Below are 57,671 nucleotides of genomic sequence, written 5' to 3'. Positions count from 1 at the left end.
ATTGCGCTGCTGGCGGGCTATGCCATAGCCGGCGGGTTGCTGGGTGCGGCTGGAGGAACCATCGATACCTACCAGTTCGTCCGGCGGATCGCCAACATGGCCGCACTGGTTTTGATTATGCGCTGGTTCGGCAGCGATATGCGCGTGCCGCTGGTCGACACGATGCCCGAACCCGACGGCATACCGGGCAAGCGCAACGATCAGCTTATGGCGGCAGCGCTTGGCTTTGCCCGGGACACGTTCCACGCACACGGCGTGGCGATCGCGTTGATCGGTCAGGATGAAGCCGGTCATGACCTCTATCGCCAGGGCGACGGCGGGTTGCAGCAGCAACGGCTGGACCGGACCGGACTGGCCGACGGGCTTGCCGCCGACGTCGATGCGATGCTGTTCGACGTCGCGCGCCGGCGCCGGATCACCGTGTCACGCGATGGCGAACTGCGGGCCGAAAACGGCGCGTTCGATCTGGCTCTGGCCGATTTGTGCCAGGCATCATCCGGGATCCTTGCGCGCCTGTCGTGTGCCCGGGGCGACTATCTCGTGCTGATCTGGGGCCTGCCGGTTGTCAGCATCGATGACCTGCCCGCGGTTCGCGCAGTCGCGGATGAAGTGGCAATGGCGCTTGACCGCGAAGAGATGGCCACGCTGGCGCAATCGGTTGCCGTGGCCAATGTGCGCAATTCCGTGGCGCGCGATCTGCATGACAGCGCAGCCCAGTTCCTGGCCGGGACATTGTTCCGGCTCGAAGCGTTGCGGCGCTGGATCCGCGAAGGGCGCGATCCCGAGACCGAAATTCTGGCAATGCGCGCGTCGCTGCGCCAGGAACAGGCGCAGTTGCGATCGTTGATCGATCGCCTGCGGCTGGGCATCGAGGCGGATCGATCGATCGATATTGTGGCAGACCTTGCTTCGCTGATACGCGAATTGGGCGATCACTGGCACATTGCCACCACGATCGGGGCGCAGGACCGGCCTTTGCCGGTGTCGATCGAACTGGCCCACGAATTGCGTCTTCTGATCCGCGAGGCGGTGGCCAATGCGGTGCGCCATGGCCAGTGCAGCCGGGTCGATCTGGTGATCGAGCGCGCGAGCGACGGCACCCTGCAAGTGTCGATCGACGACAATGGCAAGGGATTTGACGCCTGCGGTCATGGCTCGTACCCCCGGTCGATCAGCGAACGGATCGCGGCGCTGGGGGGCCAGTTGCGGATCGACAGTTGTGCAGCGGGCGTCAGGCTTGACATTGCGCTGCCACTGCGGATCGCGGCATGAGATGCACGCGCAGCCACCGCGCGAAATGGGGGATGGGGCAATGATTTCCGTGCTGGTTGCCGATGATCACGGCATGATACGGACCGGGGTGGAAGCGGTGCTGCGCGGCAGCCGGTTCCGCATGGTCGCAGGCACCGCCAGTGGCACCGAAACGCTTGATGCCATCGACACGCATGACCCGGCGATTGTCGTTCTCGATATCAACATGCCCGGCATGAACGGCATCGAGACGCTTGAAATCCTGCGCGCGCGTGCCGACCGCCGGCCGGTCGTGCTGTTGACCGCCGATATCACCGACCGCCAACTGGTCAGCGTGATGCGCGCAGGCGTCGATGGCATCGTTGCCAAGGACGGAGCAGCCGATGATCTGATCGCGGCACTGGAGGCGGTGGCAGAGGGCAAAAAGGCGATTGGCCCCGATTTTCTGCAACGCGCGCTCGATCTGACGCTCAATCCCGAACCGGCCGGGCCGCTTGAACGGCTCAATCCGCGCGAACGGCAGATCGCCCGCCTGGTGGCCAAGGGTCTGCGCAATCGCGATATCGGCAAGGCGCTCAATATCGGCGAGGGCACGGTCAAGGTCTATCTGCACGCGATGTACCAGAAGCTGGCGATCGACAACCGCACCGAGCTGGCGCTGCTGGCGGTCAATGACCCCGACACGCCGGACTGTTGAACGCACACCGTGCGACCACACACCTCAGGCACGCTTGCACCCCGACGGTTTTCGCCATTACGTGTGGTTACGTAACCGGGTCATTGCGGATTGCACCTGTCGCCTGGTGTGCGCCATGCCTGTGCCATGCCCATGTCAAACGCAGAGCGGCAACGCCGCTATCGTCAGAAACTGAAATCGCGCGCATCGGGCGACGCACTGGGCGATCGCGCGCGCGATGCCGCCGAACGCGCGATGCTGGCGCTGTGGGCATTCCACGAACGCCCCGCACCCAGTGGATTGCGCTGGTCCGATATCGATGGTTGCACCACTCTGGAGGTATATCGCGGCGAACTGCAGCGTTCGCCTGACAACCTGTTGCAGGCGTGTCGCGCGTTCCTGCCCGATTTCGAAGGGCTGACCGCCAGCGAAGCCCGCGCCATCCGGACCGTGGTTGAAATTTCTGATGCCCTGCGGCTTGCGTCAAGGACGTGGGCCGACGACGTGGTGACAATGCCGCGCGTTGCCGCCTGACGACAAGCCGCCTGCCAGCACGCTATTGCATCACTTCGGTTCCAACTTCGCCTGAACTTGCCGCGAATTATGCCAGATCGTTGGCCATCGCGGGCACCAGCCCGCGCAATGGGGCAAGTTTGGCTGCGTGGATTGGCATGTCCTGACACTGTTTGTGCAGCGCTATCGCGGCCATCTGGGGATGGTTGCGATGGCCAGCGTGCTGATCAACCTGCTGGTCTTTGCGGGCTCTGCCTACATGGTGCTGGTTTATGATTCGGTGCTGCCCAGTCGCAGTGTGCCGACGCTGGTGGCACTGTTTGCCATGCTTGCCATGGTCTATCTGTTTCAGGCCCTGTTCGAGGCGATCCGCGCGGAATTTCTGCTGGGCCTGGCCAACGCGGTGCATGATGATCTGTTTGCCGGCCTGCACCGCGCCACCCTGAACCGGGCGCAGGCCCAGCCGACCGACCGCGATGACGGGCTGCAATTCATCCGCGATCTTGATGCGATCCACGCGTTCCTGGCCGGATCGGGGCCGGTTGCGCTGATCGATCTGCCCTGGGTTGTGCTGTTCATGGCGGTGCTGCTGGGCCTGCATGTCTGGCTGGGGCTGACGGCACTGGGCGGAACGCTGGTGATGGGCGCGCTGGCGCTGTGGTCCAACCTTCGGACCCAGGCCGGATCGCGCGAACTGGCCACTATCACCGGGCGCCGCGCCGCAGCGGCCATGGCCGAAGTGCGCTTTGCCGATGTGGCCCGGGCGATGGGCATGCGCGACCGGCTGATGGCGCGCACGCAGCAATGGGAGCGCGATTTTCTTGCCGCGCAATCGGGGCTGGCACGGACCATGGCGCGGCTGGGCGGGGCCAGCCGGACCTTTCGCATGGTGTTGCAATCGCTGGTCCTGACGATCGGTGCCTTGCTGGTCATCGGCGGGCACGCCAGCGGCGGTGTCATCCTGGCCTCCTCTGTCCTGTCGGGGCGGGCGCTGGCGCCGGTTGACCATGCCATCGCCAACTGGCGCGGCCTGATTGCAGCGCGCGCCGGTTGGGCGCGGGTGGTGGCTGGCATGGCCGCATGGCACGATCCCCCGCCACGTGCGGTACTGCTGGATCCTCCTCGCGCCGAGCTTGCAGTGCGCGATCTGTGGATCGCCCCACCGGGTGCGGCGCGGTTTGCCGTGCAGGGCGTCAGTATGACTGTGCAATCCGGGCAGGTCCTGGCCCTGGTCGGCCCCAGCGCCGCCGGCAAGACCAGTCTGGTGCGCGCCATGCTGGGACTGTCGGCACCAGCGCGCGGCGAAGTGCGGATCGATGGCGCCACACTGGATCAGTGGGATGCGCAGGCTTTGGGCCGCCATTTCGGCTATGTGCCGCAAACGATCGATCTGATCGACGGCACGATCGGCGAAAACATCGCCCGGTTCGATCCTGCGGCGGGATCGGCCGATGTCATTGCCGCAGCACGTGCGGCGGGAATGCACGAGACCATTCTGGCGCTGCCCGACGGATATGACACACGCGTCGGCGCAGGCGGCGGCGAACTGTCGGCGGGACAGCGCCAACGCGTGGGCCTTGCGCGCGCGCTTTATGGCAATCCGTTCCTGCTGGTGCTGGACGAGGCCAATTCCAATCTGGACGCCAGCGGCGATGCCGCGCTGGCCGATGCAGTGGACGCCGTGCGGCGGCGCGGCGGGATCGTGGTGATGATCACGCATCGTCCGGCAACGCTGGGCCCGGCCACGCATATGGCGGTAATGCAACAGGGCCGGCTGATCGATTTTGGATCGCGTGACGCGGTGCTGCAACGTATCGGCGGCGATGCCTTGCGTCCCGTCGGCTGCGATCGCGCCGGACAGGCCGCATGACCAGCGCCAGGCCGGCGGGCAACACGTTTCCACAGCCGTGGCAGGCCCACGACGGCGGCATTGCGCCACCCGCCAGGCTGCGACGGCTGCTGCTGTCGATCAGCGCGGTCTTTGTCCTGTTGACGGTCTTGGCGGCAACCTGCCCGATCGGCGGCGCGGTGATCGCCGCCGGCCAGATTGTGGTGCAGAAACGGGTCAAACGCGTGGCCCACCCCACCGGCGGCGTGATTTCCGCAGTGCTGGTTCACAATGGCGATCACGTGCGCACGGGACAGGTCCTGCTGCGCCTGGATGACCGCGTCAGCGGTGCCGATGCGCACCTGTCAGAGCTGACTGTCGAACAACTGCTGGCGCAAAAGGCGCGCGCCGAGGCCGAGCGGCTGGGTCGGTCGGCCATTGCGTTTCCCGCAGAGCTGGCCGGTGCAACCGGCCCGTCCGCGCCACGGGCGATGGCCGACGAACGTCGTCTGATGGCACTGCACCGGACCGAAACCGCGGGCCTGCAGGCGCAGCTTGCGGCGCGGATCGCACAGGACCAGGCGCAGATCCGGGGGTTTGCCGCGCAGATCGCCGCGCTACAGGAACAACGCCGGTTGATCGAGCGCGAACGCCAGGGCGTGCGCGATCTGTGGGACAGGCAGCTGGTCACGATCAGCCGGATGAACCAGCTTGATCGCAGCGCGGCCGACCTCGACGGATCGATCGGGGCGATGGAGGCGCAGATTGCCCAGACCCGCGCGCGGATCACCGAGGCGCAGGAACAGGCGATCCAGGTGGGGCAAAGCCGCCGCGTGGCGGCAGGCAACGAGCTGGCTGCGATCAACGCCACACTCAATCAGCAGCAGATCCGCAGCGTCACCGCCAGCGACAGCCGCGAACGCAGCGATTTGCGTGCACCATGCGATGGCACCGTCGACAAATTGACGGTCGCTTCTGCCGGCGAGGTGATCCGCCCGGCCGAACCGGTGATGGACATTGTGCCCGACCACGACGCCATGGTGGTGGAGGCGCGGATCAGCCCGGCCGATATCGACCATGTCCACCCGGGCGATATCGCCCGCGTGCGTCTGTCGGGCCTGAACCGCGCCGCAACCCCCGAACTGGCCGGACGGGTGATCTATGTCGCGGCCGACCGCACCGACAACGTCGAACATGGACAAGCCTGGTACCAGGTGCAGATCGCGCTCGATCGCAGGCCCGGCGGCACGCCCGATCTCAAAAGCGGACTGCCCGCCGAGGTGCATATCGCCAGCGGCAGCCGATCGCTGCTGTCCTATCTGATAAGACCGCTGCGTGACCAGCTCGCTCGCGCGTTTCGCGATCCTTAGACCATGCGCCCGATCGTGCTGATCTTGTTCGCCAGCCTGTTGTGCCTGCATGAACCGCTGCGTGCAGCGGATACCACCCGGGCCCGTTACGGCCCGATTGATGACCAGGCCGCAGCGGATCACGATGACGATGACGGCCCCGCGGCTCCGCGTCGGGCAATTGCCCTGCCGCCTGAAACCCCGTCTGCCATCCGCGCCGCAGCCCTCGCGGATTTGCCGGTGGGCACCTGGCACTCTGCGCTGGCACTGGCCTATTGGACCAGCCCCGCGGTGCTGGCGCAGCGCGCGTTGCTGAAAAGCAGCGATTACCGCATCGCCGAGGCGCGCGCCGCCTATGGCGTGCAACTCGATTACCAGTTGATGGCCGGGTGGCAGCGCGATCGATACAATCCGACCGCGCTGCAACAGCAACTGGGCCAGATCACGCCCACCACCAGTTGGGGGTGGAGCAATTCGGCAATGGCGGTGCTGACCATGCCGCTGTTCACCTTTGGCCGCAATTTTGCTGCCGAACGCGGCGCGGCGGCGCAACGCGCGTGGCAGAAACAGGTGCTGCGCCAGACCGAACAACAGGCGCTGTTCGATGCTTTGGCGGCCTATGCCGGGGTGATCCGCGATCGTGCCGCGGTAGCGATCGCGCAGGACAACCAGGCCGCACTCGCCCGCGAATGGCAGGCCGACAGCATACGCCTGCATGCGCACGAGATAACCGCCACCGACCTTGACCTGGTTGCCACGCGCAGCGCCGAGGCCGAGGCGCAAGTCTATGCCGCACAAAGCGCCGCCGCCAGCAGCGAAGCCGCTTTCGTCCAGAAGGTCGGCATGCGCCCGGCACCCGTGCTGGACCCGGCGCCGGCCCTGCCTGTGCCCGTGGCAACGCTGGACGATGCGTTTGCCTTTGCCGAAGCGCACAGCCCGGTGATCCTGGCCGCGCACGAACGCGAACGCGTGTCACGCGCCGGCATTGCGGCGGCGCGGGCCAATCTGTTGCCGCGGGTCGATCTGCGCGCCACCGCGCTTTACGCCAGCCAAAGCCCCTATGACACGTATGCCCGTTATAACGAGGAAATCGCCAGCGTGGTGATCACCGGGCCAATTTTTGAAAGCGGCATGCGCCGCACCCAGATCGCCGATGCCGTGGCCGCCAACGATTCCGACTGGCGCCTGATCGATGCGGCAACGCGCGACACGCGCGCAGTGATCGCGGCGGCGTGGAACGACTGGCGGGCGCAACAGGCCTCGGCCGCGCGCTATACCGCAGCCGTTCGCGCCGCGCAGGCCGCCTATGATGGTGCGCTGATCCAGCTACGCGCCGGCCAGATTACCACGTTCGACGTGCTGCAGGTGGCGCTTGAACTGCTCAATGTGCGCAACGCCGCCAACCAGGCCCAGGCGAATGCCACGATCGATGCCGCGCGGATCATGGCGCTGATCGGCGCGATGGAACCGGCGGCACTGCTGCCGGGCGAGCCTCGCTATGACGACACCCGCCACCTCGACAAAGTGCGCCACCAGGATGATCTGCCGCTGGTGACCCCGCTGCTGCGTGCGCTCGATGGCATTACGACGCCCGGCAATGCCCCGCGCCCCGGCCGCGATCCTGCCGCTGCGCCCGATCAAGACGCCGGACCGATGACCAGGCGATAGCCGACGCCCGGTTCGTTGCGGATGCGCGACGTCGCCTCGGCATCGCTTTCCAGTTTGCGCCGGATACCGCGCGCGGCGACGCGCAAATACTCGACATCGGTTTCGTGGCCCGGGCCCCAGACGGTACGCAGCAGCTGGGTGTGGGTCACGACTTTGCCGGCATTGATCGCCAGTTCCGCCAGCAATGCAAATTCCTTGGGCGCCAGATGCACCTCGGCCCCGGCCTTGCGCACCATGCGCGCGGCCAGGTCGATCTCGATATCATCGAACCGCAGCGGCATCGTCAGCACATCGGGGCCCGCGCGGTGGCGCAGAGCCGTGCGCACGCGCGCCAGCACCTCGTCGGTATCGAACGGTTTGGTCACATAGTCGTCTGCGCCGCGGTCGAGCGCCGCCACCTTTTGCGCGGTGGCATCGCGCGCCGAAACCACCAGCACGGTCGATCCCGCCTGCCGCAGCGGCGCGATCAGATCCAGCCCGTCGCGATCGGGCAACCCCAGATCGAGCAGCACCACGTGCGGCATGGCGGCCTGTGCGGCAGCCAGCGCAGCTGCGGCATCGCCCGCCTCGGTCACGCGGTAGCCCGCCGGTTCGAGCGCCTGGCGCAACAGCGCGCGGATCGGCGCCTCGTCATCGATCACCAGCACGCGCATCGGTTCGCGCATCATATCGTTCCTTCGACCCGGCGCAGATTTTCGGGCGGGATCAGCAGGGTAAACACGGCGCCACGGGCCTTGCCATCGTCACCCGGCGTGCGGTTGGCGGCTGCGACTTCCATGCCCATGGCCTGGGCAAAGCCCTTGACGATGGCAAGGCCCAGCCCGGTGCCGCCGCGCCGGTCCGATCCTTCAAGCCTGGTAAACATGCCGAACACGCGCTGTTCTTCGCCGCTGCGAATACCCGGGCCTTCGTCGATGACGGCCAGCGCCAGCCCCTCTCCCGCGGCGCGCGCGCGCACTGTTACGGTGCCGTCGTCGCGCCCGTGTTTGGCCGCATTGTCGACCAGATTGATCAGGCAATGGTGCAACAGCACCGGGTCGGCCATGACCAGCGGCAGATCGCGCGCCACATCGACCACGATCGCATGCCCGCCCAGCACGCGGCGCAGGTCATCAATCGCAGCCGTCACCGCCTCGTTCAGGTCAACCGGTTCGGCCACGCGCTCAAGCCCCCCGGTTTCGATCCGCACCATGTCGATCAGATTGGCGACAAACCGGTCAAGCCGTTCTGCCTCACCCCGCGCGGTGTCCAGCTGCGCGCGTTGGCCCTCGTTTGCGGGATGGATGGCGCGCAACATGCCAAGCACCGTGGTCAGCGGCGTGCGCAAGTCGTGCCCGATCGACGACAACAATGCCGCGCGCAGCCGATCGCGTTCCTGCACTTTCCCCAGCCGCAGCATATCCTCTTCGGCCGCGATGCGCGCCAGCGCCAGCCCCGCCTGATCGAGCAGACTGGCCAGCAACGGAGCCTGATCGGGGGCCAGCGGTGCGCGCGCATCATCGCGGCCAACGCCCAGAACGGCGTGCGCGACATTGCCGCCGCACACCGGATGGAAATGCCATTCGGATACCGCCATGCTGTCGCTGCCCGGCCCGCTGGGCCGCGAGGTGTCAAATGCCCAGCGCGCCGCGACCCCGTCGATCAGGTCAAGCGCATCGCGCGGCGGCAGTGCCGCCTTGACCACCAGCCTCCGTCCGCCCTCGCCCGGGGGATCGGGGGCCAGCACCACCGTGCGCACATCGAGCAATCGGCCGATTTCGCGCGCCAGCAGCCACCACAGGTCTTCGCGGCGGTTGATCGCCATCAGCATGCGCGCAAATCCGGCCAGCGCGCCATTGCGATCGGCATTGGCCTGGGCCAGCCGCGCCTGGTGCCGCACCTGCCCGCCCAACTGGCTGCACACCACCGCCGCCCCGATCAGGATGACCATCGATACGACATGCGACGGGTCGGTGATGACAAAACTGTAAAACGGCGGCACGAAAAAAAAGTCATAGGCCAGCGCCGCTGCCAGCCCGGTGCCAAGCCCGGTACCCAGACCATGCCGCGTGCCGGCATAGATCACCGGGATCAGGTACAACATGCTGATATCGGCATCGTTGCCATGTTGGGCCAGCACTCCGCCCAGAACGGTAACCGCGGAAATCAGCAGCAACGACACCAGCCAACCGGTCACGTCACCGCGATCTTGCGCCACGTCAAAGGTCGCGACCGGTGCGGCGGAAAGGGGGATGCCTGTGGCAGGGTTGGCAAGGTCGGGCACGCGGTGACGATTGCGCCCGATCCCGAGCCATGTCGAGTGCCCTGTTCCGCGCACAAACCGGCCTGGCAGAGCAAACGATCGCCCTGTCGCAGACATGACCGCGTCCATGCCCATAAAGAACCCGTAAAGATCCTTCACCATGGCGTGATGCGGGCGTAGCGGCGCGCCGATGACCGATCCGATTCCCGCAGCCCCGTCCACCGCCGATTCTTCCGCAGTTGCGGGCGACAGCGGCCATCATCACCGCGAAAGCCTGAGCACGCTGGCGATCGGCGCAATCGGCGTGGTGTTTGGCGATATCGGCACCAGCCCGCTGTATTCGCTGAAGGTCAGCTTTACCGGTCCGCATCCGCTGGCGGTCGATCCGGCGCATATCTATGGCGTGCTGTCGCTGATTTTCTGGACGATGATGCTGATCGTCACGATCAAGTACGTGTTTGTCATCCTGAATGCCGACAACAAGGGCGAAGGCGGCAGCCTGGCGCTGCTGGCCTTGATCGGCCGACGCCTGGGGGAAACCCGCTGGACCGCGCTGACCGTGATGCTGGGGATCATCGCCACCGCGCTGTTCTATGGCGATGCGATCATCACGCCGGCGATGTCGGTGCTGTCGGCGGTCGAAGGGCTGGAAGTGGTGCAGCCCGCGTTCAAGGAACTGGTGCTGCCGATTTCAATCGTCATCCTGATCGGGCTGTTTGCGATCCAGGCGCGCGGCACTGCCGCGGTGGGCAAGCTGTTCGGCCCGGTCATGCTGGTCTATTTTGCGGTTATCGCGGTGCTGGGGGTGATGGGCATCATGGCCGCGCCGGAAATCCTGTGGTCGGTCAATCCGGTCTATGCGGTGCAATTCTTCATGCTCGACCCGATGCTGGCCTTTCTCGCGCTTGGCTCGGTGATCCTGGCGGTAACCGGGGCCGAAGCACTGTATGCCGATATGGGCCATTTCGGACGCAAGGCGATCATGCTGTCATGGCTGACGGTGGCGTTTCCCTGCCTGATCGTCAATTACCTCGGCCAGTCGGCGTTGCTGCTGCGCAATCCAAAGCTGATCGAGAACCCGTTTTTCCTGATGGCGCCCGAATGGGCGCGCCTGCCGCTGGTGATCCTGTCGACCGCGGCCACGATCATCGCCAGCCAGGCGGTGATTTCGGGCGCCTATTCGATTTCGCAACAGGCGATCCAACTGGGTTTCCTGCCGCGCATCCGCATCCTGCACACCAGTGCGAAAGCGGCGGGGCAGATCTATGTGCCGCTGGTCAACTGGCTGTTGCTGGCGCTGGTGCTATTGCTGGTGGTCGGATTCAAATCGTCGGACAATCTGGCCTCGGCCTATGGCATCGCGGTGACGGGCACGATGTTCATCACCGCCTGTATGCTTGGTATCCTGACCTTTGCCGTGTGGAAATGGCACTGGTTGCCCGCCACGCTGATGACCGGCGTGTTCCTGGTGGTTGATGGCGCCTATTTCGCGTCGAACGTGACCAAGATCCCCGATGGCGGGTGGTTCCCGCTGCTGATCGCCACGGTAGTGTTCATTGTCCTGACCACCTGGGCCAGCGGGCGCCGCATCCTGCGCGAACGTCTGGCCGAGGATTCGATGCCGTTCGACCTGTTCCTCAATTCGGTCTGCGACAAAGTGCGCCGGGTGCCCGGAACATCGGTGTTTCTGGCATCGACCGCCGAAGGCATTCCGCCGGCCCTGCTGCACAATCTGAAGCACAACCACATCCTGCACGAACGCGTGGTGATCCTGACCGTGGTGACCGATGGCGTGCCGCATGTGCCCGATGAAGCGCGCCGCATGGTCGAAGCGATCGGCCACGGGTTTTACCGCATGATCATCACCATCGGTTTCATGGACGAAGCCAACGTGCCCGCCGAACTGGCCGCCGAAACACGCGCGGGCGGCCCGTTCAAGCCGATGGAAACCAGCTATTTCCTCGCGCGCCAGACGCTGATTGCATCGAAGCGTCCGGGCATGGCGCTGTGGCGCGAAAAGCTGTTTGCGTGGATGATCCGCAACGCCGAAAGCGCGATGCAGTTCTTCCGCCTGCCCACCAACCGCGTGATCGAACTGGGCAGCCAGCTGGAAATATAGCCGATCGCTTGAAACACCCTTGCCGCGCCGCCATGGTGGCACTGCAAGGGAGACAGGCATGAAACTGACCGGCGTGCGGGTGCTCGATCTGACGAGCTATATCCCCGGCCCCTATCTGACCATGGCAATGGCCGACCATGGTGCCGAAGTGATCAAGATCGAGGCGCCCGGTGGCGATCACACGCGGCACATCGGGCTGAAAGACGGGGCCGACACGGTCTATTTCCGCAATTTCAACCGCGGCAAGAAAAGCGTGGTGCTCGATCTGAAGGCACCGGTTGATCATGCCGCGTTTCTGCGCCTGGCCGACAGCGCCGACGTGGTGATCGAATCCAACCGACCCGGTGTCGCCCGACGGCTGGGCATCGATTACGACACACTGGCGGCGCGCAACCCGCGGCTGATCTATTGCGCAATCAGCGCCTTTGGCCAGGACGGCCCGCGCGGCGGGCGCGCCGCACACGATCTGGCGCTTGCGGCCCTGACCGGGGTGCTGGGCGCAAATTGCGCGCCCGATGGCACACCCGCCATGCCCGCGCTGCCGCTGTCGGATTATCTGTCGGCGCTGCACGGCCTGTCGGCGGTGCTGATGGCGCTTTATGCCCGCACGCAGACCGGGCGCGGCGACAGGATCGACATTGCGATGCACGAGGCACTGCTTTCAGCCACCGCCAATGTGATCGGGCCGACCATGGCCGAGGGGCGCCAGCCGGTCGTGGCGCACGAGCGGACCACCGGGGGCGCCGCGTTCTATCGCTGGTACGCCTGCGCCGATGGCCGGCTGGCGCTGGCGGGGCAAGAACCGAAATTCGCAGCCGCGCTGCTGGACGAACTCGAACGCCCCGATCTTGCCCCGTTGTGCAGCGAACCCGGGCCGCATCAGCAACCCGTGGTTGACCTGCTGGCTGCGTTCTTTGCAGGCCAGACGGTGGATGCGGCGGGCGCGCTGCTCGACCGGCTCAATCTGTGCTGGGGCCGGGTGAACACCTATCCGCAGGCGCTGGACGATGAACAGATCGCCGCGCGCGGCTTTGTCCTGACCGACGATCTGGGCCGGCGACATCTGGGTCCGCCGATCCGGTTTCGCGATCAGCCCGCGCAGCCTTCGCTGGCCGTGCCGGTTCTGGGCGCGGACCAGGCGCTCGCGGGGTCCTGACCGAGCATCACGACATGATCGGCCAGGCGCGCCACGTCATCGGGCGCATGGCTGACCAGGATCATCGGCAGATCGAACTGGCGGTGGATCCGCGCGATCAGATCGATCACGCCGTCGCGCAATCGCACATCGAGCGCGGCCAGCGGTTCATCGAGCAGCATGAAGCGCGGGCCCGACAGCAGCGCGCGGCCGATCGCCACGCGCTGCGCCTCGCCACCCGACAGCGTGGCGGGACGCCGCGCCAGCAAATGCCCGATATCGAGCAGGCGGACGGCATCGGCAAATTCGATCACCCGCCGCGCCGGCGGCGCGCGCCGCTCGCCATAGCGCAAGTTGGCCTCGACGCCGAGGTGCGGAAACAGCCGCAAGTCCTGGAACACCAGGCCACAGGCGCGATGCTGTGCGGGCACGGCAATCCCGCGCGCGCTGTCGAACAGCGTTGCGCCGCCCGCCACAACGTGCCCTTGTGTCGGGGCAAGCAGGCCGGCAATCGCCGCCAGCACGCTGGACTTGCCCGCGCCCGAAGGGCCGCACAGCGCGGTGATGCCCGTGCCGGTGGCAAAGCTGCAGGCGATCGTGCGCGGCCCGCGGCGCACCTGCAGCGCGATATCAAAGGACATGGCTGTCGTGCCCCGGTGTGGCATGATCGCGGCTCAATCCCCGCCGGACCAGCCATTCGGACGCGATCAGCGCGCCCAGCGACAGCACCACCGACACCAGCGCCAGCCGCCACACTGTGGCCTCGGCCCCCGGCACTTGCAGCGCGGAATAGATCGCCAGCGGCAGCGTTGCGGTTTCGCCAGGCACATTCGACACAAAGGTAATCGTAGCGCCGAATTCACCCAGCGATCGCGCAAACCCCAGCACCAGTGCGGCCAGCACGCCGGGCCGCGCCAGCGGCAGCACGATCGTGAAAAAGCGGTCAAGCCGCCCCGCCCCCAGCGTGCGCGCCGCCTGTTCGAGCCGGGGATCGATCGCCTCGAGCGAAAGCCGGATGGATCGCACCATCAAGGGCAGCGCCATGATGGCCGCGGCCAGCGCCGCGCCGGTCCAGCGGAACAGCAACGACACGCCGAACCAGCGCGCCAGAGGTGCGCCCAACGGTCCCGATGGGGCAAAGGCAATCAGCAGCACCCAGCCGACCACCACCGGGGGCAGCACCAGCGGCAGGTGTACCAGCGCATCGACCACGATCTTGCCGGCAAAGCGCACGCGCGCCAGCACATAGGCCAGCGCAAACGCCACCGGCAGCGCACCCAGAATGGCGCAGCCACTGACCTGCAGCGACAGACCGACAATGCCCCATTCATCCGGCGACAACAGCATCAGCGCGTGACGAACCCGTAATGGCGGAAAATTGCCTTGGCTTCACCCGACAGCAGGAACCGGCGGAATCCTTCCGCATCGGGGTTGGTCGATGCGCGCAGCCGCGCGATCGGATACGTGATCGGTGCATGGCTGTCGGCCGGAAACACCGCCACTGTGTGCACCGCCGGCTCGGCCATGGCATCGGTGGCATAGACAATGCCCAGCGGCGCCGCGCCGTGCGCCACCAGCGCCAGCGCTGCGCGCACGTTTTCGGCGCGCGCCACCTGGCCCGAAACCTGATCCCACACTTTCAGATGTTGCAGTGCCGCGCGCCCGTAGCGCCCGGCAGGCACCGCATCGGGGTCAGCCATCGCCAGCTTGCCGCCCCCCAATGCCGCGGCCAGCGCAAACCCGGGCGCAGCATGCAACGTCAGCGCGCGCCCGGCAGGCGCGACAATCACCAATGCCCCCGACAGGAATGACACGCGGCTTTCGGGCACGATCTTGCCGGCCTTGGCCAATGTATCCATCCAGTCCTCGTCGGCCGACACGAACAGATCGGCAGCACCCCCTGCACCGATTTGGCGTGCCAGCGCGGATGACGCGGCAAACGACAACACCGGGCGCGGATGGTGGTGGCGCGCCCAGGCATCGGCGGCAGCATTCATCGATTCCTGCAGACTTGCCGCCGCCAGCACCAGCGGCCCGCGCGTTTGCGCATGCACCGCTGCAGCGGGCAGGAAAAAGGCGACCAGCGCCGCCAGGCACAGGCGCACAAATCGGCGCACGACAAGATTCGGTCCCATATTCCGCCGTATAGAGCAGCGCGTGTTCCGTGCAAAGGCCCGAGGGCGTCATTGCGCTTGGCCACCAAACATGAAAAACCCGCCGAATGATTTCGATCGGACAAGGACGCGCGTGATGATGCTACGATGGGTGTTGCAGGGCGCCGCCACCGCCAGCCTGGCGCTGGCCGCCCCGATGGCCATGGCACAGGACCAGGACGACACCGTCGGCTGGATGGAAACGCCCTTTGTCGCCCCGGTGGGCAAGCAGGACAGGCTTTACGGCAAGCCCACCGCGCGGTTCAGCGTGATCATCTGGCTTGATCCCGAATGCCCCTATTGCAAGCTGCTGGGCAAGCACCCCGAAAACGTGGTCGACACCTCGGGGGGGCGCGTCAATCTGGTGGTGCGGTTGTACCCGTTGCCGTTCCACGGACCCAACGCCATCCTGGCCTCATCAACGGCGCTGTGCGTGGCCGACCAGGCCGGACCGGCGGGCTATTACCGCTTTCTCGGCGCGTGGATGGCGCGCACTGGCAGCAACGGCAAAGGCATCGGCGAAGGCGACGGCCACGATGATCCGGTTGCGGCGATGGCCGGCGCCGCCGGCGCGCACGATCGCGACAAGCTGGCAGGTTGCACCACCTCGGATCGGACCAGTGCGCGCCTCGCCGCCGAAATGAAAGCCGCCGATGAAGCCGGGATCGAGGGCACCCCCGCGATCGCGCTGCGCGACAACCGCTTTGGCCATTCGATCATGGTGTCGGGCGCGATCGGCGAAGATGATCTGCGCAATGGCCTGCGTCAGTTGGCCAAAGCCGACGATGATCCGGCAACGACGGGTGGGCGCGGTGGTGCGACGCGCTGATTGCGCGCTGCTGGCGCTGCTGCTGATTGCCGCAGCACCACCCGATGCCGCGCCGGGTTTCGACACCAGCGGCGCACCCGGCCCGGCGTTTGCACAGCCCCGGCGCGACGCCCCGCTGGACCCGATCGTGGCCCAGCTTGTCGTCAACCGGCTGGTCCAGCTGCACCTGCTGGACACCGCCGCCGACGCGCAGGACCCCGGCAAGGCCGCCCTGGCGATCCGTGGGTTTCAGGCCGGCGTGGGCCTGAAACCGACCGGCGTGCTGGACCGCAAGACTCTGGCGTTTTTCGCGCTGTAAAACCGTCCCCGCCGACCGGGTGACGGCATGTTACAGCAAAGGCTTGAGATAGAACCCGGTGTGGCTGTCGGGATTGGCGGCCACCACCTCGGGCGTGCCCTCGGCCACGACCATGCCGCCGCGCACACCACCTTCGGGGCCCATGTCGATGATCCAGTCGGCGGTCTTGATCACATCGAGGTTGTGTTCGATCACCACCACCGAATTGCCCTGTTCGACCAGCCGGTGCAGCACTTCGAGCAATTTGCGCACGTCTTCGAAATGCAGCCCCGTGGTCGGTTCGTCGAGGATATAGAGCGTCTGTCCGGTCGACCGGCGCGCCAGTTCCTTGGCCAGCTTCACGCGCTGCGCTTCGCCGCCTGACAGCGTGGTGGCCTGTTGCCCCACTTTGACATAGCCCAGACCGACTTCGGCCAGCATGTGCATGCGATCGCGGATCGGCGGCACCGCCTTGAAGAATTCGACCGCGTCCTCGATCGTCATGTCGAGCACATCGGCGATCGAATGGCCCTTGAACTTTACCTCGAGCGTTTCGCGATTGTACCGCCGCCCGTCGCATTGTTCGCAGGTGACATAGACATCGGGCAGGAAATGCATCTCGATCTTGATCAGCCCGTCGCCCTGGCACGCCTCGCACCGGCCGCCCTTGACGTTGAAGCTGAACCGGCCGGCCTTGTAGCCGCGCGCCGCGGATTCGGGTAATCCGGCGAACCAGTCGCGGATCAGCGTGAACGATCCGGTATAGGTGGCCGGGTTTGACCGGGGGGTTCGACCGATCGGCGACTGGTCGATCTCGATCACCTTGTCGCAGAATTCGAGGCCGGTGATCGCATCGTGTGCGCCCGCGATGACCCGCGCACCGTTCAGCACGCGCGCCGCGCCCGCCTGCAAGGTGTCGATGATCAGCGACGACTTGCCCGATCCCGACACCCCGGTCACGCAGGCAAAGGTGCCCAGCGGAATCCGCACGCTGACATCGCGCAGATTGTTGGCGCGCGCGCCCTTGATCGTGATCGCCTTGCCGTTGCCGGGGCGGCGCGTGACGGGCACCTCGATCCGGCGCGTGCCGCTGAGATACTGGCCGGTCAGGCTGGCTTCGCTGGCCAGAATATCGGCCAGCGTGCCCTGTGCCACGATCTCGCCACCATGGACGCCCGCACCCGGTCCCAGATCGACGATATGGTCGGCGGTGCGGATCGCGTCTTCATCGTGTTCGACCACGATCACCGTGTTGCCCAGATCGCGCAGCCGTTTCAGCGTTTCGAGCAGGCGATCGTTATCGCGCTGGTGCAGCCCGATCGACGGTTCGTCGAGCACATAGAGCACACCCGACAGGCCCGAACCGATCTGGCTGGCCAGGCGAATGCGCTGGCTTTCCCCGCCCGACAACGTGCCCGAGGTGCGATCGAGATTGAGGTAATCGAGCCCGACATTGTTGAGAAAGCCAAGCCGTTCGTTGATTTCCTTGAGGATCGCGCGCGCAATCTGGCGCTGTTGTGCGGTCAGATGCTGATCGATCTCGTCGTACCAGGCAACCGCAGCCGCAACCGACAGCCGCGTCACGCTGGAAATGTCGGCGCCGGCCACTTTCACCGCCAGCGCTTCGGGCTTGAGCCGTTTGCCTTCACAGGTTTCGCACGGCTGCGCGGTCTGGAATTTGCCCAGCTCTTCCTTAACCCAGGCGCTGTCGGTCTGCAGCAGGCGGCGGTTGAGATTGCCGATCACCCCTTCGAACGATTTCTGCACGGTGTACGACTTGCGCCCGTCGATAAAGGTCAGCGGAACGGCTTTGCCCCCGGTGCCATAAAGGATCACCAGCTTGATCTCGCCGGGCAGCGTGTCCCACGGCGTATCCAGCTTGAACCCGAAATGATCGGCCAGGCTGGCCAGAACCTGCATGTAATAGGGGCTGGGCGGATTGGATTTGGCCCAGGGCACGATCGCACCCTGTTTAAGCGACAGGTGCTCGTTGGGCACGACCAGCTGCGGGTCGAACAGCAGCTTTTCACCCAGGCCGTCGCAGGCCGGGCAGGCGCCTTGCGGCGCGTTGAACGAAAACAGCCGCGGCTCGATGCTTTCGATCGTGAAACCGCTGACCGGACAGGCGAATTTTTCGGAGAAGACGATGCGGTTGGGCGGCAGGCCGGTGCCTTTCAGCGTCTTGGCGCGACCCTTTGATTGCGCTTCGGCTTCGTCTTCGCGGCCGGGCACCACGCCATCGGCCAGATCGAGAAAAGCCAGACCATCGGCCAGCTTCAGCGCCTGTTCAAAACTGTCGGCCAGCCGGCTTTCGATGCCTTCGCGCACCGCGATGCGATCGACGACCACTTCCAGGTCATGCTTCAGCTTCTTGTCGAGCGTGGGCGCGTCCTCGATCGCGTAGAATTCGCCGTCGATGCGCACGCGGGTATAGCCCGCCTTTTGCCACTCGGCCAATTCCTTGCGGTATTCGCCCTTGCGCCCGCGCACCACCGGCGCCAGCAGAAAGGCGCGCGTGCCCTCGGGCAGGGTCATCGTGCGATCGACCATCTGGCTGACCGTTTGCGCGGCAATCGGCAGGCCGGTGGCGGGCGAATAGGGCACGCCGACGCGCGCCCACAACAGACGCATGTAGTCGTAGATTTCGGTGACCGTGGCGACCGTCGAGCGCGGGTTGCGACTCGTCGTCTTTTGCTCGATCGAGATCGCCGGCGACAGCCCGTCGATATGTTCGACATCGGGCTTTTGCATCATTTCCAGAAACTGGCGCGCATAGGCCGACAGGCTTTCGACATAGCGCCGCTGCCCTTCGGCATAGATCGTATCGAACGCCAGGCTGGATTTGCCCGACCCCGACAGGCCGGTGATCACGATCAGCGCATCGCGCGGCAGATCGATGTCAAAGCCTTTGAGGTTGTGCTCGCGCGCGCCGCGCACCGAAATCGTGTTGAGGGACATTGTTCGGTATGTTCCATATTTGTTCGATTGACGCAAGCTGCGCAGGTGGTGCCTGTCGCACGGATTGGCAACGGGGCAAGGGGGAATTAGGGGCAGGCCAGCGCACGGGCTCCGTGATCGCCGAGCCAGTGCGCCTCGATGCCCCATACCCGCGCAACAAGCGCGGGGTCGAGTGTCGTTTCGGGCGCGCCACTTGCGGCCACGCGCCCCTTATCCAGCACGACGACGTGATCGGCATGGTTCATCGCCTGCGCCAGATCGTGCATCACCAGCGCCACGCCTTTGCCCGCGTCGGCAAGCCTGCGGAAATGCCGCAGCAATGCGCGCGCGTGAGCCAGATCGAGATTGGCCAGCGGTTCGTCGGCCAGCACCCAGCCGGGTTCGCCCGCCAGCACGCGGGCAAGCAACGCGCGTGCGCGTTCACCACCCGACAACGTGCCGACCGGGCGCGCGGCAAGCGCGTCAAGCGCCATGTCGGACAGCGCGGCCGCGACGGCACGATCATCGGTTGCGCGCGTGGAGCGGTGCGGCAGGCGGCCAAGTCGCACCAGTGTGGCAACCGACAGGTTCCATGCGACATCGCCGCCCTGGGGCAGAAAACCGATCGTTTGCGCGCGGTCGCGGCCTGCCATTGCCGCCAGCGCGCGGTCGTCCAGTGTCACATCGCCTGTTGTCAGCCCCGCCAGTGACGACAGCAGGGTCGATTTGCCCGCGCCATTGGGCCCGACAATCGCGGTGATCCGCCCCCTTTGCAGCGCCACATCGACGCCATGCAGCCGTCCGGGCACAGTCAGGGCGTGCGCGCGCAGCATCAGGCCAGATCCCGCCGCAGGCGCAGCAGCAGCATCAGGAAAAACGGCGCACCCAGCACGCTGAGCGCAATGCCCAGCCGCAATTCGCCCCCCGTCAGCGGCAGCAACCGGCACGCGCTGTCGGCTATCAGCACCAGCAGCGCGCCGGCAATCGCGCTCGGCCCGATCAGCGAACCGGGGCGATGGTCGGTCAGCGGCCGCACCAGATGCGGCACGATCAGGCCGACAAAGCCGACAATACCCGCAACCGCCACACCCGCGCCCACCACCAGTCCGACGCCCAGCACCATCAGCGCCTGCAACCGCGCCGGTTCCACCCCCAGCGAACGCGCCGCCGCATCACCCAGGCTCAGCGCATCGAGCGAAGGCCCGGCGCGCATCAGCAAAACCATGCCGATCAGCGTGGGCGGCGCGGCCAGCGCGACATCGTGCCAGCTGCGGTTTTCCAGCGCGCCCATCAGCCAGGTGACAATCTCGCTCAGCGCAAAGGGATTGGGCGACAGGCTGATCACCAGGCTGGTCAGCGCGCCCGCCAGGCTGGCGATCATCATGCCGGCCAGCGTGAACAGCGTGATGCCGCGTCCGATCCCGCCATCGGTGGCACGGCCCGCGATCAGCACCAGCAGCGCCATCGCCAACCCCGCGCCGACAAGCGCGAACCCCGGCAAGGCCCATTCCTGTATCGCGGCGCCTGTATAAAACGACAGCACCGCGCCCAGCGCGGCCAGCGGCGCGATCCCGAACAGCCCCGGATCGGCCAGCGGATTGCGCAAGAAACCCTGCATCGCCGCACCCGCCGCACCCAGCCCGCCACCGATCACCAGCGCCAGCGCCGCACGCGGCGCGCGCAGTTCAACCAGGATCGGCACCGCCCCGGGCACAGGCGGGCCGAACGGATCGATCCACACTTGCCCTGCCAGCAGCGACAGCGGCAGCGCCAGCAACAGCAGCACGCCCAGCATGATCCACCAGCGCGGCGCCATCAGTGCAGGCTCCGCCGCACTTGCGCCAACGTTTGCACGGCGCGGATGATCGTCGGACCGCCGCAAAACAGCAGCCCTGCGGGGAAATCAGCGCGTGCAGTGCGGTTCAATGTCGCCAGCGCGGGATGGTGCAGCATGCGATCGTGTCCGACCGTCAGGATCACGCGCGGCGGATGCGCCAGCAGCCGCTCGATCGGATAGATGTCGGCCTGGCCATAGCCCTGGCGCGCGGGCAGATTGGCAAAGCCGGCGCGTTCGAGCAGTTCACCGGTCAAAGTGTTGCGCCCCGCGACCATTCCGCCCCATTCCCACAGCACCGCATCGACCGGCGGCGCACCCGGCGGGGGCGCCGCGGCGGCCAGCGCCGCCATGATCCGCCCGACCAGCGCTTCGCCCCGGTCGGGATGCCCGGCAAGTGCCGCCAGCCGCCGCACATCGGCCAGCGAATCCGCCACGCTGTGCTGGGTGCCCAGCACTTCAAGCCGCAGCCCCAGCCGGCGGTAGGCGCCTGCGGTGGCCGGTGCCACAAAGGCCCCGTCGATCACCACATCGGGGTGCAGCGCAATCACCTCCTCGATCGTGCCATGCGTTACGGCAAACCGCGCGGCAACGCCCGGCGCCAGCGACGATGTTGCCGGATCCCGGCTATAGGCCGAAATCGCCAGAATTTGCGCAGGGTCGGCCACTTCGGCCAAGATCGCGTCGCTGCACGGATTCAGCGAGACAATGCGCGGGGATGCCTGCGCCGGCTGTGGCGCAGCAAGGGCCAGCGACAGCGCAAGGACCGCGCGCGCCGTCAATAGCGGACCCTGATGCCCACAAACACCCCGCGTCCCGGCGCGCCATAGCCGGGCACGGTGGGCTGGTGATCGTTGAACAGGTTTTCCAGGCGGCCATAGAAATCGAGGAAACTGCCGAACGGCAAAGTTGCGCGCAATGTGGCAATTTCGCCCGGGGGCAGACGCACGGTGTTGGCCGCATCGCCCCAACTGGCCGATTGCACGCGCAGATCGGCGCCCAACACCAGACCCTTGAACGGCGAAGTCCAGTCGGTCGACAGCGACATGACATCGCGCGGCCGCAGCGTCAGGTCATTGCCGAAATGGGCATCGCCCGGGGTCCTGTTGGTGGCAATGTCGTGACTGTATAGCGCGGTCACGCGGAATTTGAACGATGGCGCGTAGATCGCTTCGAGCTCGGCGCCATCGGCGCGGGCCTGGCCGACATTGCCATATGTGCCATTGGCGCGCGCTGCGCAGGCCGGATCAGCCGACCCGGTGCAGGGCATGAATTCGATCAGATTGCGGCTGTCGCGCCGATAGACCGAAGCGGCCAGCTTCAGCTTTCCGGCCGCACCGGTGTATTCCAGGCCGCCGTCATAGCTTTGCGCGGTTTCAGGCGCCAGCGCGGCATTTCCGAACCCCGAATAGAGCTGATACAGCGTTGGTGCCTTGAACCCCTGGGCATAGGCTGCGCGCAGTCGCAGCCCTTCGGCAAGGCGGGCACTGCCATCGACCGAATAGGTTTCGTGCGTGCCATAGGCGCTGTGATCGTCGACCCGCAGTCCGGCGGTCAGTGTCGCTGCCGCGCCGTACCAGCCGATCAGGACATGGCCGCTGGTATCGTTGGCGCGATGTTCGGCATCAAAACTGCTGGAATAGCCGGTCCATTCGGTGTCGGCGCCAAAGTTGACCGCCAGATCGTGCAGCAGTTTGACCGCGCCGGTCATGTCGGCGCGCTGTGATTTGCCCAGCCAGTTGGCGGCAATAGTGCCCGCAGCGCCTGTCACGACATAGACCGTGCGCGTCGTACCAAAGGCATAGCCGCCATCAAGCGTGACCGCGCCCTGTTCGAAATGCGCCCCGGTCCGCCCGGACAATTGTTCGGTTTCAAGCGCCTGCGGGGCGTCGCCGCTCAATTCGCGCGGCAACGGAAATGCATTGCCGCTGGCTTTGTCATCGGCATAGCGCGCCACGGCAAACAGGCTGAGCGCATCGGTCAGGCTGACCCGGCCACGCCCGCCAAACCGCCACTGGTGAAACCCGCCGGGCACATCGTCGCGGCGCCCCGGAATATCGTCGGTGGCGGTATAGCCGGTGTTGAGCGACAGCGCATAGCGATCGGTGCGCAGGCCATAGGCGATGTTTTCAGCCAGCGTGTCGCGGCTGCCCACTTCGAACGAGGCATTGAGACCCTTGGTCTCGGGCGTGGTGATTGCCACGATCCCGCCGACCGCGCCGCTGCCCCACACCACCGAGCCGCTGCCGCGCAGCACATCGATGCGATCGATGCCCACCCCGGTCAAAGTGCCGAAGTCAAATGCTCCGCCGGGCGAGGCAATATCCTGCATGCGCACGCCATCGATCAGCACCAGCGTGTCGCTGGCCGACGCTCCGCGCAGATGCACCCCGGTAAACGCACCGGCCGCGCCATAGCGTTCCCAGGTCGCGCCCGGAATGTCCGCCAGGACGCGGGTGACATCGGCCCCGCCGATGCGATTGAGTTCGTCTGCGGTCAGCACGGTAACCGGCTGTGCCAGCTTGTCGACCGCCAGCGCCGATCCCGTGGCCAGGCTGGTCACTGCAATCGGCGCAACATCGGGCGCGGCCTGCGCCTCTTCGGGCGGGGGGTAATCGTCGGCGGTGGGGGCTGCAGGTGGCGAAGCCGGCGCGGTCTGCGCCTGTGCGGACGGCAGGCCCAGGCTGCACAGCATCAGGGCCAGCGCGGTCTGGCTTGCCATCGTGCGCATCAACCCGGTCATCACCTACTCCTGCGGTCTTGATCAGGCCCGGCACGGCCGGTCCGGGCCATGCCAACCGCCCGGGCACGGCGGAAAGTCTGGGCGCGCATAGCCGTGTGGCTGCGCAAGGACAACCCCGACCGCGGCGCGCGACAGTTAATCCTCTGGCAGGGGTCTGTCGCATATCGAGACAGCCCGCCGATCGGCCATGCGCGCATGGCCCGGATCGGTTATGCCTGTCTTGCCAGAATTGCCCCGGGACCACATGCCACTCGAAATCGATTATCGACCGGTGATTGTGCCCTGCGAAGCGGCGAAGCAACGCGCCGCCACGCCCATCACGGACGCGCCCGCCACGCGGGACTTCGGGCAGGCGATCCAGAACAACCAGGCGCTACGCGACACACTGCGGATACGCCGCGCCCGGTTGCGGTGGCGCATCACGCTGGCGGTGCTGCTTGGCATGATCCCGGCGCTGCTGGCCGCGATCGGCTGGGGCGATCCGCATGGCGTGCGGGGCGCGCTGGCGCAGGCCCAGATCGCGCCGGCACACCCCGCAGGCGCGCCGGCCAACCGCGGATTGCTGACCCCACAGGCGGCAATGGACGCGTGGAACCGCACGCTGGCCAGCGTGCATCCGGATGCCGCAGCGCCGCCCGTTGCGCTGCAAGGCGGACCTGCGGCGCGGCCCACGCTGCCCACCGGCAGCGGGCTCGATCGCACCCGTGCGGTGGAATGCATGACCGCGGCGATCTATTACGAAGCGGCGCGCGAACCCGATGATGGTCAGCGCGCGGTGGCGCAAGTCGTGTTGAACCGCGTGGCCCACCCCGCCTTTCCCAAGACGGTGTGCGGCGTGGTCTACCAGGGGTCGGAACGGCCGGGGTGCCAGTTCAGCTTTGCCTGCGACGGATCGATGCAGCATCGGCCGATGGCGGTCTATTGGGCGCGTGCGCGCCGCGTGGCCGAGGCGGCGATGGCCGGCTTCGTCTTTGCGCCGGTGGGCCTGGCCACGCATTATCACACCAGCGCGGTGCATCCTGCCTGGTCCGACACGATGACCTTTATCGGCATGATCGGGGCGCACCGGTTCTATCGCTGGACCGGCAGCGCCGGACAGCCGCGCGCCTTCAGCGCGGTCTATGCCGGCGGCGAACCGGTGGCCGCACCCCATCCGCGCACGTGGGTATCGACCGGCGCCGACACAGCCGATCCGATCACGCTGGAAAAGGCATTCGAGGCGGGCCGCCTGACCGCGCTGCGGGCGACGACCGCCGGGGCGGTGGCGGCCGATCCGGCCATCATGCGCGCGGGCGTGTCGTTTGGTCAGCAACCCCTGAACCAGACCCCGGCATCCGCCGCCGCGCCCGCACCGCACAGCCACATCCTGCCAGGATCGGGCGCGGTCCGGCCCGAGGCGGAACAGCAATACGACAACGCCGCGCACTGGATTCGCCAACCGGGGTCGTGATTGCAATTCCTTGTTTCGTTTGCAGTGTCTTTACCTTGTCGCCTCACTGCACGTTCACGCGATCGGCGCTAAGGCCGTGCGACCGGGCCGTTGCCCGCAGTGGAGGAGACCATACGATGTTGCGCTTTGTACCCCGTTACGGGATCATTTCGCCTGCGCTGGTTCGCCCTTCCCGCCTGGGCTGGCACGCCGCGGTCAACGACAACCAGCACATTGGCAACGACACCGACCTTGGCCCGGGCACGTTCGACGATGCGCGGGTGCACGCGGCACTGCGCCTGTTTGCGGTGCACGGGCTGGCCGCCGCAGAGCGTGCCCGTCTGGCTGCTGCCAACGCCAATGCGCGCGGCGACGATGACGATGCCGCCTGGTGGGATGAAATCAGCCGCATGCTGGGCCAACGACGCCGCACCTGATCCGGGTCAGATTCAATTCAGGTTTCACAAGCGATGCATGCGGCCCGGATGGCGGCGCCGCGCGCGGCGACGCACGCGGCCACGGTTTGCTGCTCCGATATGCATTTGATATTGCGAAACGTTATCATAAAAACCCTGAAATGCGACCTTTTAACGCCTTGCAATCCCTTTGCCACAGGCTTACGGACCCAGCCATTCCACCGGATGCCTCCCTGTCATGCGGGACGTGGGGCGGTGTTTGTGACGGTGGGACAGTGACCTTTGTTCAGTCCCGCAGCTACGGGAAAGGACCGTAAAGCATGGCTCGCAAGAAAATTGCGCTGATCGGCGCCGGCAATATCGGCGGCACCCTCGCTCATCTCGCCGCGCAGAAGGAACTGGGCGATATCGTCCTGTTCGACGTGGCTGAAGGCGTGCCCCAGGGCAAGGCGCTCGACCTGTCGCAGTGCGGCCCGGTCGAAGGTTTCGATGCATCGATCATCGGCACCAACGATTACAAGGATATCGCAGGCGCCGACGTGATCATCGTCACCGCCGGCGTGCCGCGCAAGCCGGGCATGAGCCGCGATGACCTGCTGGGCATCAACCTGAAAGTGATGAAGGCCGTGGGCGAAGGCATCAAGGCCAACGCGCCCGACGCTTTCGTGATCTGCATCACCAATCCGCTCGATGCGATGGTGTGGGCGCTGCGCGAATTTTCGGGCCTGCCGCACAACAAGGTGGTGGGCATGGCAGGCGTGCTCGATTCGGCGCGGTTCACCACGTTCCTGGCCTGGGAGTTCGGTGTTTCGGTGCGCGATGTGAATTCGTTCGTGCTGGGCGGCCACGGCGACACGATGGTGCCGGTGGTCGATTATTCGACCGTTTCGGGCATCCCCGTGACCGACCTGATCAAGATGGGCCTGTCAACCCAGGACCGCATCGACGCGATCGTTGCGCGCACGCGCGCCGGCGGCGGCGAAATCGTCGGCCTGCTCAAGACCGGTTCGGCGTTCTATGCCCCCGCCGCCTCGGGCATTGCGATGGCCGAAGCCTATCTCAAGGATCAGAAGCGCGTCCTGCCCTGCGCCGCGCATGTCAGCGGCGAATACGGCGTTGACGGCCTGTATGTCGGGGTGCCGGTGGTGATCGGTGCAGGCGGCGTCGAAAAGGTCATCGAGATTGCGCTCGACGATACGGCCAAGGCCAATCTCGGGGTCTCGGTCGACGCAGTCAAGGAACTGCTGGTGGCGTGCAAGGGCATTGCGCCCGAACTCGCCTGATCGCTGCGCACCAGCGCCGCTGCCCCGGTCCTGAGCGATCGTCGGGCAGCGGCGCCGTGCATTATGTGCCGGTATTTGCCCCAAGGGTCGGGGCAATACCGTTTTTGCCGGTGGTGTGACACGATAACGCGCGCCACACCCCGCATGCAGGAAAGGTTCCCTGCGCCAATCGGCGCAGCGGGATTGTCCGAAGCCCCTCGCTCGCCGGGGCACAGGAGTTGAAACGATGGGTCACGAGTTGCACGACTTCGACAACGATCCCGCGCAGGACGGGCCGCAGCCCGGGCCCAGCTGGGCCTCGAAGCGCTGGCCGGTGAACGATGCCGCAGCGGGCGATGACCTGACCCGGGCGCTTGACCCGATGGCATTGAAGATCGACATCGCCAAGGCGCTGAAGAAGGATGCGCCAAAGCTGGACGATGCCGCGCTGGAACAGGCGGCACAGGATTCGCTGCGCGCGATGCTGCTGATCCGCACCTATCGCGTGCGCGGCCATCTGACCGCCGATCTCGATCCGCTGGGCCTGGCGCGGCAGCACCTGCCCGCCGACCTTTCGCCCGAATACCATGGCTTTGTTGGCGCGGCGCTTGATCGCAACGTCTATCTGGGTGGCATCCTGGGGGTGGAATGGGCCACGCCGCGCGATATCGTGGCGATCCTGCGGCGCAATTATTGCGGCAAGATCGGCTTTGAATTCATGCACATCGCCGATGTGGAAGAACGTGCCTTCATCCAGGACCGGATCGAGGGCGGCGACAAGTCGATCGACTTTACCCCGAACGGCAAGAAGGCGATCCTGGCTGCGGTGATCCGTGGCGAACAATACGAAAAATTCCTTGGCAAGAAATACGTCGGCACCAAGCGCTTCGGCCTCGACGGCGGCGAATCAATGATCCCCGCGCTCGAAGCGGTAATCAAGTACGGCGGCCAGCTTGGCGTGCGCGAAATGATCTACGGCATGTCGCACCGCGGGCGGCTGAACGTGCTCGCCAATGTCATGCACAAACCCTATCGCGTGATCTTCCACGAATTTTCGGGCGGCAGCGCCAATCCCGAAGATGTTGGCGGATCGGGCGATGTGAAATACCATCTGGGCACCTCGACCGACCGCGAATTCGACGGGATCAAGGTGCACATGAGCCTGCAGCCCAACCCGTCGCATCTCGAAACCGTGGACCCGGTGGTGCTGGGCAAGACCCGTGCGCAACAGGTGTTCCGCGATGACATCGGGCCGGGCAAGCACAAGCAGGTGCTGCCGATCCTGATCCATGGCGACGCCGCCTTTGCCGGCCAGGGCATCGTCTGGGAATGCTTCGGCTTTTCCGGTGTGCGCGGGTATGACACCGGCGGCTGCATCCATTTCATCGTCAACAACCAGATCGGTTTCACCACCAGCCCGCAGTTTTCGCGCGGTTCGCCTTATCCCTCCGACGTGGCCAAGGGCGTGCAGGCACCGATCATCCACGTCAACGGCGACGATCCCGAAGCCGTCACCTTCGCGTGCAAGCTGGCGATCGATTATCGCCAGAAATTCGGCCGCGATGTGGTGGTCGACATGTGGTGCTATCGCCGGTTCGGTCACAACGAAGGCGATGAACCAAGCTTTACCCAGCCATTGATGTACGCCAAAATCCGCCAGCATCCGCCGATCAGCGCGATCTATGCCGACAAGCTGGTGGCGCAGGGCGTGATCGACGCCGGCTGGAAAACCCAGTCGGAAGAAAGCTTTGTCGACACGCTGGAAGGCGAGTTTCAAGCTGCGGCCAGCTACAAGGCGAACGAGGCCGACTGGTTCGGCGGGCGATGGAGCGGGCTGAACAAGCCGGCGGATCCGGTCACCGCGCGGCGCAACGTGCCCACCGGCATCGATGCCAAGCTGTTCGACAGCCTGGGCCGCGTGCTGACGGGCATTCCCGAAGACCTGACCGTGCACAAGACGCTTGGCCGGGTGATCGATGCCAAGCGCGAGATGTTCAAGACCGGAACCGGGTTTGACTGGGCCACAGCCGAGGCGCTGGCCTATGGCAGCCTGGTGACCGAGGGCTTCAACGTGCGCCTGTCCGGCCAGGATTCGGGCCGCGGCACCTTCAGCCAGCGCCATGCGGTGTGGGTCGACCAGACCGACGAACACAAGTACGTACCGCTTGCCACGCTGCCGCACGGCCGGTTCGAAGTGCACGACAGCCCGCTGTCCGAATATGGCGTGCTGGGCTATGAATACGGCTATGCCAGCGCCGATCCCAAGACGCTGGTGCTGTGGGAAGCGCAGTTTGGCGATTTTGCCAATGGCGCGCAGATTGTCATCGACCAGTATATCGCCGCATCCGAATCCAAGTGGCTGCGCGCCAATGGCCTGGTGATGCTGCTGCCGCATGGCTATGAGGGCCAGGGGCCCGAGCATTCCTCGGCCCGGCTCGAACGGTATCTGCAGCTGTGCGCCGAAGACAATATCCAGGTGTGCAACATCACCACGCCGTCGAATTACTTCCACGTGCTGCGCCGGCAGATGCACCGTCCGTTTCGCAAGCCGTTGATCATCATGACGCCCAAAAGCCTGCTGCGTCATCCGATGGCCAAATCGAATGCCACTTCATTCATCGGCGAGGCGCATTTCCAGCGGATCAAGTCGGACATCAACGGCGCCGACGATGCGCGGACGCGCAAGGTTATCCTGTGCAGCGGCAAAGTCGCCTATGACCTGTTCGAGGCGCGCGATCAGCAGGGTATCACCGATGTCCAGATCATCCGCCTGGAACAGCTCTATCCCTTCCCCGGCGAGCCGCTGGCCGACCGCCTGTCGCGCATGCCCCACCTGGAAGAGGTGGTGTGGTGCCAGGAAGAGCCGAAGAACAACGGTGCATGGTTCTTTGTCGAGCCGCGCATCGAAGACGCGCTGAAAGCCGCCGGCAGCAAGGCAACCCGCGCGCGCTATGCCGGCCGCGCCAGCGCCGCGTCGCCTGCAACCGGCCTGGCCAAGCGCCATGCCAACGAACAGGCCGCACTTGTGGCCAATGCCCTGGCGCTGTCGGTGCGCGGCGAGATCCGCCGCAAGAAAAAAGCCTGATCACACCCCATTTGCACACATTCGGTCCAAGGAATTTGCGGTTATGTCCATCGAAGTCAAAGTGCCGACGCTGGGTGAAAGCGTCAGCGAGGCGACCGTCGGTCAGTGGCTGAAAAAGCCGGGCGAAGCGGTTGCAGTCGACGAACCGATCGTCAGCCTTGAAACCGACAAAGTCGCCGTGGATGTGCCGGCACCCGCGGCCGGGATCATGGGCAACTGGATCGCCAAGGAGGGCGACACGGTTTCGGTCGGCGCGCTGCTGGCGATGATCGAGGCCGCTGGCACGACCGTCGCGCCCGCCCCTGTGGTTGCGGCACCTGCACCGGCGCCGGTCGCAACGCCCGCGCCGGCGCCTGTGGTTGCCTCGGCCCCCGCGGTGGCCAAGGCCGCAACCGATGGCGATGCTGCGGCGTTGTCGCCGGCTGTGCGCCGCGCCGTGCTGGAATACGGCATCGATCCCGCCACAGTCAAAGGCACCGGCGCAGGCGGGCGCCTGACCAAGGAAGACGTGATGGCCGCAGCCCAGGCCAAGGCCGCAGCGCCCGCACCTGTTGCCACGGCAACCGTGCCCGCCACGGTTGCGGCCGGCCCGGGCCGCAACGAGGAACGCGTCAAGATGACGCGCCTGCGCCAGACCATCGCCAAGCGTTTGAAAGGGGCGCAGGAAACCGCAGCCCTTCTGACCACGTTCAACGATGTCGACATGTCGGCGGTGATGGCCGCGCGCAACACATTCAAAGACGCGTTCGAAAAGAAGCACGGCATCAAGCTGGGCTTCATGTCGTTCTTTGCCAAAGCCTCGTGCCTGGCGCTCAAGGACATCCCATCGGTCAACGCGCGGATCGAAGGCGACGAGATCGTCTATCACGACTATGTCGACATTTCGGTCGCGGTTTCGGCGCCGAACGGCCTGGTCGTGCCGGTGGTGCGCGATTGCGACAAGCTGTCGTTTGCCGGGATCGAAGCCGCGATTGCCAATTACGGCAAGAAGGCGCGCGACGGCACGCTGACCATGGACGACATGAAGGGCGGCACCTTCACCATTTCGAACGGCGGCGTGTTCGGCGGGCTGATGTCGACCCCGATCATCAACCCGCCGCAGTCGGCCGTGCTTGGCCTGCACCGCATCGAGGATCGCCCGGTTGTCCGCAATGGCCAGATCGTGATCCGCCCGATGATGTACATCGCGCTGTCCTACGATCACCGTCTGATCGACGGACGCGAGGCCGTGACCGCGCTCAAGACCATCAAGGAAGCGATCGAAGAACCGACGCGCCTGTTGATCGACCTCTGATCGACAGACGACGGCAGCATCGCAAAGGACCATGGCAATGGCTGAATACGACTACGACGTGCTGGTGATCGGTGCCGGCCCTGGCGGTTATGTTGCGGCGATCCGCGCAGCGCAACTGGGGCTGAAGACCGCATGCGCCGAAGCCCGCGAAACGCTGGGCGGCACCTGCCTGAATGTCGGGTGCATTCCGTCAAAGGCGCTGCTGCACGGATCGGAACTGTTCGACGAAGCGGCCAATGGCACGATGGCCAAATTCGGCGTCAAGGCCACCGGGGTCGAGCTGGATCTTGACGTGATGCAGGCGGAAAAGGCCACTGCGGTCCGCGAACTGACCGGCGGGGTCGAATTCCTGTTCAGAAAAAACAAGGTCACCTGGCTGAAAGGCCATGCCACGTTTGCCGATGCCCACACGGTCGATGTGGCCGGGGCCAAAGTCACGGCCAGGCACATCGTCATTGCCACCGGATCGTCGGTGACACCGCTGCCCGGGGTTACCGTCGACAACGATGCCGGCGTGATCGTCGATTCCACCGGCGCACTGGCGCTGAACAAAGTGCCGCAGCATCTGGCCGTGATCGGCGGCGGGGTGATCGGGCTGGAACTGGGTTCGGTCTGGCGCCGGTTGGGCGCCAGGGTCACCGTGGTTGAATATCTTGACCAGCTGCTGCCCGGCATGGATGGCGACGTGCGCAAAGAGGCGGCCAAGGTCTTCAGAAAACAGGGCCTTGAGCTGAAACTGTCGACCAAGGTCACCGGCGTTGCCGTAACCGATGGCAAGGCAACCCTGACGCTGGAACCGGCCAACGGTGGCGCGGCCGAAACGCTCGACGCCGATGTGGTGCTGGTGGCGATCGGGCGGCGGCCCAACACCGCAGGGCTGGGTCTTGACGCGATCGGGTTGGCCCCCAATGCGCGCGGCCAGATCGAAACCGACCATGATTTCCGCACCGCGGTCGACGGCGTATGGGCAATCGGCGATGTCATCCCCGGTCCGATGCTGGCGCACAAGGCCGAGGACGAAGGCATTGCGGTGGCCGAAAACATCGCCGGCCTGACCGGGATCGTCAACCATGCGGTGATCCCGGGCGTGGTCTACACCAACCCCGAATTCGCAGGGGTCGGCCTGACCGAAGAGGCCGCCAAAGCACAGGGCGAAATCAAGGTCGGCAAATTCCCGATGATGGCCAACAGCCGCGCCAAGACCAACCGAGAAGGCGACGGCTTTGTCAAAATCATCGCCGATGCCAGGACCGACCGGGTGCTGGGCGTGTGGATTGTGGCGACGCTGGCCGGGACGATGATTGCCGAGGCTGCGCTGGCGATGGAATTCGGCGCCACCAGCGAAGACATTGCCTATACCTGCCACGCGCACCCGACCCACTCCGAAGCGATCAAGGAAGCCGCGATGGCGGTGACCGGCAAACCGATCCATATCTGACCACAACGCGCGGCGCGTTGTGCCGGCAATTTGGTTCGAAACGGCTGCTATCGCGATTTTATGCGCGACGCACGCGTGCCCCTGCGTTACGAGACGATCGTACAATACGTCTCAAAATGAGACATTGCAGCCCGGGCGGGCGCCGATTGGACAGCCCGGACGCAGGCAATATCGGGTCAAGCGCACGTCCCTTCACTTGTCCACGGTAAGGGATCGGGCCACCCGGGCAACCGGGTGGCCCATTTGCATGGGTCAGCCGATCTCGACCACGACTTTGCCGACGGCCTGGCGGTTTTCCAGGCTGGCAATGGCATCGGCACCGCGTTCCAGCGGATAGCGCGCGGAAATACGCGGTGCGATCCGCCCGTCTTTGAGCATGGCGAACAGCTCTGCCACTTCCGCCTTGAACCGTGCGGGTTCGCGCGCAGTGAACGCACCCCAGAACACGCCGCACACATCGCAAGATTTGAGCAGCGTCAGGTTCAGCGGCAGGCGCGCGATCCCGGCGGGAAAGCCCACCACCAGAAACCGCCCTTCCCACGCGATCGAACGCAGCGCCGGTTCGGAATAGTCGCCGCCGACCACGTCATAGATGATATTGGCGCCATTGGGGCCGCAGGCTGCCTTGAACGCCTCGGCCAGTTGCTTTGACTGTGCCTTGTCGAACGGACTGTGGCCATAGATGACCACATCGTCGGCGCCTGCCTCGCGCGCCAGCGCCGCCTTGTCTTCGGACGAGACGCCCGCGATCACCCGCGCGCCAAAGGCCTTGCACAATTCGATGGCCGACAGGCCAATGCCGCCCGCAGCGCCCAGGATCAGCACGACATCGCCCTGCTTGATATGCCCGCGATCGACCAACCCGTGATAGTTGGTGCCATAGGTCATCAGCAGCGATGCGCCGGTGTCGAAATCGACATCGTCGGGCAGCGCAAACAGCCGCGTCTGTTCGACCACCGCATGCGTCGCCAGCCCGCCATTGCCGATCATCCCGATCACCCGGTTGCCCACCTGCCAGCCGGTCACGCCTTCGCCGACCGCGGTGATCACGCCTGCGATTTCGCTGCCCGGGGCAAAGGGCCGCGCGGGTTTGAACTGGTACAGATCGCGGATGATCAGCGTGTCGGGAAAATTGATCGAACAGGCCCTGACCGCCACGATCACCTGCCCCGGCCCCGCCACCGGATCGGGCAGATCGTCAAGCACCAAGGTTTCAGGGCCGCCGGCGGCGTGGCTGAGCAAGGCTTTCATGCGAATTCTCCCGAAGATTTCTGATCGCGGGCGTGCCCGAACGACAAAGGGCGCCCGCATTGGACGCCCTTTTCGTGCCAACATTTGGCCGGAATGAAAAGCATTTTAAGCGATCATTTAAGAACCGACCCCAACCGCCAGAAACGGCCGCTCGACGCGCACGGTGTCTTCGAACGCGCCGATGGCATCGCCTTGCGCCAAAGTCAGGCCCACTTCATCGAGGCCGTTGAGCAGGCACGTCTTGCGGAACGGATCGATATCGAAGGCAAACCGGTCCTGAAACGGAGTGGTCACGGTCTGGCTGTCGAGATCGATGTGGATCGGCTGGGATTGCGCCACTTCGATCAGCCGGTCGATCGCCGCCTGCGGAAGAACCACGGTCAGAATGCCGTTCTTGAAGGCGTTGCCCGAAAAGATGTCGGAAAACGACGGCGCGATGACCGCGCGAATGCCCAGATCGAGCAGCGCCCACGCGGCGTGTTCGCGGCTGGACCCGCAGCCGAAATTGTCGCCCGCCACCAGGATCGGTGATCCCGCGAACTCCACGCTGTCGAACAGGTTGTCGGGGTCGGCGCGCAAGGTTTCAAATGCGCCGCGCCCCAGGCCTTCGCGGGTGATCGTCTTCAGCCAGTGCGATGGGATGATCACATCGGTGTCGACATTCTTCTGGCCAAACGGATAGGCGCGGCCGTGGATCGTGGTGACAGGTTCCATCGTCGGCTCAATCGGTTTCGGGCGGAAGCGTCGGCACAATCGGTGCTTTGGGTTTGTCGGCGCGATCCTTGCGGCGCGATGCATAGAGCAGCGCTGCGGCGACCGCGGCAGATCCGATCGCGGCACCGGCAATTGCTGCCGCCCCGGCCCATGATCCGTTGCCCGTGGCCGGTGCCTGCGGCGTTTCGTCCTTCTTGGTCATCACAAAACTCCTTGCCGTCAGATCATGTCTCTTACATCGGTCAGATGCCCTGCCACCGCGGCAGCAGCCGCCATCGCCGGGCTGACCAGATGGGTGCGCGCGCCGGGGCCCTGGCGTCCGACGAAATTGCGGTTGCTGGTCGATGCGCAGCGTTCGCCTGCCGGAACCTTGTCGGGGTTCATGCCCAGACAGGCCGAACAGCCGGGCTCGCGCCATTCAAAACCGGCGTCGACAAACACCCGGTCAAGCCCTTCGGCCTCGGCCATGGCCTTGACCAGCCCCGACCCGGGCACGACGATCGCCCATTTGACGTGGGGCGCCTTGTGCCGGCCTTTGAGCACCGCGGCCGCAGCGCGCAGATCCTCGATCCGGCTGTTGGTGCAACTGCCGATAAACACGTTCTGGATTTCAACCGATGCCATCGCCTGACCCGCGGTCAGGCCCATATAGGCCAGCGATTTGGCCGCCGCGTCGCGCTTTGACGCATCGGCAAAGCTGTCGGGCGCGGGCACCACGCCGGTGATCGGCACGACATCTTCGGGGCTGGTGCCCCAGGTTACGCTCGGCACGATTGCGGCGGCATCGATCACCACGACTTTGTCATAGACCGCGCCGGGATCGGTGGCGAGGCTGCGCCACCAGGCCACCGCCTTGTCCCAGTCGGCGCCCTTGGGCGCATAGGGGCGCCCTTTGACATAGGCCACGGTCGTGTCGTCGGGTGCGATCAGGCCGGCGCGCGCGCCGTGTTCGATCGCCATGTTCGACACCGTCAGGCGGCCTTCGATCGACAGCGCGCGGATCGCTGCACCGGTGTATTCGATGACATAGCCGGTGCCGCCCGCCGCACCCAGCACCCCGGTGATATGCAGCACCAGATCCTTGGCCGTCACACCCGGCCCCAGATCGCCCTCGACGCGCACTTCCATCGATTTCGACTGCTTCAGCAGCAGTGTCTGCGTGGCCAGCACGTGTTCGACTTCGCTGGTACCGATGCCGAAGGCCAGCGCGCCCAGCCCGCCGTGGCACGCGGTGTGGCTGTCGCCGCACACGATCGTCGCCCCCGGCAGCGAAAAGCCCTGTTCAGGGCCGACCACGTGGACAATGCCCTGTTCGGCATCGGCATCGCCGATATAGCGGATGCCGAACGCAGGCGCATTGCGTTCGAGCGCGGCCAACTGCTGCGCGCTTTCGCGATCGGCAATGGCGATGCGCTGGCCCGCGGCATCGCGTCGCGCGGTGGTCGGCAGATTGTGATCGGGCACCGCCAGCGTCAGATCGGGGCGGCGCACCGTGCGCCCGGCCAAACGCAGCGCCTCGAACGCCTGCGGGCTGGTCACTTCATGGACCAGGTGCCGGTCGATATAGATCAGGCAGGTGCCGTCATCGCGGCGTTCAACAACGTGGGCGTCCCAGATCTTCTGGTACAGCGTGCGAGGATGTGTCGTGGCCATAGCATGCCGGTTAAGCCTGAAGGGGTTGCATTTCAAGGCAGGTTTGCGCTTGGCAATGGTCAAGCAACCAATCGCACGGTATAGCCCGCCCGTCATGGTTACACAGATCCTTGTCCGCGCCGCGATTGTCCTGGCCGCCACCCTTGCGATGGAACTGATCGCCTGGGGCAGCCACAAATATATCATGCACGGCTTTGGCTGGGGCTGGCACCGCGATCACCACGAACGCCACGATGGCTTTTTCGAAAAGAACGATCTGTATGCCGTGGCCGGCGCGGCGCTGTCGATTTCATGCTTCATGATCGGCAGCCCGCTGGTGGCAGGTACCGCCGCGTGGTGGCCCGCAACCTGGATCGGGCTGGGCGTGATGGCCTATGGCGTGATCTATACGCTGATCCACGACGGCATCGTGCACCAGCGCTGGTTCCGCTATGTCCCGCGCGGCGGATATCCGATGCGGCTGGTCCAGGCGCACAAGCTGCACCATGCGACCGAGGGCAAGGAAGGCGGCGTCAGCTTCGGCTTTGTCTTTGCGCGCGATCCCAAAGTTCTGAAGCGCGAACTGAAGGCCCAGCGCGAGGCGGGCGTGGCGCGCGTGCGCGACGCGATCTAGGCCACAACCTCGACCGCATCGCCCACAGCGATCACCCCCGTGCCATCGGGTATCGCATTCTGGCCAAAGATCGGTTCGGGGCGCGGGCCGGGTTTGACGCGGCCCATCGCCTTCAGCGTGCGCAGCGGCTCCAGTGTTCCGGTGCCGGCCCCGGTATCGGGGTCTTGCGTGGTCATGACGCAGCGGGTGCAGGGTTTGGCCACGCGCAAGGTCAGCGCGCCGATACGCAGCACGCGCCAAGCGTCTTCGGCAAAGGCGGCCGGCGCACCGGACAGCACCACATTGGGCCGGAACCGCGCCATGGTGATCGGGTCGGCGAGTTCGCGATTGAGCGCATCGAGCGATTCGACGGTGGTTACCAGCAATGGAAACCCGTCGGCAAAGCTGACCTGATCGCTTGGCCGCGCATAGCGCCCATCGATCGCACGCAGCACCCGGTCGGGCATGTGTACCAGCCGGACGGGCCGGGCAAAGATGGCCGACAGCCACTGCGCCGCCGCATCGCCCGCGTCGCTGGCAATGACGGTGTCGTCCCACACCCGCACCGCCATGTGCGGCGGCGTTGCGGGTTCGGTCACCGTCAGCGTCCCGGCATCGCGATGCGTCAGCACCAGGCCATGTGGGGCGGTATCGGCATGGACCTGTGCCATCGCCGGCACTTCGCGCCGGGTCAGAAACCGTCCTTCGGGCGTAACCATCATCCAGCGGCGATCGCCGGCCAGACCGCGCGGTTCGACGCGGGCCTGCGTCAGATCATTGCCGCCGAACGATTTGACCGGATAGCGATGCAGGCTGACGATCCGCACCGGTCAGGCGCCCGCGATGCGGGCCGCATGGTCGCGCACCAGCGCGATCATGTTGGGCAGCCCCTGGGTGCGGTTCGATGACAGCTGGCGTTTAAGGTCAAACCGGTCGAGCGTGGCGGCTATGTCGGTGGCGGCCACTTCGGCTGCCGGCCGGTCCTGCACTGCGGCCAGCACCAGTGCGACAATCCCCTTGGTGATCGCGGCATTGCTGTCGGCCAGGAAATGCAGGGCATCGTCCTGCCCCTCGATCGGATAGACCCACACGCTGGCCGAACAGCCGCGCACCAGCGTGGCATCGGTTTTCAGCGCATCGGGCATGGGTTCCAGATCGCGGCCAAGCTCGATCAGCAGGCGATAGCGATCATCGCCATCGAGGAATTCATATTCGTCGTGAATGTCGTCAAGTGTGCGCATCGTCCCGCCCTAGCGCATCGGGCAAATCGGTGGGAACCGGTTTTTTGGGCCACGCCGGTCACCGATCGCGCAGCGCATCGATCTCGTGCGCCAGATCGCGGCTGCTGCGGTTTTCGGTCACGATCCGTTCGAGCACCGCGATCCGGCTGTTCAACGCGGCGACTTCACGGGCCAGCGCGGCGTTTTCGGTGTGGTCGCCGCGCAGCGCTTCGATCTTGGCCAGCGCGGTATAGCGTGTGCGAAGCGTGCGCGATCCGACCACAAGCGCCACGATCAGCACGATATAGAACATATGGTCCATGGCAGAACAATCCTGATCCGGGTGAACCTATTGCAGCTTCTTGCCCGGCGCATCGGCGGTTTCTTCACCGCGCAGCGCCTCGATCTCGTGGGCCAGGCTGGTGCCGCGATCGGTCAGAATGCGTTCAAGCACGCGCACCCGTTCTTCCAGCCGCTCGGTATGGGCGGCATATTGCGCGGCCTTTTCCGCCGTGGCCTGGGCGCGGATTTCCTCGATGCGCCGCTGGTGCTTGGTCCAGATCGCAAAGCCCCCCAGCATAAACGGCGCAAGCGGGATCAACAGGGCAAGAGTACCGGCATCCATGATCGTATTCCCCCGGAAAAAAATCCTGGCTTAGCGCAGTTCTTCGATTTCTGCGGCAAGACGCGGATTGGATGAAACATAGTAGGCTTCGACTTCGGCCAGGCGCCGATCGAGATCGCGGAACTGGGCGCGCACTTCGCGGGCGGTACGGGCGGGTGACTGACGCACACCCTGCCAGAATTTCTGTTCCTCGACATCGGCATACAGACTTTGCGGCTTGTTTTCCGCCAGGAAACCCAGCGCAAAGTACAAGATCACGGTCGGTCCGCCGCCGATGCCCGACAACGTCAGCACCACAAAGGCCAGCCGGATCCACAACACTTCGATCCCGATATAGTCGGCAATACCGGCGCAGACCCCCATGAATTTGCCATTGGCCTTGTCACGGTAGAATTTGGTGCGGTGGCGGTTCATCGTCCGGCTCCCTTCTTGGCGGCAAGCATGCGTTCGAGTTCGGTCATCGGTTCACCCGCTTCGGCTGCGGCGCTGCGGCCCAGCGGACGGAAATCTGGGTGGTCGGCTGCAACCAGGCGTTCCACCGTGGTCATGCGATCCTCCAGGCGGCGCGCCAGACGGTAAAGTTCGTCGAGCAGCGCCTCGTCCCCGGTGGTCAGCGTGGCCGCGGTTTTCCACTTGGTGACATAATGGAGGATAATCCACGGCAGGAAGATGAACAGCGAAACAACGCAGATCAGCCCCATAAGATCGCCAAATTCCATGGTTCAACCCTCTGCGCTGGTGGTGTGGGCGGTGTCCGGCTTGGCCAGCGCGCGTTTCATCGCCGCCAGTTCCTCGTCGATCTTGTCTTCACCGGCCAACGCCGCGATCTCGTCGGCAAGCGTCGGCTTGGCCCCGGCCAGGTTCAGCGCATCGGCGCGGCCTTCGGCATCATCGACCCGGCGTTCCAGGTGGTCAAACCGGGCCAGCGCTTCATCGACACGTTCGCTGGTCATCAGCTGGCGCAGGCGCACCCGGTTTTCCGCCGATTCAAGCCGCGCGGCGATGACACCCTGGCGGCTGCGCGCTTCGCGCAGGCGGGTCTGCAGCTTTTCGATATCGGTTTCGTACGCACGCAGCGAATCCGACAGGATGCCGATTTCGGTGCGCAATTGCGCCGCCATTTCGCCGGCCTTCTTCTTTTCGAGCAGGGCCGCGCGGGCCAGGTCTTCGCGGTCCTTTGACAGCGCCAGCTGCGCCTTGTCGGCCCAATCGGCCTGCAGCCGGTCAAGCTTGTCGACGTGGCGTTGCATTTCCTTTTGATCGGCAATGCTGCGCGCGGCCGAGGCCCGCACTTCGACCAGCGTTTCCTCCATTTCCAGGATGATCATGCGGATCATCTTGACCGGGTCTTCGGCGCGGTCGATCAGGTCGGAAAAATTGGCGGCGATGATATCGCGGGTGCGCGAAAAGATACCCATGGGCAAGGCTCCGTAGCTGGGGGATCGGGTCGGGGTTGTGGCCGCGCCTGACGCACCGTGATCGATAATGCCATGCTGCCTTGCGGCGATGGCGCGATCAAGTCGCGAAAGCGGGGATTGCGGGGCGGTCATGCGAGTTCACCGGTAATGGCCGCAGGGCTGGCCACAACATGCGGGGCAAACGCGCTGTGATCAAACGCAGCGGGGCGCGAGATCGCCACGCCGCTCAGCGCCGCCAGCGCCAGAATGCTGGCAACGGCAGCACGGCCAAGCGGCGAAGCGATAAAGCGGGCGGTATCAGTCACGGCGTATCTCCTGATTGAAACAGGGGGAGCCCCCGGCGGGGCCATGCCAATGTGTTTGCACGAGCCGTGCCAAACCCGAAAAAGCGCGCGATTGCGCCATTTGGCACGGCGAACGGCCCATTCGATATGGGAAATATTGCCCAATCTTGGGAAAATCTGCTATTCCTTGGCAATGGATCGCACGACCCAACTGATCGGCCAGGCCAGCCCCTTTCTCGACGCGGTCGAACGCGCCAGCCGCGCCGCGCCCCTGCGCCGTCCGGTGCTGGTGATTGGCGAACGCGGCACCGGCAAGGAACTGATTGCCGAACGGCTGCACCACCTGTCGACCCGTTGGCAGGAACCGCTGGTTACGATGAATTGCGCAGCCCTTCCCGAAACGCTGATCGAGGCCGAACTGTTCGGGCACGAAGCAGGCGCGTTCACCGGCGCATCGCGCGCCCGCGCCGGCCGGTTTGAAGAGGCGGACCGCGGCACGCTGTTCCTTGACGAACTGGGCACTTTGTCGATGGCAGCGCAGGAACGGCTGTTGCGCGTGGTGGAATATGGCGAAGTGTCGCGCATCGGATCGTCGCGCCCGATCCGCGTCGATGTGCGGATCGTGGCCGCCACCAACGAGGATTTGCCGCGGATGGCCGCCACCGGGCGGTTTCGCCCCGACCTGCTCGACCGGTTGAGCTTTGAAGTGATCACCCTGCCCCCGTTGCGCGTGCGCGAAGGCGATATCGCGGTGCTGGCCGACCATTTCGGGCGCCGCATGGCGGCAGAGCTGGGCCGGGACACCTGGCCGGGATTTTCCGATGCGGTGTGCACCGCGCTGGAAACCCATGGCTGGCCCGGCAACGTGCGCGAATTGCGCAACGTGGTCGAACGCGCGGTCTATCGCTGGGACGACGCCGAAAGCCCGGTGGGCGCGGTGCAGTTCGACCCGTTCGACAGCCCGTGGAAGCCCGTCGGGCCGTCGCACGCGGCGCCCGACACGCCTGCCGCGCCACGCGCTGCGCCCGCACCTGCGCCGCTTGATACCGTGACCGACTTGCGCACTGCGGTCGATGCCCACGAACGCGCGATCATCGAACACCACCTGGCCAAGGCGCGCTACAACCAGCGCCAGACTGCCAAGGCGCTGGGCCTGAGCTATGACCAGTTGCGCCATGCGCTGCGCCGTCACGGCCTGATTGACCGGGCCTGACCCTTTGGCGCTGACCCGGCTGACATTGCGCGATTTTCGCAACCATGCCGCGACCCGGCTGGATGCGACGGCGACATTCAACGTGCTGACCGGTGAAAACGGGGCGGGCAAGACCAATGTGCTTGAAGCGATCAGCCTGCTGGCCCCCGGAAGGGGGTTGCGCCGCGCACAAGTGGCCGAAATGGCCGCCGCGCATGGCCAGGGCGGGTTTGCCATCGCGGCGGAACTCGAAGGCGGCGCGCTGGCGCTGAGCACGGCCACCACGCCCGACAGCCCGAACCGCCGCAGCGTGCGGATCAATGGCGCCGAAGGGCCCACCAACCGCCTGGCCGAATGGCTGGCGATGACTTGGCTGACCCCGGCGATGGACCGGCTGTTTGCCGAAGGCGCAGGCGCCAGGCGGCGGTTTCTTGACCGGCTGGTGCTGGCGGAACAGCCGGGCCATGCACGCCTTGCCACGCGTTACGAAACCGCGCTGCGCGAACGCAACCGCCTGCTGGCCGATCCGGCCGAGCCCGATCCGGTGTGGCTCGATGCGCTGGAGCGGCAACTGGCCGAGGCGGGGGCCGCGATGGCGCTGGCCCGCCGCACGCTGGTGCAACGTCTCGACACGGCGATTGCCGCCGAACCCGAAGGGCCATTTGCGCGCCCCCTGCTGGCCTATGCCGGCGACACCCCCGACCGGGCCGATGCGCTGGCTGCGCTGCTGCGCGAAGGCCGACGCCGCGACCGCGCCGCCGGGCGCACGCTGACCGGCCCGCATCGCGACGATCTGGCGGTGACGATGGCAGCCAAGAACGCCTCTGCCGCACAATGTTCGACCGGCGAACAAAAAGCGATGCTGATCAGCATCGTGCTGGCGCATGCCGGGCTGGGCGACACCGACCGCCCGCGCCTGCTGCTGCTTGACGAAATTGCCGCACATCTCGATCCGCTGCGCCGCGCCGCGCTGTATGACCGGCTGGCCGCGTCGGGCGCGCAAGTGTGGATGACGGGCACCGAACCCGCGCCGTTCGTGGACCTGCCCGCGCCCGCGGCGTTCTGGCAGGTGGTCGATGGGCGCGTGGAGCGGGGCTAGGCGTCAGGGCTTGGCGGCGGCCCGCAACGCCTGCGCCACCGCAGGCTCGGTCGCCCTGACAATCGCTGCCACCCCGGCACGATTGGGGTGGATATGGTCATCGAGCAGCAGGTCGTTCTTGCCCATGACGGGCGCCAGGAAAAACGGCACCAGCGGCGCCTGATGCGCCTTGGCCAGATCGGGCCAGATCGGGTTGAACGCCGCGGTGTAGTCCGCACCCAGATTGGGCGCAGCAAGCATGCCGGTCAGCATGACGGGAATGTGGCGCGCCTCGATCGCGGTGACGATGGCCTGCATATTGGCGCGTGTCTCCTGGGGCGGCAGTCCACGCAACATGTCGTTGCCGCCCAGCCCGACCATCACCAGCGCCGGCTTTTGCGGCTGGTTGTCGAGTGTAAAGGCCAGCCGCTGCCGCGCCGCCGACGTCGTATCGCCCGACACCCCGCCATTGACCACACGCGCCGCCACGCCTGCCCGATTGAGCGCATCCTGCAATTGCGCAGGGTAGCTGTCATCGGGATTGAGCCGGTATCCGGCATAAAGGCTGTCGCCAAAGGCCAGGATGACCGGGGCGCCCGCAGGCACAACCGGGCGCGGCGCGGCGGGTGCGCTGTCGGCGGGGCCAACCATCGCCGCATCGGGGGCATCGCGCCCTTCTTCACGCGGCGGGGCAGCGTGGCAGGCGGCAAGCCCCAGCGCGATTATCGGAACCAGACGGTGCAATCGCATGAAAGGCCTTCTCGGGAAGCTTGCGGTGTGTTGCCTATCTATGTCACCACGTCGCAGTGACAAGCACCACCCCCATGATCATTGCGCAAAACCTTGGCCTTGTGCTGGGCGAAGGCGATGCCCGCGTAACCGTGCTCGATGGTGTCGACCTGACCGTGATGGCGGGCGAGACGGTGGCGCTGCTCGGGCCCTCGGGGTCGGGCAAATCGTCGCTGCTGGCGGTGCTGGCCGGGCTGGAACGGGCGCAGGCGGGCACTTTGTCGGTGGCGGGGCAGGATTTTTCCGGCCTGGGCGAAGATGGCCTGGCCACCGCGCGGCGCGGGCGGATCGGCGTGGTGCTGCAGGCGTTTCACCTGCTGCCGACGATGACCGCGCTTGAAAACGTTGCCACCCCGCTCGATCTGGCGGGGATTGACCGCGCCATGCCGCGCGCCCGCGCCGAGCTTGAGGCGGTGGGCCTGGGCCATCGGCTGAACCATTACCCCGCGCAACTGTCGGGCGGTGAACAGCAGCGCGTGGCGATTGCCCGCGCGTTGGCGCCCGCGCCGCTGCTGCTGTTTGCCGACGAACCCACCGGCAACCTGGATCATGCCACAGGCGACGCCGTGGCCGACCTGCTGTTTGATCGCGCCAGGGCGGCCCGCGCCACGCTGATCATGGTTACGCACGACGAGGCGCTGGCGCGGCGGTGCGGCCGGGTGATCCGGTTGGCCGACGGGCGTGTGATCAGCGACAGCATGGCATGACCGCGCGGCTGTCGTGGCGCACGGCCTGGCGGATCGCGCGGCGCGGGCTCGACTGGCGCTTTTCAGGGCTGCGCCTGCTGATCGTGTGTCTGGTGCTGGGCGCGGCGGCGCTGTCGGCCATCGGCACGCTGACCGGCGCGATCGACCATGAACTGACCACGCGCGGCGCACAGATGCTGGGCGGCGATGCCGAATTCGCCATTGCCGCGCGCCCCGCCAGCACGCAGGAATACGACGCAATTGCGCGCGCCGGGCGCGTCTCGGCCGGGGTGCGCATGCAGGCCATGGCGCAAAAGGCGGGCGGCGACGGCAGCGCGGTACCGATCGAACTGAAAGCGGTCGACGCGCGCTGGCCCTTGTATGGCACGTTCACGCTGGCTGCCCCCGATGGCAGTACCCGCCGCGCCGGCGCGCCACCGGGCATGACCGCGTGGATCGCGCCCGGCGTGGCCGATCGGCTGGGCGTGGCGCCGGGCGATCACTTGCGCATCGGCGCGGCCGATCTGGTGATCGGCGGGGTGATCGCCGACGAACCCGACCGCATGGGCGAAGGATTTGCGCTGGGGCCGACGGTGATCGTCAGCAGCGCGGCGCTGGCGCAAAGCGGGCTGGTGTCAACCGGCACCCTGGCACGGTGGAAATACCATGTGCGCATGGCGCCCGAGGCCAGGCCGCAACGCGCGATCGATGCGTTCAAGGCCGCGTTTCCGGCGTCGGGCTTTGAATTCCGCACGCGCGATCGCGCATCGCCGATGCTCGACCGGTTTGTGTCGCGCATGGGCCAATTCCTGGGGCTGGTGGCGTTGGCCGCGCTGGCGATTGCCGGAATCGGGATCGGCAACGGCGTGACCGGGTTTCTCGAGGCGCGGCGCGGGACGATTGCCACGCTGAAGATTCTGGGCGCGACCGGCCCCGATATAACGCGCATTTTCGCAATCCAGATCGTGCTGGCGAGTGGTGTGGCGATTGCGCTGGGGCTGTTGATCGGCCTGGCTGCGACACCCTTGATCGCGCTGGCGCTGAGCGGCGTGCTGCCGGTGGCGGCGGGGCTGGTGGTCGATCCCGCCGCGCTGGCCATCGCCGCGGCGCAAGGGTTGCTGATCGCGATGACGTTTGCCGCACCGCCGTTGCTGCGCGCGCAGGCCTTTCCCGCGATGGCGCTGCTGCGCGCGCGGGTGTCGCCTTTGGCGCAGCCGTGGCGCGCGCTGGCGGTGCCGGTGGGCGGCGGGCTGGCCGGGATTGTGGCGCTGGCGGTGCTGCCCGCGCAACAGCCGGTGCTCGCGCTGGGCTTTCTGGGTGGGGCCGCGGCGCTGTTTGCGGTGCTTGGCCTGGTCGGCTGGGGCCTGACCCGGCTGGCGGCGCGCATGCCGCGTCCGCGCGGCACCGTGGCGCGCATGGCGCTGGCCAATCTGCATCGGCCCGGCGCACAGACACCCGCGCTGGTGGTGGCGCTGGGCTTTGCATTGGCGGCGTTTGTCGTGCTGGCGGGTGTCGAATCGAGCCTGGATGGCAATATCGCACAGCGGGTGCCGGCGCGCGCGCCCGACTATTTCGTGCTGGATGTACCACGCGACAAAGCCGCCGAATTTCACACCGTGGTCACGCGTATCGCACCCGGTGCCACGGTGCGCACCGTGCCGGCGATGCGCGGATCGATCCTGGCCTATGGCCCGGCGGCGCATATGACGCGCGTGGCCGATCTCAAGGTGATCCCCGACGATGCCTGGGCGCTGCGCGGCGATCGCGGGCTGACCTATGCCGATACCGTGCCACAGGGCAATGTGGTGACCGCCGGGCGCTGGTGGCCGCGGAACTATGCCGGGCCGCCACAGGTGTCGATCGACGAAAACCTGGCCAAAGTGCTGAACCTGCACCTGGGCGACAGGCTGACCATTGCACTGTTGGGGGTGGAACGCAGTGCCACGATTGCCAGTTTCCGGCGGATCGACTGGGATTCGTTCGGGTTCAACTATGTGCTGGTGTTCAGCCCCGACGCGATTGCCGATGCCCCGCACAATCTGGCCGCCACGATCGAATTGCCGGCCGCTGCGCGCACCGCGCCGGTGCGCCGCGCGATCCTGTCGACGCTGGTGCGCGCGCTGCCGTCAAGTTCGGTGATCGAGGTCGGCCCGGTGCTGGGCCAGGCGCGCACATTGCTGGCGCAAGTCGGCGCCGCGGTGCTGGCCGCAGCCTCGGTCGCGGTGCTGGCGGGCCTGGCCGTGCTGGCCGGCGCGATCGCCGCACAACGCGCCAGCCGCCAGTATGACACGGTGGTCCTGCGGGTGCTGGGGGCAAGCCGGGGTCAATTGCTGATGCTGGTGGTGGCCGAATACGGGCTGTTGTCGGTGCTGCTGGGCGCGATCGCGCTGGCGCTGGGCACGGCCACCGCCTGGGCGGTGGTGGTGCAACTGTTCGGCTTTGCCTGGTTGCCCGACTGGCGCCTGATTGCGGGCGTGCTGGCGATCGGACTGGCACTGGTCATGGCGCTGGCGCTGGGCGGGTCGCTGTCGATCCTGCGAACCCGCCCGGCGCGTGCGCTGCGCGAGCTTTAGCGGAACACGTCCGAGTTGTAAGGATCGCGCGGATCTGCGCCATACTGGTTGGGGCCGCGCGTGCCTTCAAGCAGCATGAAGATAAACAGGATCAGCCCGCCCGCATAAGGGATCAGACCCAGCAGGACAAACCAGCCCGATTTGTCCTGATCGTGAAACCGGCGCACCTGGACCGCCAGCGACGGAATGATGGTGGCCAGCGCAAAGATCACCAGCAGACCCACCATGACGATCCCGACCACCGGAACCGAAGCATCAGTCGACGTATCGCCGCTTGCTGCCCTGGCGATGAAAAAGACCGCCGCCGCGCCACCCAGAACCAGATAGACCAGCATGTTGAACAGGAAAAACATCCAGTATTCCTGCCGACCCGAACGACCCGAAAATTCGGCATAGCGCCGATATGGCATTATCATCCATTCCATGACTGTGTCCCCCCTGGCGCCTGCCGATCAGACGCGTGGCACGATTAGGCCAGAACCGACTTTGTCGGGCAAGCCCTTCGTGTCGAACCGTCACGTCACGGTTGCAAAAGCTGCACGCAAAAGCTGCACTTGCCGCAGCGCACACAAAACGGTATGGGCCCGCCCAACGAGGCGCTTCGCGCCGACGATACGTATGGGGCCCCGCCGTGATGGAAGGCCTGCCTGACGCATCATCGGCATCGCATGCGTCATGCGAAGCCCAACCATACCCCGGCATCCAACCGCCGCCTTTTGCGAAAGCCTTTTACGATGTCCAGCGCCCTGCGCAATATCGCGATCATCGCCCACGTCGACCATGGCAAGACCACGCTCGTCGACCAGTTGTTCCGCCAGTCGGGCACGTTTCGCGAAAACCAGCGGGTTGAAGAACGCGCGATGGATTCGAACGACCTGGAAAAGGAACGCGGGATCACCATCCTGGCCAAGTGCACCTCGGTCGAATGGGAACACCCGGTCACGGGCGAAATGACCCGGATCAACATCGTCGACACCCCCGGCCACGCCGACTTCGGCGGCGAAGTCGAACGCATCCTGAGCATGGTCGACGGCGTGATCCTGCTGGTCGACAGCTCCGAAGGCGCGATGCCGCAGACCAAGTTCGTCACCGGCAAGGCGCTGGCGCTGGGGCTGAAGCCGATCGTGGTGGTCAACAAGATCGACCGCGCCGACGGCCGCCCGCAAGAAGTGCTCGACGAAGTGTTCGACCTGTTCGTAGCGCTCGAAGCCAATGACGAACAGCTTGAATTCCCCGTGCTTTATGCCTCGGGCCGCAATGGCTATGCCAGCGAAGACCAGGAAGCGCGCGAAGGCGACCTGACCCCGCTGTTCGAAAAGATCGTCAGCCACGTGTCGGCGCCCAACCTCGATGTCGATGCGCCGTTCAGCTTTCTTGCCACGCTGCTCGATCGCGACAACTTCATGGGCCGCGTGCTGACCGGCCGCGTCCAGTCGGGCAAGATCCGCGTCAACCAGCCGATCCACGCGCTCGATCGCGACGGCAAGGTGATCGAAGTGGGCCGCGCGTCCAAGCTGATGTCGTTCCAGGGTCTGGAACGCGTGCCCGTCGACGAAGCACAGGCCGGTGACATCATCGCGCTGGCGGGTCTGGAAAAGGCAACCGTGGCGCACACCATCGCCGACCAGAGCGTGACCACCGCGATCTATTCGCAGCCGATCGATCCGCCGACGCTGGCCATGCGGTTTGCCGTCAACGACAGCCCGTTTGCGGGCCGCGAAGGCGACAAGGTGACCAGCCGCATGATCCGCGATCGCCTGATGCGCGAATCCGAAACCAACGTCGCCATCCGCGTCACCGAAAGCGCCGACAAGGACAGCTTTGAAGTGGCCGGGCGCGGCGAATTGCAGCTGGGCGTGCTGATCGAAACGATGCGCCGCGAAGGCTTTGAACTGGGCATCAGCCGCCCGCGCGTGCTGTTTGATACCGATGAAAAGGGCGCCCGCACCGAACCGTACGAAACCGTGCTGATCGATGTCGACGACGAATATTCGGGCACGGTTGTCGAAAAGATGCAGCGCCGCAAGGCCGAACTGACCGACATGCGTCCGTCGGGTGCGGGCAAGACGCGCATCACCTTTTCGGCCCCTTCGCGCGGCCTGATCGGCTATCACGGCGAATTCCTGTCCGACACGCGCGGCACCGGGATCATGAACCGCCTGTTCGAAAAGTACGGTCCGCACAAAGGCGCGATCGAAGGCCGCCAGAACGGCGTGCTGATCTCGAACTCGACGGGCGAAGCGGTCGGTTATGCGCTGAACAGCCTGGAAGAGCGCGGCGTGCTGTTCGTGTCCCCGCAGGAAAAGGTTTACGAGGGCATGATCATCGGCGAAAATGCCAAGCCCGACGATCTGGAAGTGAACCCGCTGAAATCCAAGCAGCTGACCAACTTCCGCTCGACCGGCAAGGATGACGCGATCCGCCTGACCCCGCCGCGGGTCATGACGCTGGAACAGGCCATCGCCTATATCGACGACGATGAAATGGTCGAAGTGACGCCGCAGTCGATCCGCCTGCGCAAGGCGATCCTTGACCCGAACGAACGCAAGAAGGCCGGCCGCAAAAAAGAAGCAGCCTGATCAAAGTAACCGCGCCCGCCCACCGGCGGGCGCGATCTTTTTCCCGGTCAGCCCACAACCCCCAGCGCGCGCAGCGCGGTGCCAAATGGCCCGCTGGCCGCGACTGCGGCCCTGGCGACCGTTGACACCGCACCGCCTGCCGCCGCGCCGTGACGGTGATGCGCCGCGCTGCGGGTCAGATCATGGAGCGCGGCTGCGGCCGGTCCTGGGGTGTGCGGGATCGTCGCCATATCATTCTCCTGCAGATATCGGCGTTTGACCGGTATCGGCCCTGGCAAAAGCACATCCGCCAATCGCAGGACGGCGGCTGCCATCGCGGTTTAAGCGCCGTTGCGCGCGCCTGTGGCCAATTTGCCCCACCGGGCGCCCCGATCGTTGCAGCGCAGCAAATTGTCATGTTTGTGTTCATCGCGCATTTCCGCGCCTTTGGCGGCAGTTCTTGCGCAATAACGGCGCCAAACATTGCCAAGATGAATCAATTCGAAACACAATTGTCACGCCGGTTTGTCAGGCGGTTTGCAACATGACCGCTTCAGCAGGGGACTGACATGCAACGCCTTCGACTTCGCCACGCGGCATTTGCCGGTACCGCCATTGTCCTGTGCCTTGGCATCGCAGCGCCCGCCCTGGCCGAAGATGCGCCCGCCACGGCCGCGCCCAGTGCCGCCGGTGCCGACAACACTGTCCGCAACAATGACGAGATCGTCGTCAGCGCAACGCGGGTGAACAAGGAAACACCGATCACCTCGTCGTTGCACACGGCCGAACCCCAATCGATCATCACCCGCACGATCATCGAGGATTCGGTTTCCAAGACCACCGATTTCATGTCGATCGCGGCGCTGTCGCCGGGTGCATCTACCACCAATCTGGGCAATGGCCCGGGCTTTGGCGATGCCAAGCTGACCTTGCGCGGATTCAGCGACGGCCATTACAACATTACCATCGATGGCATTCCGTTCGGCGATTCCAACGATCCGACCCACCATTCGACCGCCTATTTCCCTGACGGCACCTATGACCGGATCATTGTCGACCGGGGCCCCGGCTATGCCACCGATCTGGGTCAGGCAAGCTATGGCGGCAATGTCCACCTGATCTCGCGCACCCCCGACGACAATTTCGGCGGCGAATTCATCGGGCTTTATGGCAGCTACAATTCCAGCCTCGAACGCTTCACGATCAATTCGGGCAAGATCGCAAAGCTGGGCGATCTGAAAATCATCGCAGTCGGCGAACACAAGAAGACCGACGGCGCGCTGACCGGTTTGCCGGGCGAATGGTACAATGGTTTTATCAAGGGCGAGGCCAATCTTGGCAGCAACGCCAAGCTGACGCTGCTCAGCACGTACAACCATTCGATCCTGTACCAGCCCGACAGTTCGAGCGGTGCCAGTTGCTTCGTCAACGAAGCCGGCACGCCGGCCAATGCGCCCAGCAAAGTCTCGGCCAGCGATTGCCAGCCAGGTTCGCAGATCGGCACCTATGGCCTCAACTATGCCGCGCTGACCCCGGCGCAGGCGGCGACATCGGCCTGGCCTGCAGCGCGCAACGACTGGAACTGGCAGGACAAGGCGACAGATTTCGAAATCGCGCGGCTGCAATGGGATATCACCCCATGGCTGCACCTCGATAACAAGACCTACACCTACTTCTACAAGAACTTCACATTCGAAGCAGACAACGTCGGCACGCCCTGCACCACTGTCACGGCCACCACCTGCGGCAATCAGACCACGTATGCCGCGCAGGCCGTCAATCCGCACACCGGGTTTCTGGCGCCCGCATCACCCGTGGCCGGCGACATCCCCGGCCACTCCAAACTGAACCAGTATCGCCAGATCGGCGACGTGCTGGAACTCGATGCCAAGACCGGCATCGGCACTGCCAAGGCAGGGTTCTGGTACGAACATTCGCGTTCGCACCGGCTGGGCTACGACTACGATCTGACGTTGCTGTCGGCCGCCGGCGGCCTGGGCGCCGATTACCTGAATTTCGCAATTGCCAATTCGGGACCCTACTGGAACTACAACAAGAAGGACGGCGCGACCAATATCGAAAGCAATGGCACCCCGGTACCGCTGTACCTTTCGTACGACGAACACACCGGCTGGGAACAATACCAGGGCTTTGGCGAATTTGAATTCAAGCTGCTGAATGACACCCTGACCGTAACGCCCGGGGTAAAGGTGCAAAGCTTTACCCGCAGCTCGGCCACCCCGCTGGCCACACAATCGGCGCGCGAAGGCCTGTTTGCCAGCGAAACCTACAAGCCGACGCTGCCCTATTTCACGGCCAATTACCTGATCAGGCCAAACCTTTCGATCTATGCGCAATATGCCAAGGGCTTTTTGATCCCCGCACTCAGCGCCAGTCTTGAGGCCGTGACCAGCACCGGCGGCAATCTGCTGCCCCAGACCCCGACCCCGACCCGCACGACCAATTATCAGGCCGGTCTGGTGTTTTCCGGCGAACGGGTCAATTTCGACGGCGACGTCTATTATGTGCAGGCCAGCAATTCGACCTATACCGATCCGTCGCAGCCTGGCATCGTGATCCAAAGCGGCAATCCGGCCACCTATTCCGGGGTCGAGGCGCAGTTGAGCGTGGTGCTGATCAAGGGCCTGACCGCGATTGCCAACGGCCAGATCGGCAAGGCCAGCGACGATGTCACCCATCTGTGGCTGCCCAGTGTGCCCAACTACAACGCGCTGCTGGGTGCGGTGTACCGCAGCGGCGATTTCAAGCTGAGCTACCTGCACAAGTTCACCGGCCACCAATATGCCAAATCTCTGGTCTATGCGGCGGGCGTGAACGAAAGCTACGAATTGCCCGGCTACAGCACCGGAACCGCTGTCGCCAGCTATACCTGGCAGCAGTTTACGCTTGGCGCGTCGGTTGACAACGTGTTCAACTCTCGCCCGACCACGTCGATCGGCCTGGGTGCCTATCGGCCCGCCAACAACACGTTCGATCCGGTCGGGACCTATTACACGTTCCAGTCGCCGCGCACTGTGCAGGTCAGCATCAAGTACAAATTCTGAACGCCGGGTTCGAACAAGCAGCCTGCAGGGCCGGGCCGCGCAAGCGGCCCGGTTCCGATCGGTCACGTTTGCAACCCCACAATATGCTGCCGCGCGTTTGCGACAAGCACGCGACAAACCGGATGCTTCCGGTTATGGGCGCTCGATGTCCTTGCCACTGACCAATTCCGCAGCGCCAGCAACCTCCGCCACCCAGCCCGACCTGTCGGCACTGCGCGTCGCGCTGTTCAGCGGCAATTACAACTATGTGCGCGACGGCGCCAACCAGGCGCTGAACCGGCTGGTTGGCCATCTGCTGCGCCAAGGTGCCGCGGTGCGGGTCTATTCGCCGGTGGTGGCCGAACCCGCGTTTGCGCCGACCGGCGATCTGGTCGGGCTGCCGTCGGTGGCGCTGCCCGGCCGCAGCGAATATCGGCTGCCGATGGCCCTGGGGCCCACGGCCCGCCGCGATCTGGCGGCATTCAAGCCCAATGTGGTACATGTATCGTCACCCGATGTGGCGGGCCACCGCGCGGTGTCGTGGGCACGCGGACGGCACCTGCCGGTGCTGGCCAGCGTACACACGCGGTTTGACACCTATCCGCGCTATTACAACATGGCATGGATCGAACCGGTGCTGACCGCGATGCTGCGCCGGTTTTATCGCCGGTGCGATGCGCTGGTGGCACCATCGGAATCGATGGCGCAAGTGCTGCGCGATCAGCGCATGAATTACGACATTTCGCTGTGGTCGCGCGGCGTCGATCGTGACACGTTCAACCCCGGACGGCGCGATGCGGCCTGGCGCCAGTCGCTCGGCATCGCCGATGACGAAGTGGTGATCGGATTTCTGGGCCGGCTGGTCATGGAAAAGGGCCTCGACGTGTTTGCCGACACCATCGATGATCTGACCCGGCGCGGCTTTGCCCACCGGGTGATCGTGATCGGCGAAGGCCCGGCGCGCGCCTGGTTCGAGGCGCGGTTGCCACAGGCGGTGTTCGTGGGGTTTCAGGGCGGGTCAGACCTGGGCCGCGCGGTGGCTTCGATGGATGTGCTGTTCAATCCGTCGGTCACCGAAACCTTCGGCAATGTCACGCTTGAGGCAATGGCCTGCGCGTTGCCGGTGGTGGCGGCCGAGGCGACCGGCAGCGAAAGCCTGGTTGAAAACCACGTCAACGGTCGGCTGATCCGCCCCGGCGCGATCCATTCGTTTGCCGAAGCCTTGCGCGCCTATCTGGTCGATCCCGACTTGCGCGCGCGCCACGGCAGGGCCGGCGAAGCGCGCGCGCACGATTTCAGCTGGGACCGCATCAACCAGGCCGTGGCCGACACGTATGTCCGCCTGATCCGCCAGAAACAGGCATCGCGTTAAAGCCGTTCGATCTGCCTGGCCGCCTCGTCCAGGATATCGGCGATGCGATGCGCCACGCTGTCGTCGAAAGCGGCCGAAAACACCCGGCCGCGTAAAGCCAGTTTCAGATTGGCCATTGCGCGCATGATCGACGGGCTGGCTTCGCGCCCGGTCGCTTCGCCCAGCGCCTGCAACCGCGCGGTGATGGCCGCGATGTCGTCGGCCTTGGCCGCGATTTCAGCCAGGCCAGCCTCGGTCGCGACAAACGCACGTCGTGCGCCTTCGCCAGGCGCCTCGGCAATCAGGCCTTCGTCCACCAGCAGCGATAGCGTGGGATAGACCACCCCCGGGCTGGGCGCATAGGCCCCACCGGTCAGGGCCTCGACCGCGCGGATCAGGTCATAGCCGTGGCGCGCCTCGGCCCCCAGCAGGCTGAGCAGCAGCAGACGCAATTCACCCTGGCCAAACATGCGCCCCCCACGGCCCCGGCCGCCGCGACCATGGCCATGGCCGCGCACCTCACCCTCAAAACTGTCGCCAAACCCGCCATGCCGGCCGAACGGGCCACCATGGCCCATGCCGCGCATGAAGCCTTTGGCGAACAACCGCGCGCCACGCCCCATCCTGTGCGCACGGGGCCCGGCGTCCTGCGGGTCATCGCACGACCGGTATCTTTTGAACCGCATGTCTTGTCCTTTCGATTCGATGCGTCTAAGATATATCTTTTAATCAGCACGACAAGACTCCGGTGATAATTTTCGCGAAGGCCGCTATAGCGGCTGCGACCATGGCCGATCTGTTTGCCCCACCCCCGTCCGACGGCACCGCAATGCACGCGACTGCCACACCCGACCAGGAACCGCTGGCCGAACGCCTGCGCCCGAAATCGCTGACCGAAATCATCGGCCAGGACCATCTGACCGGGCCCGACGGCGCGATCGGACGCATGGTGGCGGCGGCCAAATTGTCGTCAATGATCCTGTGGGGACCGCCCGGCACCGGCAAGACCAGCATTGCCCGGCTGCTCGCCGATGCGGTGGGCATGCGCTATGTGTCGATCAGCGCGGTGTTTTCGGGCGTTGCCGATTTGCGCAAGGCCTTTGCCGAGGCCGAAAGCATGGCCGGCCTGGGCCGCCGGACGCTGTTGTTCGTGGACGAAATCCACCGTTTCAACCGTGCGCAGCAGGACGGCTTTCTGCCTTATGTCGAACGCGGCACGGTCACGCTGATCGGGGCAACCACCGAAAACCCCAGCTTTGCGCTGAACGCGGCATTGCTCAGCCGCGCGCAAGTGCTGATCCTCCACCGGCTCGATCCCGCAGCGCTGGGCCAGTTGCTGGCCCGCACCGAAGAGGTAACGGGCGTGCCCCTGCCGCTGACGCCTGCGGCGCGCGATGCGCTGATCGCGTCGGCCGATGGCGACGGCCGGTTCCTGATCAACCAGGCCGAGATGCTGCTCGACGTGTCGTTGCCCGCGCCACTCGATCCGGCAGACCTGTCGAAATTCCTGATGCGGCGCATGGCGGTCTACGACAAGGACCGCGACGGGCATTACAATCTGATTTCGGCGCTGCACAAATCGTTGCGCGGTTCGGACCCGCAGGCAGCGCTCTATTACCTGGCCCGCATGCTGACCGCGGGAGAAGACCCGCTGTTTGTCCTGCGCCGCCTGGTGCGCTTTGCCAGCGAGGATATCGGCCTGGCCGATCCGCAGGCGCTGATCCAGTGCCTGGCCGCCAAAGACGCCTATGACTTTCTGGGCAGCCCCGAAGGCGAACTGGCGATCGTGCAGGCCTGCCTCTATTGCGCGACCGCCCCCAAATCGAACGCAGCCTACAAAGCGCAAAAGGCCGCTTTTGCCGCGGCACGCGAAACCGGATCGCTGGCGCCGCCGTCCAATATCCTCAATGCGCCGACAAAGCTGATGAAGGATATCGGCTATGGCGCGGGCTATGCGTATGACCACGATGCGCCCGATGGCTTTTCGGGGGCGGATTACTGGCCCGAGGGCATGGCGCGCCAGACCTTCTATCGCCCGGTCGAACGCGGTTTCGAACGCGAAGTGATCCGACGCCTTGAATGGTGGGACAAGCGCCGCGCCGAGCGGCAGGGCGAATGACAAACGCGCGTTTTCGTCATTTTGCCGCGATTGACTGGTCGGGTGCCGCGGGCGAGCGACATCGCGGGATCGCGATTGCGCTGTGCGGAACCGGCGACGCGGCGCCCAGGGTGGTGCGGCCCGGGCATGTGTGGTCGCGCGCCGAGGTTGTGACGTGGTTGCGCGATGACCTGCCGGCCGACACGCTGGTCGGCATGGACCTTGGCATTTCGCTGCCGTTTGCCGATGCCGGTGCGTTCTTTCCCGGCTGGGACCACAGCCCGGGGCATGCCCACGACCTGTGGGCCATGGTCGATGCCATCGCGGCCGACGATCCGCATCTGGCGGTGTCGAGCTTTGTCGACCACGTGCAGGCGGCGCGCCATTTTCGCCGCCATGGCGGCCGGCAGGGCGACCTGTTCCCCGCAGGACGGGGCCGCATGCGCGTAACCGAACGCGCGCAAGAGGCGATGGGGTGCAAACCCACCTCGAATTTCAACCTGGTCGGCGCAGCGCAAGTCGGCAAATCCAGCCTGACCGGGATGCGGGTGCTGCAAGCATTGCGCGCGCATGTCCCGGTGTGGCCGATCACCCCCCTGCCCGTGGCGGGATCGGTGATCTGCGAAATATACACAACCATCGCCGCGATGGCCGCAGGGCGCAGCGCCGGGCGGTCGAAGATCCGCACCGGGCACGAGCTCGACGCGGCACTTGCGGCACTGCACAGCCGACCCCACGGCCATGTCGGCGCCATCGACGATCACACCAGCGATGCACTGATCACCGCCGCCTGGCTGCGCCATGCAGGCCATGACGCCGCGTTGTGGCACCCGGCCGGCCTGACCGCGCAAATTGCTGCAACCGAGGGCTGGACGTTCGGCGCACGATAAGGCAAGGGGCGGCGGTAACGGATAAGCCGGCTTAGCTCAGTTGGTAGAGCACCTGATTTGTAATCAGGGGGCCAGGGGTTCGAATCCTCTAGCCGGCACCATTTTTCAATGGCTTAGATGATGCTTTGCGCGCTTTAGCGATCCGTTGGCACAGCTAGGCATCACATAGGCATCATGCCCCCCTTTGTCGTTGATCGGACCGCACAATTTTTCGGCAACAGGAATGCCGGGTTAGGTAGAGGGCCTCGCGCGTAATGTTCCGCGAACTACCGCTTGGCCGTCCATGATCAACCTCATCTGCACATTGAAATCATGTTGGCCACCACAGCCTGCCGATCACGGAGCCTGGGTCGTTCAGATCGGCCTGTTGCACCATGCCCATCTCTATGCATGCGCGGGCCCAATTGAAGGCAGGGCCATTCTGTGGACACAACACAGCCCTGATCTCATCTTCGAATGTGATGCCGCGGCACTCAACGTCGGCAATTTTCATATCAAAAGTAGATCGGCGGAATTTCGACCACCAAACTGCTCTTTTATCAGATTGGCAGCGCTCGAGTGCGAAGCAGAGGCATTCCACAAGATAGTCAAGATAACGGTCTGGGCCACCGGGCCCAGCGAAAGCCGAAGGCCCAAACCAAAATGGCATCCGCGTTTGGCTCATTCGTCGCGCACCGCTTCGTTGTTGGAGCACAGATGGGGAGAGTCGGATTCTCGCCGAATCGATTGCAACACTAAACTCAGTCAACACATATTCGACCTACCGCACGGCCGTAGCTATGCTCTAAGCATACCGCGTCGTAACAAAATCCCACACCTGCTCGACCTTGGAAGGTCGCGTCCCGGTACGTGGTGTAGGTTGTGAGGGTAGCGCTGCTGGCCGGACGCGCGCTTTCGATATTGCGCTGTAGCGTCCGGCCAGCAGCGCGGGTGGTCACCGTGATTTTCGGATAGGTTTGGGTTGCGAAGCTCTAACCTGGAGAACCACGATGACCGATTCCCTGATGCACTTGCGCGCGCTTGTCGAGAAGGCCCCCGACGCGGATATTTTGCGCGACATGATCTCGTTTGCCGCCGGTCGGCTGATGGAGATGGAGGTTGGCGGGCTGACAGGCGCTGGTCACGGTGAGAAGTCCGCCGACCGGCTTGTCCAGCGCAACGGCTATCGCGAACGCGA

General features: G+C 65.4%; 53 protein-coding genes and 1 tRNA gene (1 of these 54 running past the window's edge). 28 read left to right on the top strand and 26 right to left on the bottom strand.

The window, feature by feature from the left end; all coding sequences use genetic code 11:
• The 6 genes from G404_RS0109625 to G404_RS18710 all read left to right on the top strand — a co-directional run.
• Positions 1-1,272: the 3' portion of a sensor histidine kinase gene (locus G404_RS0109625; protein ID WP_156906262.1), read on the top strand. The gene continues 378 nt to the left of window position 1, outside the view; 1,272 of the gene's 1,650 nt are visible here — the last part of the coding sequence; the start codon falls outside the window, past its left edge; the stop codon is at positions 1,270-1,272.
• Position 1,273: 1 nt separating this feature from the next.
• The gene (locus G404_RS0109620) at positions 1,274-1,948 is read left to right on the top strand and encodes a response regulator (protein ID WP_245584471.1); all 675 of its coding nucleotides are present in this window, start codon (positions 1,274-1,276) and stop codon (positions 1,946-1,948) included.
• A 126-nt stretch (positions 1,949-2,074) separates the two neighbouring features.
• Entirely contained in the window at positions 2,075-2,461 is a 387-nt protein-coding gene (locus tag G404_RS0109615; protein ID WP_036520993.1) for a hypothetical protein, read from the top strand.
• Between the two features lie 127 nt (positions 2,462-2,588).
• Complete coding sequence (locus tag G404_RS0109610) at positions 2,589-4,310, top strand: type I secretion system permease/ATPase (protein WP_036520991.1); 1,722 nt, start codon at positions 2,589-2,591, stop codon at positions 4,308-4,310.
• Positions 4,307-5,638, top strand: coding sequence for an HlyD family type I secretion periplasmic adaptor subunit (locus tag G404_RS0109605; protein WP_051280471.1), 1,332 nt, complete (start codon positions 4,307-4,309; stop codon positions 5,636-5,638). Before G404_RS0109610 ends, G404_RS0109605 begins: the two co-directional genes overlap by 4 nt.
• Positions 5,639-5,653: 15 nt before the next feature.
• Complete coding sequence (locus tag G404_RS18710; RefSeq protein ID WP_245584470.1) at positions 5,654-7,285, top strand: TolC family protein; 1,632 nt, start codon at positions 5,654-5,656, stop codon at positions 7,283-7,285.
• Here G404_RS18710 and G404_RS0109595 read toward each other — a convergent pair.
• Positions 7,255-7,950, bottom strand: a complete 696-nt coding sequence (locus G404_RS0109595) for a response regulator (protein ID WP_028640885.1) — start codon at positions 7,948-7,950, stop codon at positions 7,255-7,257. The two genes, G404_RS18710 and G404_RS0109595, sit on opposite strands and share 31 nt — an antisense overlap.
• Positions 7,950-9,548 (bottom strand): DUF4118 domain-containing protein, encoded by a 1,599-nt coding sequence (locus G404_RS18705; RefSeq protein WP_211230761.1) that lies wholly within the window; start codon positions 9,546-9,548, stop codon positions 7,950-7,952. The genes G404_RS0109595 and G404_RS18705 overlap by 1 nt, the downstream gene beginning before the upstream one ends.
• A 169-nt stretch (positions 9,549-9,717) precedes the next feature.
• Between G404_RS18705 and G404_RS0109585 the strand changes: the two genes are divergently transcribed.
• Entirely contained in the window at positions 9,718-11,646 is a 1,929-nt protein-coding gene (locus G404_RS0109585) for a potassium transporter Kup (protein ID WP_028640884.1), read from the top strand.
• A 58-nt stretch (positions 11,647-11,704) separates the two neighbouring features.
• Positions 11,705-12,802 (top strand): CaiB/BaiF CoA transferase family protein, encoded by a 1,098-nt coding sequence (locus G404_RS0109580; RefSeq protein ID WP_036520989.1) that lies wholly within the window; start codon positions 11,705-11,707, stop codon positions 12,800-12,802.
• On the opposite strand, the gene G404_RS18700 is transcribed toward G404_RS0109580, so the two are convergent.
• From G404_RS18700 to modA, 3 genes are read right to left on the bottom strand one after another with little or no spacing between them, the layout of a single operon-like run.
• Positions 12,736-13,422 carry an ATP-binding cassette domain-containing protein gene (locus tag G404_RS18700; protein ID WP_084601218.1) on the bottom strand — a complete coding sequence of 229 codons (687 nt, stop codon included), beginning with the start codon at positions 13,420-13,422 and terminating at the stop codon, positions 12,736-12,738. The two genes, G404_RS0109580 and G404_RS18700, sit on opposite strands and share 67 nt — an antisense overlap.
• Complete coding sequence (modB, locus tag G404_RS18695; RefSeq protein ID WP_051280498.1) at positions 13,412-14,125, bottom strand: molybdate ABC transporter permease subunit; 714 nt, start codon at positions 14,123-14,125, stop codon at positions 13,412-13,414. The genes G404_RS18700 and modB overlap by 11 nt, the downstream gene beginning before the upstream one ends.
• 2 nt (positions 14,126-14,127) lie before the next feature.
• Entirely contained in the window at positions 14,128-14,916 is a 789-nt protein-coding gene (modA, locus tag G404_RS0109565; RefSeq protein WP_051280467.1) for a molybdate ABC transporter substrate-binding protein, read from the bottom strand.
• A 115-nt stretch (positions 14,917-15,031) separates the two neighbouring features.
• Here modA and G404_RS18690 point away from each other — a divergent pair, with 115 nt between their 5' ends.
• Positions 15,032-15,763 carry a DsbA family protein gene (locus G404_RS18690; RefSeq protein ID WP_051280496.1) on the top strand — a complete coding sequence of 244 codons (732 nt, stop codon included), beginning with the start codon at positions 15,032-15,034 and terminating at the stop codon, positions 15,761-15,763.
• Entirely contained in the window at positions 15,720-16,061 is a 342-nt protein-coding gene (locus G404_RS0109555) for a peptidoglycan-binding protein (RefSeq protein ID WP_211230760.1), read from the top strand. Before G404_RS18690 ends, G404_RS0109555 begins: the two co-directional genes overlap by 44 nt.
• A 30-nt stretch (positions 16,062-16,091) precedes the next feature.
• Here G404_RS0109555 and uvrA read toward each other — a convergent pair whose 3' ends face one another.
• The 5 genes from uvrA to G404_RS0109530 all read right to left on the bottom strand — a co-directional run bounded on the left by uvrA (position 16,092) and on the right by G404_RS0109530 (position 23,554).
• Complete coding sequence (gene uvrA / locus G404_RS0109550) at positions 16,092-18,998, bottom strand: excinuclease ABC subunit UvrA (RefSeq protein ID WP_028640880.1); 2,907 nt, start codon at positions 18,996-18,998, stop codon at positions 16,092-16,094.
• An 86-nt stretch (positions 18,999-19,084) separates the two neighbouring features.
• Positions 19,085-19,810 (bottom strand): ABC transporter ATP-binding protein, encoded by a 726-nt coding sequence (locus G404_RS0109545; RefSeq protein WP_028640879.1) that lies wholly within the window; start codon positions 19,808-19,810, stop codon positions 19,085-19,087.
• A complete protein-coding gene (locus G404_RS0109540; protein WP_028640878.1) occupies positions 19,810-20,793 on the bottom strand; it encodes a FecCD family ABC transporter permease in 984 nt (327 codons plus the stop codon). The genes G404_RS0109545 and G404_RS0109540 overlap by 1 nt, the downstream gene beginning before the upstream one ends.
• The gene (locus G404_RS0109535; RefSeq protein WP_028640877.1) at positions 20,793-21,593 is read right to left on the bottom strand and encodes an ABC transporter substrate-binding protein; all 801 of its coding nucleotides are present in this window, start codon (positions 21,591-21,593) and stop codon (positions 20,793-20,795) included. Before G404_RS0109535 ends, G404_RS0109540 begins: the two co-directional genes overlap by 1 nt.
• Positions 21,590-23,554 carry a TonB-dependent receptor plug domain-containing protein gene (locus tag G404_RS0109530; RefSeq protein WP_156906260.1) on the bottom strand — a complete coding sequence of 655 codons (1,965 nt, stop codon included), beginning with the start codon at positions 23,552-23,554 and terminating at the stop codon, positions 21,590-21,592. The genes G404_RS0109535 and G404_RS0109530 overlap by 4 nt, the downstream gene beginning before the upstream one ends.
• Positions 23,555-23,798: 244 nt before the next feature.
• Between G404_RS0109530 and G404_RS0109525 the strand changes: the two genes are divergently transcribed.
• The 6 genes from G404_RS0109525 (at position 23,799) to lpdA (ending at position 32,478) form a co-directional block, all read left to right on the top strand.
• Entirely contained in the window at positions 23,799-25,004 is a 1,206-nt protein-coding gene (locus G404_RS0109525) for a cell wall hydrolase (protein ID WP_028640875.1), read from the top strand.
• A 116-nt stretch (positions 25,005-25,120) separates the two neighbouring features.
• Entirely contained in the window at positions 25,121-25,420 is a 300-nt protein-coding gene (locus G404_RS18685) for a hypothetical protein (RefSeq protein ID WP_051280465.1), read from the top strand.
• A 299-nt stretch (positions 25,421-25,719) separates the two neighbouring features.
• Entirely contained in the window at positions 25,720-26,682 is a 963-nt protein-coding gene (gene mdh / locus G404_RS0109510) for a malate dehydrogenase (protein ID WP_028640874.1), read from the top strand.
• Positions 26,683-26,908: 226 nt separating this feature from the next.
• Positions 26,909-29,746 carry a 2-oxoglutarate dehydrogenase E1 component gene (locus G404_RS0109505; protein ID WP_028640873.1) on the top strand — a complete coding sequence of 946 codons (2,838 nt, stop codon included), beginning with the start codon at positions 26,909-26,911 and terminating at the stop codon, positions 29,744-29,746.
• 43 nt (positions 29,747-29,789) lie between these two features.
• Complete coding sequence (gene odhB, locus G404_RS0109500; RefSeq protein ID WP_028640872.1) at positions 29,790-31,040, top strand: 2-oxoglutarate dehydrogenase complex dihydrolipoyllysine-residue succinyltransferase; 1,251 nt, start codon at positions 29,790-29,792, stop codon at positions 31,038-31,040.
• Positions 31,041-31,077: 37 nt separating this feature from the next.
• Positions 31,078-32,478: a dihydrolipoyl dehydrogenase gene (gene lpdA / locus G404_RS0109495; protein ID WP_028640871.1), complete on the top strand. Its 1,401-nt coding sequence runs from the start codon at positions 31,078-31,080 to the stop codon at positions 32,476-32,478.
• 252 nt (positions 32,479-32,730) lie between these two features.
• On the opposite strand, the gene G404_RS0109490 is transcribed toward lpdA, so the two are convergent.
• The 4 genes from G404_RS0109490 to leuC all read right to left on the bottom strand — a co-directional run bounded on the left by G404_RS0109490 (position 32,731) and on the right by leuC (position 36,096).
• Complete coding sequence (locus G404_RS0109490) at positions 32,731-33,729, bottom strand: NADPH:quinone oxidoreductase family protein (RefSeq protein ID WP_028640870.1); 999 nt, start codon at positions 33,727-33,729, stop codon at positions 32,731-32,733.
• Positions 33,730-33,846: 117 nt separating this feature from the next.
• Positions 33,847-34,443, bottom strand: coding sequence for a 3-isopropylmalate dehydratase small subunit (leuD, locus tag G404_RS0109485; RefSeq protein WP_028640869.1), 597 nt, complete (start codon positions 34,441-34,443; stop codon positions 33,847-33,849).
• A 7-nt stretch (positions 34,444-34,450) separates the two neighbouring features.
• A complete protein-coding gene (locus G404_RS0109480) occupies positions 34,451-34,645 on the bottom strand; it encodes an LPXTG cell wall anchor domain-containing protein (protein ID WP_028640868.1) in 195 nt (64 codons plus the stop codon).
• 17 nt (positions 34,646-34,662) lie between these two features.
• Positions 34,663-36,096: a 3-isopropylmalate dehydratase large subunit gene (leuC, locus tag G404_RS0109475; protein WP_028640867.1), complete on the bottom strand. Its 1,434-nt coding sequence runs from the start codon at positions 36,094-36,096 to the stop codon at positions 34,663-34,665.
• 94 nt (positions 36,097-36,190) lie between these two features.
• Here leuC and G404_RS0109470 point away from each other — a divergent pair, with 94 nt between their 5' ends.
• On the top strand, positions 36,191-36,709 hold the full coding sequence (locus G404_RS0109470; protein WP_028640866.1) for a sterol desaturase family protein: 519 nt from the start codon (positions 36,191-36,193) through the stop codon (positions 36,707-36,709).
• Here G404_RS0109470 and G404_RS0109465 read toward each other — a convergent pair.
• Genes G404_RS0109465 through G404_RS20605 form a run of 8 tightly spaced genes read right to left on the bottom strand, consistent with a single transcriptional unit; the run spans position 36,706 to position 40,256 of the window.
• Positions 36,706-37,515, bottom strand: a complete 810-nt coding sequence (locus G404_RS0109465) for an MOSC domain-containing protein (RefSeq protein WP_028640865.1) — start codon at positions 37,513-37,515, stop codon at positions 36,706-36,708. The genes G404_RS0109470 and G404_RS0109465 overlap by 4 nt on opposite strands.
• A gap of 3 nt (positions 37,516-37,518) precedes the next feature.
• A complete protein-coding gene (locus G404_RS0109460; RefSeq protein ID WP_028640864.1) occupies positions 37,519-37,929 on the bottom strand; it encodes a SufE family protein in 411 nt (136 codons plus the stop codon).
• Positions 37,930-37,987: 58 nt separating this feature from the next.
• Complete coding sequence (locus G404_RS0109455; RefSeq protein ID WP_028640863.1) at positions 37,988-38,230, bottom strand: hypothetical protein; 243 nt, start codon at positions 38,228-38,230, stop codon at positions 37,988-37,990.
• Between the two features lie 27 nt (positions 38,231-38,257).
• Positions 38,258-38,533, bottom strand: a complete 276-nt coding sequence (locus G404_RS0109450; RefSeq protein WP_028640862.1) for a hypothetical protein — start codon at positions 38,531-38,533, stop codon at positions 38,258-38,260.
• Positions 38,534-38,563: 30 nt separating this feature from the next.
• Positions 38,564-38,947: an envelope stress response membrane protein PspC gene (gene pspC, locus G404_RS0109445; protein ID WP_028640861.1), complete on the bottom strand. Its 384-nt coding sequence runs from the start codon at positions 38,945-38,947 to the stop codon at positions 38,564-38,566.
• Positions 38,944-39,252 carry an envelope stress response membrane protein PspB gene (pspB, locus tag G404_RS0109440; protein WP_028640860.1) on the bottom strand — a complete coding sequence of 103 codons (309 nt, stop codon included), beginning with the start codon at positions 39,250-39,252 and terminating at the stop codon, positions 38,944-38,946. Before pspB ends, pspC begins: the two co-directional genes overlap by 4 nt.
• Positions 39,253-39,255: 3 nt before the next feature.
• Entirely contained in the window at positions 39,256-40,083 is an 828-nt protein-coding gene (gene pspA, locus G404_RS18680; protein WP_051280463.1) for a phage shock protein PspA, read from the bottom strand.
• The gene (locus G404_RS20605) at positions 40,080-40,256 is read right to left on the bottom strand and encodes a hypothetical protein (RefSeq protein WP_169719695.1); all 177 of its coding nucleotides are present in this window, start codon (positions 40,254-40,256) and stop codon (positions 40,080-40,082) included. Before G404_RS20605 ends, pspA begins: the two co-directional genes overlap by 4 nt.
• 172 nt (positions 40,257-40,428) lie before the next feature.
• On the opposite strand from G404_RS20605, the gene pspF reads away from it, so the two are divergent.
• Positions 40,429-41,448: a phage shock protein operon transcriptional activator gene (gene pspF, locus G404_RS0109425; protein ID WP_028640859.1), complete on the top strand. Its 1,020-nt coding sequence runs from the start codon at positions 40,429-40,431 to the stop codon at positions 41,446-41,448.
• A gap of 4 nt (positions 41,449-41,452) precedes the next feature.
• On the top strand, positions 41,453-42,526 hold the full coding sequence (gene recF / locus G404_RS0109420; RefSeq protein WP_028640858.1) for a DNA replication/repair protein RecF: 1,074 nt from the start codon (positions 41,453-41,455) through the stop codon (positions 42,524-42,526).
• 3 nt (positions 42,527-42,529) lie between these two features.
• Here the strand turns inward: recF and G404_RS0109415 are convergent, their stop codons facing one another.
• Positions 42,530-43,255 (bottom strand): arylesterase, encoded by a 726-nt coding sequence (locus tag G404_RS0109415; protein WP_028640857.1) that lies wholly within the window; start codon positions 43,253-43,255, stop codon positions 42,530-42,532.
• A gap of 74 nt (positions 43,256-43,329) precedes the next feature.
• On the opposite strand from G404_RS0109415, the gene G404_RS0109410 reads away from it, so the two are divergent.
• Both G404_RS0109410 and G404_RS0109405 read left to right on the top strand, forming a co-directional pair.
• The gene (locus G404_RS0109410) at positions 43,330-44,001 is read left to right on the top strand and encodes an ABC transporter ATP-binding protein (protein WP_036520986.1); all 672 of its coding nucleotides are present in this window, start codon (positions 43,330-43,332) and stop codon (positions 43,999-44,001) included.
• Positions 43,998-46,553, top strand: a complete 2,556-nt coding sequence (locus tag G404_RS0109405; protein WP_028640855.1) for an ABC transporter permease — start codon at positions 43,998-44,000, stop codon at positions 46,551-46,553. The genes G404_RS0109410 and G404_RS0109405 overlap by 4 nt, the downstream gene beginning before the upstream one ends.
• Here G404_RS0109405 and G404_RS0109400 read toward each other — a convergent pair.
• Positions 46,550-46,969 carry a DUF805 domain-containing protein gene (locus tag G404_RS0109400; RefSeq protein ID WP_245584469.1) on the bottom strand — a complete coding sequence of 140 codons (420 nt, stop codon included), beginning with the start codon at positions 46,967-46,969 and terminating at the stop codon, positions 46,550-46,552. The two genes, G404_RS0109405 and G404_RS0109400, sit on opposite strands and share 4 nt — an antisense overlap.
• 318 nt (positions 46,970-47,287) lie before the next feature.
• Between G404_RS0109400 and typA the strand changes: the two genes are divergently transcribed.
• Positions 47,288-49,132: a translational GTPase TypA gene (gene typA / locus G404_RS0109395; protein WP_028640853.1), complete on the top strand. Its 1,845-nt coding sequence runs from the start codon at positions 47,288-47,290 to the stop codon at positions 49,130-49,132.
• Between the two features lie 47 nt (positions 49,133-49,179).
• Here the strand turns inward: typA and G404_RS0109390 are convergent, their stop codons facing one another.
• Positions 49,180-49,362: a hypothetical protein gene (locus tag G404_RS0109390; RefSeq protein WP_156906259.1), complete on the bottom strand. Its 183-nt coding sequence runs from the start codon at positions 49,360-49,362 to the stop codon at positions 49,180-49,182.
• Positions 49,363-49,680: 318 nt separating this feature from the next.
• On the opposite strand from G404_RS0109390, the gene G404_RS0109380 reads away from it, so the two are divergent.
• Positions 49,681-52,176, top strand: coding sequence for a TonB-dependent receptor (locus G404_RS0109380; protein ID WP_028640851.1), 2,496 nt, complete (start codon positions 49,681-49,683; stop codon positions 52,174-52,176).
• A 145-nt stretch (positions 52,177-52,321) separates the two neighbouring features.
• Positions 52,322-53,527 carry a glycosyltransferase family 4 protein gene (locus G404_RS0109375; protein ID WP_051280461.1) on the top strand — a complete coding sequence of 402 codons (1,206 nt, stop codon included), beginning with the start codon at positions 52,322-52,324 and terminating at the stop codon, positions 53,525-53,527.
• Here the strand turns inward: G404_RS0109375 and G404_RS0109370 are convergent.
• A complete protein-coding gene (locus G404_RS0109370) occupies positions 53,524-54,192 on the bottom strand; it encodes a PadR family transcriptional regulator (RefSeq protein WP_084601216.1) in 669 nt (222 codons plus the stop codon). The two genes, G404_RS0109375 and G404_RS0109370, sit on opposite strands and share 4 nt — an antisense overlap.
• 101 nt (positions 54,193-54,293) lie before the next feature.
• On the opposite strand from G404_RS0109370, the gene G404_RS0109365 reads away from it, so the two are divergent.
• The 4 genes from G404_RS0109365 to G404_RS0109345 all read left to right on the top strand — a co-directional run.
• Complete coding sequence (locus G404_RS0109365) at positions 54,294-55,625, top strand: replication-associated recombination protein A (RefSeq protein ID WP_028640848.1); 1,332 nt, start codon at positions 54,294-54,296, stop codon at positions 55,623-55,625.
• Entirely contained in the window at positions 55,622-56,494 is an 873-nt protein-coding gene (locus G404_RS0109360; RefSeq protein WP_028640847.1) for a hypothetical protein, read from the top strand. The genes G404_RS0109365 and G404_RS0109360 overlap by 4 nt, the downstream gene beginning before the upstream one ends.
• A gap of 25 nt (positions 56,495-56,519) precedes the next feature.
• A tRNA-Thr gene (locus G404_RS0109355) sits at positions 56,520-56,595 on the top strand.
• An 888-nt stretch (positions 56,596-57,483) separates the two neighbouring features.
• Positions 57,484-57,671, top strand: a 188-nt coding sequence (locus G404_RS0109345) for a transposase (RefSeq protein ID WP_028640845.1), incomplete at its 3' end; no start/stop codon positions are given.

This window comes from Novosphingobium acidiphilum DSM 19966, from assembly GCF_000429005.1.
In the GTDB taxonomy this organism is placed as follows: Bacteria; Pseudomonadota; Alphaproteobacteria; order Sphingomonadales; family Sphingomonadaceae; genus Novosphingobium; species Novosphingobium acidiphilum.
Note: the sequence above shows the minus strand (reverse complement) of the source record. Positions and strands in the feature narration are given on the sequence as shown.

Bases quoted from the DNA above. Each gene is read 5' to 3' on its own strand.
- G404_RS0109620 (WP_245584471.1), top strand. From the start codon at position 1,274: ATGCACGCGCAGCCACCGCGCGAAATGGGGGATGGGGCAATGATTTCC.
- G404_RS0109615 (WP_036520993.1), top strand. From the start codon at position 2,075: ATGCCCATGTCAAACGCAGAGCGGCAACGCCGCTATCGTCAGAAACTG.
- G404_RS0109605 (WP_051280471.1), top strand. From the start codon at position 4,307: ATGACCAGCGCCAGGCCGGCGGGCAACACGTTTCCACAGCCGTGGCAG.
- G404_RS0109595 (WP_028640885.1), bottom strand. From the start codon at position 7,950: ATGCGCGAACCGATGCGCGTGCTGGTGATCGATGACGAGGCGCCGATC.
- G404_RS0109585 (WP_028640884.1), top strand. From the start codon at position 9,718: ATGACCGATCCGATTCCCGCAGCCCCGTCCACCGCCGATTCTTCCGCA.
- G404_RS0109580 (WP_036520989.1), top strand. From the start codon at position 11,705: ATGAAACTGACCGGCGTGCGGGTGCTCGATCTGACGAGCTATATCCCC.
- G404_RS18700 (WP_084601218.1), bottom strand. From the start codon at position 13,422: ATGTCCTTTGATATCGCGCTGCAGGTGCGCCGCGGGCCGCGCACGATC.
- modA (WP_051280467.1), bottom strand. From the start codon at position 14,916: ATGGGACCGAATCTTGTCGTGCGCCGATTTGTGCGCCTGTGCCTGGCG.
- G404_RS18690 (WP_051280496.1), top strand. From the start codon at position 15,032: ATGATGCTACGATGGGTGTTGCAGGGCGCCGCCACCGCCAGCCTGGCG.
- G404_RS0109555 (WP_211230760.1), top strand. From the start codon at position 15,720: ATGATCCGGCAACGACGGGTGGGCGCGGTGGTGCGACGCGCTGATTGC.
- uvrA (WP_028640880.1), bottom strand. From the start codon at position 18,998: ATGTCCCTCAACACGATTTCGGTGCGCGGCGCGCGCGAGCACAACCTC.
- G404_RS0109545 (WP_028640879.1), bottom strand. From the start codon at position 19,810: ATGCTGCGCGCGCACGCCCTGACTGTGCCCGGACGGCTGCATGGCGTC.
- G404_RS0109540 (WP_028640878.1), bottom strand. From the start codon at position 20,793: ATGGCGCCGCGCTGGTGGATCATGCTGGGCGTGCTGCTGTTGCTGGCG.
- G404_RS0109530 (WP_156906260.1), bottom strand. From the start codon at position 23,554: ATGACCGGGTTGATGCGCACGATGGCAAGCCAGACCGCGCTGGCCCTG.
- G404_RS0109525 (WP_028640875.1), top strand. From the start codon at position 23,799: ATGCCACTCGAAATCGATTATCGACCGGTGATTGTGCCCTGCGAAGCG.
- G404_RS18685 (WP_051280465.1), top strand. From the start codon at position 25,121: ATGTTGCGCTTTGTACCCCGTTACGGGATCATTTCGCCTGCGCTGGTT.
- mdh (WP_028640874.1), top strand. From the start codon at position 25,720: ATGGCTCGCAAGAAAATTGCGCTGATCGGCGCCGGCAATATCGGCGGC.
- G404_RS0109505 (WP_028640873.1), top strand. From the start codon at position 26,909: ATGGGTCACGAGTTGCACGACTTCGACAACGATCCCGCGCAGGACGGG.
- odhB (WP_028640872.1), top strand. From the start codon at position 29,790: ATGTCCATCGAAGTCAAAGTGCCGACGCTGGGTGAAAGCGTCAGCGAG.
- lpdA (WP_028640871.1), top strand. From the start codon at position 31,078: ATGGCTGAATACGACTACGACGTGCTGGTGATCGGTGCCGGCCCTGGC.
- G404_RS0109490 (WP_028640870.1), bottom strand. From the start codon at position 33,729: ATGAAAGCCTTGCTCAGCCACGCCGCCGGCGGCCCTGAAACCTTGGTG.
- leuD (WP_028640869.1), bottom strand. From the start codon at position 34,443: ATGGAACCTGTCACCACGATCCACGGCCGCGCCTATCCGTTTGGCCAG.
- G404_RS0109480 (WP_028640868.1), bottom strand. From the start codon at position 34,645: ATGACCAAGAAGGACGAAACGCCGCAGGCACCGGCCACGGGCAACGGA.
- leuC (WP_028640867.1), bottom strand. From the start codon at position 36,096: ATGGCCACGACACATCCTCGCACGCTGTACCAGAAGATCTGGGACGCC.
- G404_RS0109470 (WP_028640866.1), top strand. From the start codon at position 36,191: ATGGTTACACAGATCCTTGTCCGCGCCGCGATTGTCCTGGCCGCCACC.
- G404_RS0109460 (WP_028640864.1), bottom strand. From the start codon at position 37,929: ATGCGCACACTTGACGACATTCACGACGAATATGAATTCCTCGATGGC.
- G404_RS0109455 (WP_028640863.1), bottom strand. From the start codon at position 38,230: ATGGACCATATGTTCTATATCGTGCTGATCGTGGCGCTTGTGGTCGGA.
- G404_RS0109450 (WP_028640862.1), bottom strand. From the start codon at position 38,533: ATGGATGCCGGTACTCTTGCCCTGTTGATCCCGCTTGCGCCGTTTATG.
- pspC (WP_028640861.1), bottom strand. From the start codon at position 38,947: ATGAACCGCCACCGCACCAAATTCTACCGTGACAAGGCCAATGGCAAA.
- pspB (WP_028640860.1), bottom strand. From the start codon at position 39,252: ATGGAATTTGGCGATCTTATGGGGCTGATCTGCGTTGTTTCGCTGTTC.
- pspA (WP_051280463.1), bottom strand. From the start codon at position 40,083: ATGACCGCCCCGCAATCCCCGCTTTCGCGACTTGATCGCGCCATCGCC.
- pspF (WP_028640859.1), top strand. From the start codon at position 40,429: ATGGATCGCACGACCCAACTGATCGGCCAGGCCAGCCCCTTTCTCGAC.
- G404_RS0109415 (WP_028640857.1), bottom strand. From the start codon at position 43,255: ATGCGATTGCACCGTCTGGTTCCGATAATCGCGCTGGGGCTTGCCGCC.
- G404_RS0109410 (WP_036520986.1), top strand. From the start codon at position 43,330: ATGATCATTGCGCAAAACCTTGGCCTTGTGCTGGGCGAAGGCGATGCC.
- G404_RS0109405 (WP_028640855.1), top strand. From the start codon at position 43,998: ATGACCGCGCGGCTGTCGTGGCGCACGGCCTGGCGGATCGCGCGGCGC.
- G404_RS0109400 (WP_245584469.1), bottom strand. From the start codon at position 46,969: ATGATAATGCCATATCGGCGCTATGCCGAATTTTCGGGTCGTTCGGGT.
- typA (WP_028640853.1), top strand. From the start codon at position 47,288: ATGTCCAGCGCCCTGCGCAATATCGCGATCATCGCCCACGTCGACCAT.
- G404_RS0109390 (WP_156906259.1), bottom strand. From the start codon at position 49,362: ATGGCGACGATCCCGCACACCCCAGGACCGGCCGCAGCCGCGCTCCAT.
- G404_RS0109380 (WP_028640851.1), top strand. From the start codon at position 49,681: ATGCAACGCCTTCGACTTCGCCACGCGGCATTTGCCGGTACCGCCATT.
- G404_RS0109375 (WP_051280461.1), top strand. From the start codon at position 52,322: ATGTCCTTGCCACTGACCAATTCCGCAGCGCCAGCAACCTCCGCCACC.
- G404_RS0109370 (WP_084601216.1), bottom strand. From the start codon at position 54,192: ATGCGGTTCAAAAGATACCGGTCGTGCGATGACCCGCAGGACGCCGGG.
- G404_RS0109365 (WP_028640848.1), top strand. From the start codon at position 54,294: ATGGCCGATCTGTTTGCCCCACCCCCGTCCGACGGCACCGCAATGCAC.
- G404_RS0109360 (WP_028640847.1), top strand. From the start codon at position 55,622: ATGACAAACGCGCGTTTTCGTCATTTTGCCGCGATTGACTGGTCGGGT.